The organism is Psychrobacter sp. TB20-MNA-CIBAN-0197 (genome assembly GCF_040309765.1).
Classification (GTDB): domain Bacteria; phylum Pseudomonadota; class Gammaproteobacteria; order Pseudomonadales; family Moraxellaceae; genus Psychrobacter; species Psychrobacter submarinus.
The window spans coordinates 57672-115342 of sequence record NZ_JBEOPC010000002.1 but is presented as its reverse complement, the minus strand read 5'-3'; the positions used below and the strand labels follow the sequence as shown (position 1 = coordinate 115342).

51 protein-coding genes and 1 tRNA gene (1 of these 52 only partly in view) are annotated in these 57671 nt (G+C 45.0%); 35 read left to right on the top strand and 17 right to left on the bottom strand.

Annotated elements, in window-relative coordinates; translation table 11 throughout:
- Nucleotides 1-20 precede the first annotated feature (20 nt).
- Nucleotides 21-833: a M48 family metallopeptidase gene (locus tag AAEY83_RS01195; RefSeq protein WP_025644716.1), complete on the bottom strand. Its 813-nt coding sequence runs from the start codon at nucleotides 831-833 to the stop codon at nucleotides 21-23.
- Between the two features lie 416 nt (nucleotides 834-1249).
- On the opposite strand from AAEY83_RS01195, the gene AAEY83_RS01190 reads away from it, so the two are divergent.
- Nucleotides 1250-1324: transfer RNA gene (locus AAEY83_RS01190), tRNA-Gly, on the top strand.
- Between the two features lie 490 nt (nucleotides 1325-1814).
- Here AAEY83_RS01190 and AAEY83_RS01185 read toward each other — a convergent pair.
- The 3 genes from AAEY83_RS01185 to nadR all read right to left on the bottom strand — a co-directional run bounded on the left by AAEY83_RS01185 (nucleotide 1815) and on the right by nadR (nucleotide 4309).
- Nucleotides 1815-2267: an Mpo1 family 2-hydroxy fatty acid dioxygenase gene (locus AAEY83_RS01185; RefSeq protein WP_025644714.1), complete on the bottom strand. Its 453-nt coding sequence runs from the start codon at nucleotides 2265-2267 to the stop codon at nucleotides 1815-1817.
- 132 nt (nucleotides 2268-2399) lie between these two features.
- Complete coding sequence (gene pnuC, locus AAEY83_RS01180; protein WP_025644712.1) at nucleotides 2400-3146, bottom strand: nicotinamide riboside transporter PnuC; 747 nt, start codon at nucleotides 3144-3146, stop codon at nucleotides 2400-2402.
- Nucleotides 3147-3262: 116 nt separating this feature from the next.
- A complete protein-coding gene (gene nadR / locus AAEY83_RS01175) occupies nucleotides 3263-4309 on the bottom strand; it encodes a multifunctional transcriptional regulator/nicotinamide-nucleotide adenylyltransferase/ribosylnicotinamide kinase NadR (protein WP_025644710.1) in 1047 nt (348 codons plus the stop codon).
- A 386-nt stretch (nucleotides 4310-4695) separates the two neighbouring features.
- Here nadR and AAEY83_RS01170 point away from each other — a divergent pair, with 386 nt between their 5' ends.
- The 4 genes from AAEY83_RS01170 (at nucleotide 4696) to AAEY83_RS01155 (ending at nucleotide 9247) form a co-directional block, all read left to right on the top strand.
- Nucleotides 4696-4908, top strand: coding sequence for a PspC domain-containing protein (locus AAEY83_RS01170; RefSeq protein WP_025644708.1), 213 nt, complete (start codon nucleotides 4696-4698; stop codon nucleotides 4906-4908).
- A gap of 740 nt (nucleotides 4909-5648) precedes the next feature.
- Nucleotides 5649-6653 carry a glycine--tRNA ligase subunit alpha gene (glyQ, locus tag AAEY83_RS01165; protein ID WP_025644706.1) on the top strand — a complete coding sequence of 335 codons (1005 nt, stop codon included), beginning with the start codon at nucleotides 5649-5651 and terminating at the stop codon, nucleotides 6651-6653.
- Between the two features lie 9 nt (nucleotides 6654-6662).
- On the top strand, nucleotides 6663-8756 hold the full coding sequence (gene glyS / locus AAEY83_RS01160) for a glycine--tRNA ligase subunit beta (RefSeq protein WP_025644704.1): 2094 nt from the start codon (nucleotides 6663-6665) through the stop codon (nucleotides 8754-8756).
- A 173-nt stretch (nucleotides 8757-8929) separates the two neighbouring features.
- A complete protein-coding gene (locus AAEY83_RS01155) occupies nucleotides 8930-9247 on the top strand; it encodes a hypothetical protein (RefSeq protein WP_025644701.1) in 318 nt (105 codons plus the stop codon).
- Nucleotides 9248-9271: 24 nt separating this feature from the next.
- Here AAEY83_RS01155 and AAEY83_RS01150 read toward each other — a convergent pair whose 3' ends face one another.
- Both AAEY83_RS01150 and AAEY83_RS01145 read right to left on the bottom strand, forming a co-directional pair.
- Nucleotides 9272-9841 (bottom strand): cell division protein ZapA, encoded by a 570-nt coding sequence (locus AAEY83_RS01150; protein ID WP_025644699.1) that lies wholly within the window; start codon nucleotides 9839-9841, stop codon nucleotides 9272-9274.
- A 44-nt stretch (nucleotides 9842-9885) separates the two neighbouring features.
- Nucleotides 9886-10347, bottom strand: a complete 462-nt coding sequence (locus AAEY83_RS01145) for a hypothetical protein (RefSeq protein WP_025644697.1) — start codon at nucleotides 10345-10347, stop codon at nucleotides 9886-9888.
- A gap of 189 nt (nucleotides 10348-10536) precedes the next feature.
- On the opposite strand from AAEY83_RS01145, the gene AAEY83_RS01140 reads away from it, so the two are divergent.
- From AAEY83_RS01140 to AAEY83_RS01125, 4 genes are all read left to right on the top strand, one after another.
- Complete coding sequence (locus AAEY83_RS01140; protein WP_025644696.1) at nucleotides 10537-11190, top strand: UPF0149 family protein; 654 nt, start codon at nucleotides 10537-10539, stop codon at nucleotides 11188-11190.
- 34 nt (nucleotides 11191-11224) lie between these two features.
- Entirely contained in the window at nucleotides 11225-11449 is a 225-nt protein-coding gene (locus tag AAEY83_RS01135) for a hypothetical protein (protein WP_025644694.1), read from the top strand.
- A 30-nt stretch (nucleotides 11450-11479) separates the two neighbouring features.
- Nucleotides 11480-12715 carry an acetylornithine deacetylase gene (argE, locus tag AAEY83_RS01130; protein ID WP_025644692.1) on the top strand — a complete coding sequence of 412 codons (1236 nt, stop codon included), beginning with the start codon at nucleotides 11480-11482 and terminating at the stop codon, nucleotides 12713-12715.
- A 144-nt stretch (nucleotides 12716-12859) separates the two neighbouring features.
- Nucleotides 12860-13597, top strand: a complete 738-nt coding sequence (locus AAEY83_RS01125) for a LysE family translocator (protein WP_025644690.1) — start codon at nucleotides 12860-12862, stop codon at nucleotides 13595-13597.
- Nucleotides 13598-13875: 278 nt separating this feature from the next.
- Here AAEY83_RS01125 and miaB read toward each other — a convergent pair whose 3' ends face one another.
- Nucleotides 13876-15363, bottom strand: a complete 1488-nt coding sequence (miaB, locus tag AAEY83_RS01120; protein ID WP_025644688.1) for a tRNA (N6-isopentenyl adenosine(37)-C2)-methylthiotransferase MiaB — start codon at nucleotides 15361-15363, stop codon at nucleotides 13876-13878.
- A gap of 545 nt (nucleotides 15364-15908) precedes the next feature.
- Between miaB and AAEY83_RS01115 the strand changes: the two genes are divergently transcribed.
- From AAEY83_RS01115 to AAEY83_RS01100, 4 genes are all read left to right on the top strand, one after another.
- Nucleotides 15909-18059, top strand: coding sequence for a lytic transglycosylase domain-containing protein (locus tag AAEY83_RS01115; protein ID WP_084212608.1), 2151 nt, complete (start codon nucleotides 15909-15911; stop codon nucleotides 18057-18059).
- Nucleotides 18060-18496: 437 nt separating this feature from the next.
- Nucleotides 18497-19132, top strand: a complete 636-nt coding sequence (locus tag AAEY83_RS01110) for a T2 family ribonuclease (protein WP_025644685.1) — start codon at nucleotides 18497-18499, stop codon at nucleotides 19130-19132.
- 515 nt (nucleotides 19133-19647) lie between these two features.
- Nucleotides 19648-20631, top strand: a complete 984-nt coding sequence (locus AAEY83_RS01105) for a malate dehydrogenase (protein WP_025644683.1) — start codon at nucleotides 19648-19650, stop codon at nucleotides 20629-20631.
- Nucleotides 20632-20868: 237 nt separating this feature from the next.
- On the top strand, nucleotides 20869-21108 hold the full coding sequence (locus tag AAEY83_RS01100) for a DUF2789 domain-containing protein (RefSeq protein ID WP_025644681.1): 240 nt from the start codon (nucleotides 20869-20871) through the stop codon (nucleotides 21106-21108).
- 104 nt (nucleotides 21109-21212) lie between these two features.
- On the opposite strand, the gene ribF is transcribed toward AAEY83_RS01100, so the two are convergent.
- A complete protein-coding gene (gene ribF / locus AAEY83_RS01095; protein ID WP_025644679.1) occupies nucleotides 21213-22253 on the bottom strand; it encodes a bifunctional riboflavin kinase/FAD synthetase in 1041 nt (346 codons plus the stop codon).
- 148 nt (nucleotides 22254-22401) lie between these two features.
- Here ribF and AAEY83_RS01090 point away from each other — a divergent pair, with 148 nt between their 5' ends.
- Nucleotides 22402-23010, top strand: a complete 609-nt coding sequence (locus tag AAEY83_RS01090; RefSeq protein ID WP_025644677.1) for a GNAT family N-acetyltransferase — start codon at nucleotides 22402-22404, stop codon at nucleotides 23008-23010.
- 57 nt (nucleotides 23011-23067) lie between these two features.
- Here AAEY83_RS01090 and AAEY83_RS01085 read toward each other — a convergent pair whose 3' ends face one another.
- From AAEY83_RS01085 to ampD, 3 genes are all read right to left on the bottom strand, one after another.
- Entirely contained in the window at nucleotides 23068-23697 is a 630-nt protein-coding gene (locus AAEY83_RS01085; protein WP_025644675.1) for a hypothetical protein, read from the bottom strand.
- A 104-nt stretch (nucleotides 23698-23801) separates the two neighbouring features.
- Nucleotides 23802-25352 (bottom strand): murein biosynthesis integral membrane protein MurJ, encoded by a 1551-nt coding sequence (gene murJ, locus AAEY83_RS01080; RefSeq protein WP_037058790.1) that lies wholly within the window; start codon nucleotides 25350-25352, stop codon nucleotides 23802-23804.
- Between the two features lie 117 nt (nucleotides 25353-25469).
- Nucleotides 25470-26084 carry a 1,6-anhydro-N-acetylmuramyl-L-alanine amidase AmpD gene (ampD, locus tag AAEY83_RS01075; RefSeq protein WP_025644671.1) on the bottom strand — a complete coding sequence of 205 codons (615 nt, stop codon included), beginning with the start codon at nucleotides 26082-26084 and terminating at the stop codon, nucleotides 25470-25472.
- Between the two features lie 216 nt (nucleotides 26085-26300).
- Between ampD and AAEY83_RS01070 the strand changes: the two genes are divergently transcribed.
- The 12 genes from AAEY83_RS01070 (at nucleotide 26301) to lpxC (ending at nucleotide 41584) form a co-directional block, all read left to right on the top strand.
- Nucleotides 26301-28517, top strand: coding sequence for an Lnb N-terminal periplasmic domain-containing protein (locus tag AAEY83_RS01070; RefSeq protein ID WP_025644669.1), 2217 nt, complete (start codon nucleotides 26301-26303; stop codon nucleotides 28515-28517).
- A gap of 67 nt (nucleotides 28518-28584) precedes the next feature.
- Nucleotides 28585-29451, top strand: coding sequence for an NAD-dependent epimerase/dehydratase family protein (locus AAEY83_RS01065; protein ID WP_025644667.1), 867 nt, complete (start codon nucleotides 28585-28587; stop codon nucleotides 29449-29451).
- A gap of 47 nt (nucleotides 29452-29498) precedes the next feature.
- Complete coding sequence (locus AAEY83_RS01060) at nucleotides 29499-30539, top strand: hypothetical protein (protein WP_025644665.1); 1041 nt, start codon at nucleotides 29499-29501, stop codon at nucleotides 30537-30539.
- A gap of 100 nt (nucleotides 30540-30639) precedes the next feature.
- Nucleotides 30640-31383 (top strand): orotate phosphoribosyltransferase, encoded by a 744-nt coding sequence (gene pyrE / locus AAEY83_RS01055; protein WP_025644663.1) that lies wholly within the window; start codon nucleotides 30640-30642, stop codon nucleotides 31381-31383.
- 52 nt (nucleotides 31384-31435) lie between these two features.
- Nucleotides 31436-32413, top strand: coding sequence for a glutathione synthase (gene gshB / locus AAEY83_RS01050; protein ID WP_025644661.1), 978 nt, complete (start codon nucleotides 31436-31438; stop codon nucleotides 32411-32413).
- A 139-nt stretch (nucleotides 32414-32552) separates the two neighbouring features.
- Entirely contained in the window at nucleotides 32553-33638 is a 1086-nt protein-coding gene (gene murG, locus AAEY83_RS01045) for an undecaprenyldiphospho-muramoylpentapeptide beta-N-acetylglucosaminyltransferase (protein ID WP_025644659.1), read from the top strand.
- A gap of 94 nt (nucleotides 33639-33732) precedes the next feature.
- Complete coding sequence (gene murC / locus AAEY83_RS01040; RefSeq protein ID WP_025644657.1) at nucleotides 33733-35172, top strand: UDP-N-acetylmuramate--L-alanine ligase; 1440 nt, start codon at nucleotides 33733-33735, stop codon at nucleotides 35170-35172.
- Nucleotides 35173-35244: 72 nt separating this feature from the next.
- On the top strand, nucleotides 35245-36339 hold the full coding sequence (locus tag AAEY83_RS01035) for a D-alanine--D-alanine ligase (RefSeq protein WP_025644655.1): 1095 nt from the start codon (nucleotides 35245-35247) through the stop codon (nucleotides 36337-36339).
- Between the two features lie 348 nt (nucleotides 36340-36687).
- Entirely contained in the window at nucleotides 36688-37500 is an 813-nt protein-coding gene (locus AAEY83_RS01030; RefSeq protein WP_025644653.1) for a cell division protein FtsQ/DivIB, read from the top strand.
- A 116-nt stretch (nucleotides 37501-37616) separates the two neighbouring features.
- Nucleotides 37617-38951: a cell division protein FtsA gene (gene ftsA / locus AAEY83_RS01025; RefSeq protein WP_227501897.1), complete on the top strand. Its 1335-nt coding sequence runs from the start codon at nucleotides 37617-37619 to the stop codon at nucleotides 38949-38951.
- Between the two features lie 145 nt (nucleotides 38952-39096).
- Complete coding sequence (ftsZ, locus tag AAEY83_RS01020) at nucleotides 39097-40275, top strand: cell division protein FtsZ (protein WP_025644649.1); 1179 nt, start codon at nucleotides 39097-39099, stop codon at nucleotides 40273-40275.
- A gap of 391 nt (nucleotides 40276-40666) precedes the next feature.
- A complete protein-coding gene (gene lpxC, locus AAEY83_RS01015; protein ID WP_025644648.1) occupies nucleotides 40667-41584 on the top strand; it encodes a UDP-3-O-acyl-N-acetylglucosamine deacetylase in 918 nt (305 codons plus the stop codon).
- 288 nt (nucleotides 41585-41872) lie between these two features.
- Here the strand turns inward: lpxC and AAEY83_RS01010 are convergent, their stop codons facing one another.
- Nucleotides 41873-42376: a hypothetical protein gene (locus AAEY83_RS01010; RefSeq protein ID WP_025644647.1), complete on the bottom strand. Its 504-nt coding sequence runs from the start codon at nucleotides 42374-42376 to the stop codon at nucleotides 41873-41875.
- A gap of 215 nt (nucleotides 42377-42591) precedes the next feature.
- On the opposite strand from AAEY83_RS01010, the gene AAEY83_RS01005 reads away from it, so the two are divergent.
- Nucleotides 42592-43320, top strand: coding sequence for a CHAP domain-containing protein (locus AAEY83_RS01005; protein WP_025644646.1), 729 nt, complete (start codon nucleotides 42592-42594; stop codon nucleotides 43318-43320).
- Between the two features lie 148 nt (nucleotides 43321-43468).
- Here AAEY83_RS01005 and AAEY83_RS01000 read toward each other — a convergent pair whose 3' ends face one another.
- Nucleotides 43469-44170 (bottom strand): DOMON domain-containing protein, encoded by a 702-nt coding sequence (locus tag AAEY83_RS01000; protein ID WP_025644645.1) that lies wholly within the window; start codon nucleotides 44168-44170, stop codon nucleotides 43469-43471.
- A 165-nt stretch (nucleotides 44171-44335) separates the two neighbouring features.
- Nucleotides 44336-44647 carry a YhbY family RNA-binding protein gene (locus tag AAEY83_RS00995; RefSeq protein WP_025644644.1) on the bottom strand — a complete coding sequence of 104 codons (312 nt, stop codon included), beginning with the start codon at nucleotides 44645-44647 and terminating at the stop codon, nucleotides 44336-44338.
- 232 nt (nucleotides 44648-44879) lie between these two features.
- On the opposite strand from AAEY83_RS00995, the gene AAEY83_RS00990 reads away from it, so the two are divergent.
- The 7 genes from AAEY83_RS00990 (at nucleotide 44880) to AAEY83_RS00960 (ending at nucleotide 52548) form a co-directional block, all read left to right on the top strand.
- The gene (locus AAEY83_RS00990) at nucleotides 44880-45512 is read left to right on the top strand and encodes an RlmE family RNA methyltransferase (protein ID WP_025644643.1); all 633 of its coding nucleotides are present in this window, start codon (nucleotides 44880-44882) and stop codon (nucleotides 45510-45512) included.
- A gap of 305 nt (nucleotides 45513-45817) precedes the next feature.
- A complete protein-coding gene (gene ftsH, locus AAEY83_RS00985; protein ID WP_025644641.1) occupies nucleotides 45818-47713 on the top strand; it encodes an ATP-dependent zinc metalloprotease FtsH in 1896 nt (631 codons plus the stop codon).
- 255 nt (nucleotides 47714-47968) lie between these two features.
- Nucleotides 47969-48871: a dihydropteroate synthase gene (folP, locus tag AAEY83_RS00980; protein ID WP_025644639.1), complete on the top strand. Its 903-nt coding sequence runs from the start codon at nucleotides 47969-47971 to the stop codon at nucleotides 48869-48871.
- 265 nt (nucleotides 48872-49136) lie between these two features.
- Nucleotides 49137-49412, top strand: a complete 276-nt coding sequence (locus AAEY83_RS00975; RefSeq protein WP_025644638.1) for an FAD assembly factor SdhE — start codon at nucleotides 49137-49139, stop codon at nucleotides 49410-49412.
- Between the two features lie 106 nt (nucleotides 49413-49518).
- Nucleotides 49519-49986 (top strand): protein YgfX, encoded by a 468-nt coding sequence (locus AAEY83_RS00970; RefSeq protein WP_227501896.1) that lies wholly within the window; start codon nucleotides 49519-49521, stop codon nucleotides 49984-49986.
- A gap of 145 nt (nucleotides 49987-50131) precedes the next feature.
- Complete coding sequence (locus AAEY83_RS00965) at nucleotides 50132-50860, top strand: YidB family protein (RefSeq protein WP_025644635.1); 729 nt, start codon at nucleotides 50132-50134, stop codon at nucleotides 50858-50860.
- A 230-nt stretch (nucleotides 50861-51090) separates the two neighbouring features.
- Nucleotides 51091-52548: an anion permease gene (locus AAEY83_RS00960; RefSeq protein ID WP_025644633.1), complete on the top strand. Its 1458-nt coding sequence runs from the start codon at nucleotides 51091-51093 to the stop codon at nucleotides 52546-52548.
- A gap of 35 nt (nucleotides 52549-52583) precedes the next feature.
- Here AAEY83_RS00960 and AAEY83_RS00955 read toward each other — a convergent pair whose 3' ends face one another.
- The 3 genes from AAEY83_RS00955 to trmB all read right to left on the bottom strand — a co-directional run bounded on the left by AAEY83_RS00955 (nucleotide 52584) and on the right by trmB (nucleotide 56918).
- Nucleotides 52584-53780, bottom strand: a complete 1197-nt coding sequence (locus AAEY83_RS00955; RefSeq protein WP_025644631.1) for a regulatory protein RecX — start codon at nucleotides 53778-53780, stop codon at nucleotides 52584-52586.
- 50 nt (nucleotides 53781-53830) lie between these two features.
- Nucleotides 53831-54898 carry a recombinase RecA gene (gene recA, locus AAEY83_RS00950; RefSeq protein ID WP_025644629.1) on the bottom strand — a complete coding sequence of 356 codons (1068 nt, stop codon included), beginning with the start codon at nucleotides 54896-54898 and terminating at the stop codon, nucleotides 53831-53833.
- A gap of 1318 nt (nucleotides 54899-56216) precedes the next feature.
- Nucleotides 56217-56918 carry a tRNA (guanosine(46)-N7)-methyltransferase TrmB gene (gene trmB / locus AAEY83_RS00945; protein ID WP_264673170.1) on the bottom strand — a complete coding sequence of 234 codons (702 nt, stop codon included), beginning with the start codon at nucleotides 56916-56918 and terminating at the stop codon, nucleotides 56217-56219.
- 508 nt (nucleotides 56919-57426) lie between these two features.
- Here trmB and AAEY83_RS00940 point away from each other — a divergent pair.
- A protein-coding gene (locus tag AAEY83_RS00940) for a DUF2628 domain-containing protein (RefSeq protein ID WP_025644625.1) crosses the window boundary here: on the top strand, nucleotides 57427-57671 show its 5' end (the start). Its footprint extends 685 nt past the window's final position; the window shows 245 of its 930 coding nt (coding positions 1-245); it begins with the start codon at nucleotides 57427-57429; its stop codon lies off the right edge, out of view.

The window sequence follows — 57671 nt, the reverse complement described above, 5'->3', positions numbered from 1 at the left end:
AAGACTGTTCGAATTAACCACTAACGGCGCGTTTTTTGATACAGTGGCATCACTTTAGGCATTAATGCCTGCATTTGTGAGATACGTGTACTGCTTGCCGGGTGAGTACTCAAAAACTGAGGTGGCTCACCTTGACTAGCGCGCTGCATTTTTTGCCATAAGGTGATAGCCGCTTGCGGGTTGTAACCAGCACGTGCCATTAGCTCAAGTCCGATTTGGTCAGCCTCAGACTCTTGGGTGCGGCTATGCGGACGGCTCAAACCAAGATCACCGGCAAGACCCGCTAGCTGCGCTTGACCTTGCGAGAGACCAAAGACACTTGCAGCAAGGCCAATACCAGTCTGCGTGGCATATTCGCGAGAAATACGTTCACGAGAATGCTCACGTAGCGCGTGTGATATCTCATGACCCATAATGGCAGCAATCTCATCATCAGTTAGGTTCAAGCGATCGATAATGCCAGAATAAAACAGGATTTTACCGCCTGGTAATACCGAAGCGTTGAGCTGCTGTGACTTAATGGTATGAACCTCCCAGTTCCACTGAGCAGCATCAGGACGATAAACACTAACTTGACCGACTAAGCGATTAGCAATTCTTTTTAGGCGTTGTAACTGTGCTGGATTGGTATCTAATACCCGCTCTTGACGCGCTTTTTGTAGCACTTGATTGTAGCTTTTGGCAGAGAGTTGTAGCACCTCTTCATCAGAGACCAGTAATAGCTGCTGACGATCGACGCCGACAGCGCCTGTATTGGTAGTGCTCGTACAGCCAACCAGTCCCAGTGTCGATAATGAAGCCGCCATCAGTGACGTAGTGAGCAATTTTTTCATAATAAACATCCTCGCTGTTAATAATTAATACTTATTAAAATAATACAAAGTTAAAGTCTCGCAAATCTAATCTAAGATATGCCATAGTATAATAAGCCTACTGTCACAAGACTAGTGCAGTAAAAGTAACATTACTACGTGCAAATGTAAGTACATCTCTGTCATAAATAATAGGTGATAGCTGGATAGAGCCTAAAGGTTATAAAAAGATCCCAGCTAAACTTAAAAGATGCGCTAATAAATAATCGCTAGATTATCAAAGAGATAACTGAATATTCGGCAGTTTAGCGGTGCCAAACGTAATTAAAACAAGCAAAATTTAAAAAAATATATTGACACCAGCAAAATAGTTGCTAAAATAGCCATCCTATCGAGACGTAGTCATTAATATTTATTAACGATACGCTTTGATTTATGCGGGATTAGCTCAGTGGTAGAGCATAACCTTGCCAAGGTTGGGGTCGAGAGTTCGAATCTCTTATCCCGCTCCAAATATGGCTACTGTCTTTTATACAAGACATAGCAAAAACCCTCACTATTATATAAATAGTGAGGGTTTTTTTTGTCTGTGTTTTGCGAATTTTTCTAAAAGAATCTGATATAAAAATAATGAGAAGCAATACTCAGAAGTGCTAAGGCTACAAAAGTCAGTCAACTTGCCATATCTACTTGAGGTTCGCACGGCATAATAAATGAGTAACTTTTAAAGCGATATCTGCAATATAAGTTTTCGATCTACAGACTTAAGATAGTCGTTAATACAAGCCTACCTAATAATAAATCCTAATTAAAATAGGAGCTTTTTATGCCAGAATTTAAAGAAAAAAGCTTTGATGAGCTGTTTGACCTGTCCGGCAAGACCGCTATCGTCACTGGCGGCGGCGTGCAGACTCTGAGTTAAATAAATAAAACTTTATCAGATCTTATATTTCACCCAGCAGCGCCATATATTTTTAAAGAGTATTGACTACAGTAGTTACTCTAAGCCGTTTGTTTATTTTTGCCGCCCATTAAGCTATTGACCACCCAAGCTGGGCCAATTAATAAGAACTGCAAATCTTCAAAAAAAGAGGGTTTTTTGCCTTCGATTTTATGACCGACAAACTGACCGATCCAAGCAACCACGAAGATACTAGCCCAGACCTTAAAACCGATAGGTAGTACTGCCATTACTGATAAGCAAATCAAGATAAAGATACCCATCGCTAAAAATAATGGCGTTGAGAGCTGCATATAAAATAGCAGCACTAAGGCACTAAGCACTAAGGTAATCCAAACCGATAGCGACATACCCATGCCTAAGATACTGACAAAAATAGTCGGCACTGCCATCCAGTGGATTTTTTTATTGATTAAGTTTTGGTGACTGACCGAATATTCGCTAAGCCACTGCTCAAGCGAGCGTTTCGATAAACGTTTTTTATTACGAGACATCCTAACCTCCTTGTTAGTCATTTGATGAATAGAATTAAAGAGCTGCGATATCTTTAGTTGTAGCATTATTTATAGTGCTCTACCACTTTATCGCGTAGACCCTCGCGTCATAACCGCTTGCTTTAACCGTTATTATGACGCTTTAGCGGCGTCTTGTTCGCTGCGATACCACTCGTAAAGCCCGACAAAAGAGTTGACTTGATAAACCATCGTTTGAATCGCAAAGATATAATTGCCTGACATCAGATTGACTGTGAGCCATACGAAGTTGGAGATAATCCACAACCACCAGTTAAACGAGTAGCGTAATATCATCGCTGCTTGGGCGGTGATAGAGAGAATAAAAGCGATGACGTTTATCCAAAAAAAGGAGATAAACCCTAAAAATAAACTACTGTCATTTTCGACGACGGCATAGCCGTAGCTGGCGAGTAGCGCGTTCACCGTGGGGAAAAGTGCTAAGCCGATGATCATAAAGGTAATGGTAATCAGCCAAACCCACTTATTGGCGGATTTGGGTATCATATCGCCGTCAGCATCGGTATTCTTTGACCAATAAAACAGACCGTAAAGGTGGGTGAAAAAGTTAAATAGTGGCGCGAGCATCAGACCAACGGAGCCGGCCGTACCTTGTACCACCACTTCACCAGCGGTCGCCGCCATACCAAAACCGTTGCCTGCGACGTTTTTGCGAAAGGATAACGACACCACGCAGATCAGACCAATAAAAGACACCGCTAAATAAAACCAGTCCAAAGTGCTGTGCTCAGTGGTGAGCCAAAACCCCGCACTCAGCGCTAAGACTCCTGAGATAAACCAGATAATGATCCATTGTAACGACCATTTGCCAGTGATATTGTCCAGTAACTGAATGCGCATAGAGTGGTTGTCCTTTAAGTCTGAGGTTAGTTATTAAATCGTTTATGAGGCTTGTTAGAGTCGTAGAGCTATAGGGTTGTGACGTTATAAATAGCGCTGCTGTTATCTCGTCTATTCTACAAAGCTTTGCCGTAGATATACTTATCGATAAATGCCACAGCCTCATGATAACGAGTATCGTAATTTGGCGCGTCGATAAGGTGCGGCTCAATGTTATGGCGAGCAAAGATGTCTAATAGCAGCTGCTCGAAGCGGCCGCGAGCTTCCGCGCTACCTAGCGAGCGCATACCGTCATCGACCCAAGGTGTATTATTATCGAGCATCACCGTATAGTCTAACCGAAACTCATTAATACAAGCGTCAACGAAAGGATGAGTACGGCCTTCATACTCTTCACAGAACGCTTGCGTAGTCACAAAGTCAGTATCAACGATAGTCACCGGCGCGGTCGCATTGATCTTAGCTTGGCGAATAGCCTCGGCATGATCAAGCGCGATAGGGCCGTAATCGCTATATTGCAGACCAAGCTCACTACCACCCAGGTCAGTCACGACATAAAGTCTACCCATCTCTAGCGCAAAGCTTGCGCCGTAGTAATTGGCAAGCTTATGTACCAAAGTGGTTTTGCCTGAGCTCTCACCGCCGACGATAGCGACAGTCTTGGTATAGTTGGCACGCGCTATTGGATGAATCGCGGCCCAATTTGCGATAGGGTGGCTTGCGATGGCATAAGAGTTAAACTCTGACTGTAGCGGTGTCGTTAAGACCGGCATGCTCAGTTGAGACTTGACCGCCTCTTGCGCGATAGGATGATTCTCTGCGACAAATAATGCGGTATCATCAGGTAGCTCTAACTCATGGGCGATATAAGTGAGTTTGGCCTGAGTTTCAGTGACATCGATAGCAACATCGCTAAAATCATCATGGATAGGTAGCGCAATCTCCTCAGAGATATGCAGATGAATAAAGGGCAAGTCCGCACAAGCCATCTGTAGCCAGCGCGCTTTGTCCTTTAAGGTAATATCAAAATCTGGATGCGGCGCCGGATGGGAAGTGATAACGATATAAAGGCTTTTGACTTGTCCTGCTGCTGCTAAGATACTGCGCATTTGTCCTAAATGTAGTGGCTGAAAATGCCCAATCATTAAACCGGAATCAATCATTATATCTCCTATCTAACTTCATCATATAAACGGCGCTGTTTGTGCGTTAAATTAATAGCATGGTATAAAGCTTTGGACGTAGATACAGGTGAGTTATTGTAAAAGTTTGAAAAATGAGTAGCGAAAGCAGGCAAGTTGTTGAAATTAATAATAATCGTCGCAAATAAGCATCTCAGTAAACTCAGCGAAAAGAACCCGTAACATGGCCTTTTTTGAAACATTTTGAAATAACTATTTAAAATCAGGCAGTTACCGCGCTTTATGACAGATTACGGCAACTTTGATTATCATAAAGTCACAAAGCACGCTTAAAGCATCAACAGATAAATAGCGAATACTTGCTATACTTATTTACAAGTTAAATCGCTCGAGAAGGAGTACAAACTTTGAGTAAGTTAGTTAAACTGCATCGTTCGCGAAACAATAAAATGATCGCAGGTGTCATGGGCGGTATCGCTCAGTATTTAGGATGGTCACCGACTTGGGTAAGAGTGTTGTTTGTTATTATCTCTTCACTTAGTGCAGCAGTCCCAGGGATTTTGATTTACATCATATTATGGATTGTTATGCCAAAAGCAACTCCTCAGTCCTATCAGTAGTTAGATGTAGTGAAAGAAGTACCCATTTTAAAGTTACTAAAGCTAAAAATATCAAATTTAAAAGTATTTGGGTTAAACAAGTACTACAGTTCTAAAAGTAATGCAGTCAAAATAAACAGTAACGCTTAAACCTATAATAATAAAAATAGAGTAGCGATAGTGTCTTATAAAAAACAAAAAGCCTGATACAACAGGATACCGGTATCACACTTTTCCTCCTGCCCAGATGCTTACGCATTTGGGTATTTTTTTGTTGTGCCGTGTATACTGATTTATGCGCTGCTGATTTATGCACTGATGTAGTGAGTTCATTGTAAAAACGATATAGCGGGATTGGGATGCTTTTGTTTAACTATTAGTTATGCAGCATCTGTCTGCATAGGCACAGCACGCCAGTAAAATTCATACCCGTTCCGCGCCTAAAAACTATCTCTCTACTTTATTTAGAATTGACTATACCTGTCATCATCGGTTGAACTTTAATACGCGACGCCTAGCCAGCGTAGATATTACATATGATGCTATAGGTAATACTATAAATATAGTTACTGTATATATGGATAAAATGGCAATTTTTTAGTAAGGTAAGCAGGTTAATAGAGGCGTAGCCGAACAAGCTAGCAAAGCTTAACTGTTTTTAGGTAAGCTCGCCCTAATCCTACTTATTTCATAGTGATTTTTTTATGACCTCCCAAGATAATATTTCTAATAATGACAACTCCCGCAAAGACTCTAAACCGATGAGTTTTCAAGATTTGATCTTGACCCTACAAAACTTTTGGGCATCCAAAGGCTGCGTGGTATTGCAGCCTTATGATATGGAAGTCGGGGCAGGGACTTTTCATACCGCGACTTTTTTGCGCTCGTTAGGCCCTGAGCGCTGGAATGCGGCTTACGTACAGCCTTCGCGCCGTCCGACCGATGGCCGCTACGGCGATAACCCTAATCGCTTGCAGCATTATTATCAGTTTCAAGTGGTGCTCAAGCCCAATCCGCCCAATATACAAGAGCTATATTTAGACTCTTTACGTGCCATCGGTATCGATCCTTTAGTGCATGATATTCGCTTTGTAGAAGACAACTGGGAGTCGCCAACGCTTGGCGCGTGGGGCCTAGGGTGGGAGATTTGGCTTAACGGTATGGAGGTCACTCAGTTCACCTACTTCCAGCAAGTCGGTGGTATCGAGTGCTTCCCAGTCACCGGTGAGATTACCTACGGTCTTGAGCGCCTAGCTATGTATGTGCAAGGCGTCGATAGCGTCTATGACTTGGTTTGGGCAGATGGCGAATTTGGCCGCGTGACTTATGGCGATGTGTTTCATCAAAACGAGGTGGAGCAGTCGACTTATAACTTCGAGCACGCTGATGTGCCGAAGATGAGTGAGTTCTTTGACTTTTATGAAGAGCAAGCGGATAAATTAGTCGATGCAGGCCTACCGTTGCCCGCTTATGAGATGGTGCTCAAAGCCTCGCATGCTTTTAACTTGCTCGATGCTCGCGGCGCGATTTCGGTCACTGAGCGTCAGCGCTTTATTTTGCGCGTGCGAACGCTGGCGCGTAAAGTAGCCTTTGGGTATGTCGAAGCAAGAGCCAAGTTAGGGTTCCCGTTAGCAGACGCGGAGCATCGTCAAGCTGCTATTGATAAATATCTGCCAAAAGAAGACGTGACAGAGTCTACTGAAGACTCCGCTGAAAATCAGCCTAGTAGTGATAATAACCGCACAAATACTGACACTAAGAAATAGGAGCATCCCATGAGTACCATTTTATTTGAACTGGGGTGTGAAGAGCTGCCGCCCAAGAGCCTAAAACCGCTACGCGATGCCCTGCAAGCTAGCGTTATCGAGCAACTAAAAGAGGCTGATATCAGTTTTAATAGTATTAAAGCCTTTGCCGCCCCGCGCCGTTTGGCGATACAAATCACTGGGATTAGTGATAAGCAGCCTGATCGTACTGAGCAAAAGCGCGGCCCAGCTATTAAGGCAGCTTTTGATGATGAGGGCAATCCCACCCGCGCGGCTATGGGCTTTGCCAAGGGCTTAGGCATAGAGACCAGTGAGCTGACGACTATCAATACTGATAAAGGCGATTATGTCGGCTATGAGCAAACCATTCACGGTCAAGCGACGACTGAGTTGTTACCTGATATCTTTCAAACGGCGCTCGATAATCTGCCGATTGCTAAGCGTATGCGCTCCGGTAGCGGCCGAGAAGAGTTTGTGCGGCCGGTGCAGTGGGTGGTGTTGATGCAAGATGATCAAGTCATCGATGCGACCATTCAAGGTCATCAAAGCGGTGCAAAAACGCGTGGTCATCGCTTTCATAGCCCAGACTACCATGAGCTCGATCATGCTGATAACTATGAGTCGCTGCTTGAGCGCTTAAAAGTGATCGCTGATTTTGATAAGCGCCGGATGATGATTAACAATCAGGTCAAAACTTTAGCTGATCAAGTCAATGCCGATGCGATTGTGCCAGCAGAGCTGTTAGACGAAGTGACAGCTTTAGTTGACTTACCGATTGCGTTAAGAGCAAGCTTTGAGCCAAGATTCTTGCAAGTACCGCAAGAGGCGCTTATCTCCACCATGCAAGCGGACCAGAAGTACTTTTGTCTGACCGACAAAGACGGTAAGTTACAGCCGTATTTTATTTTTATTACCAATATTGAGTCTAAAGACCCTAATCAAATCGTCGAAGGTAACGAGAAAGTCGTGCGCCCGCGTCTGGCCGATGCAGAGTTTTTCTTTTTGCAGGATCAAAAGCAGCCATTATTTGCGATGACTGAAAGCTTAAAGACGCGTGTGTTCCAAGATCAGCTGGGGACGATTTGGGAGAAGTCTGAGCGTATCGCTAAGCTTGCTGGATTTATCGCTGGGCTACTGCAACAGCAAGGGCAGAGTATTGATCTCGATGAGACGGTACGCGCCGCCATGCTTGCCAAAGCGGACTTGACCAGCTCCTTAGTCGGTGAATATCCAGAATTGCAGGGCATCGCCGGCACTTATTATGCGCGTCTAAATGATGAACCTGAAGCCGTCGCTGCCAGTATTGAAGAGCAGTATCTGCCTAAGTTTAGCGGTGATATTCTGCCGCAGACGCCGATCGGTATTTGCTTAGCGCTAGCCGATCGCTTAGATACCTTAGTGGGTATCTTTGCTATTGATCAAGCGCCGACAGGTTCAAAAGATCCGTTTAGCTTACGCCGTTCGGCTATTGGTATTTTGCGCATTTTAATCGAAAAGCAGTTGCCTATTAACTTAGTGGCGCTGGTGGAACAAGCGATTAAAGGCTACAGTAATGAGTCAGGCAGTAAAATTGCGAAGATGGGCGATACCTTTACCCAAGTGATGGCGTTCCTCAATTCGCGTTATCGCGCCATGTACACTGAGAAAGGCGTCAGCGTCGACACCATTCAAGCCGTACAAGCGATCAACCCGCACATGCCGCTTGATTTTGATCAGCGTATCCGCGCAGTGCAGTCTTTTAGTAAGCTACCGCAAGCGTCGATGCTAGCGGATTCTAATAAGCGCGTGGCGAATATAATCGCTAAGTCAGAAGGCGCAGTCGCTGATAGTGTCGATGAGTCGATACTAGCGGAAGCTGCTGAACAAGCACTATACGCAAAAGTGCAGCAAGCACAGCAGCAAGTTGCGCCCTTATTAGAGCAAGCGGACTATACGCAAGTACTGCAAACTTTAACCAGCTTAGATGAGCCACTCACGCAGTTCTTTGATAGCGTTATGGTCAATAGCGAAGATGCCGCGCTAAAAGCCAATCGCTTAGCACTATTAAAGCAAGTCCGCGCACTATTCTTAACAGTTGCTGATATCAGCGAGCTGCAACTCTAGAAGCTATCGTTTTACTTATAAATTGATATAAATCAAAAACTGGCTTTATTGAGCCAGTTTTTTTATGAGCGCCTGCTATGCTAAGCGCGTTACTTATCGTAAAATCTAAAGGTGACAATGTAATATGCTCTAATATATTCGGAGCCTTGTCCGCTACTCAAAGGAGCCTTGCCGTGTTTGCTGTTATTACCACTATTATAATCATCTGGATCTGTATGTGGCTGTTTTATAAAGTCATGTATCCGCGCCCGCCTAAAAGCATGATGCCAAAAGAAGGCGATGTCACCACACCGCGCACCTGCAACTTTTGTGGCCATAGTCTCGCTGAGTATCGCGGCGTGCTCGAAACGCAGCCTCATAGCGACGCGATGCTAGCTACGGATGAAGTAGTAGCGGATACAGCAACGACAAAAAACCAAGAGCTGTTTTTTTGTAATTACGAACATCAGGCCGACTTTCATGCTGGTAAAACCTATAAGGCTCACTCCTAGGCGTGTCTAGGTTTAAAAATAGGTTTAAAGAACAGACTGCGCTTCTTGCATGATTTTATTTAATAGCTGCTCGTTGTGTTTGCTTTGCTGCTGACGCTCGGCTTCTGATTTTTTATGTGCATTGATTTGCTCGTACAAGTTTAAGCAAGACAAGACTAGCAAATTCTCTTGATTCAGTTTAGGCGCGTCTTTTTTAATGTTAGTAGCAAAATCATTAATAAACTTTTCTGCCGCTCTTAGCTCTTGTTCTTCATCAGCGGGACAAAAGATAGGGTAGCTGGCGCCCGCAATCACGATATCTATTTTTTTGCTTTCCGGCTGCTTATGCTCTGGCTTTTTGTTTTGTGGCCCTGAGGCTGGCTTAGCGGATTTATTATTATTCATATCATTGCTTTTATTGGGGTCAGTGGTTTGGCTCGAGCTATTAGCATTGACCGATGGGCGCGCCGCTTGGCTTTGGGCGACTCGGCTTTGCGTGCTTGTGTCTTGGGTCTGGGCCGGCGGTGTTTTTGAGTTATTAGCCGCTGTTACAGTGCTATCCTTGCTAGTCGTTTCGAGCGCTGGTTTTTGCGAGTCAGTACGGTTATCAGTCATAAAAAATCCTACACAATAAAGGTTTGAAATTAGCGTGAGAGCGCTTAGCTATCCATTTGGTCAATACGGGTCAAGCGCTGCAGTACCACTTGAGTACGCTCAGCCGCCAGTTGGTTTTTTTGCTGTAAATCGCTATTTTGTTGCTTGATATCGTCGAGCTGCTGCTTTGCTTCTTGGTTTTGCTGCTCTAAGCGCTGATTGATCTGTTCAAGCTCATTATTTTTTTGTTGTAAATCGCTGAGCTGACTCTGCAGTTTGTCTTGCTCTTCTCCTATCATGTGATGAGCCTCAGCCAAACTTTGGTAGCGCTTATCTAAATCGCTCAGTTGTTTTTTGGCAGTGTCGCGCTCATTGGTGCTACTGCTGAGCTGAGACTTTAAGGAGGACAGCTCTTTTGGGTCAGGCTGAGGCTGTTGTTTTAGTTGACTGAGCTCACGACTGACCAGTTGATGCTGTTTTTTGATATCTAGTATCATTTTTTCTAATATTTTTAGTTGATCATACATAGTCAGTTTTTATCCTTAATGAACGTGATGATAATGAATTGGCTTTATGCGTTTAATAATGCCATAAGTGACCTCATAATATCTATATCAACAAAGTAATTGCCATTGAGCTTATAGTAGGCATTTTGGGCATCTTTATACTTTGTCGCACTTATTTACCCTTAATTTATTTTGAATCAGGATGTTTTTATGAATGATAATATCTCAGGCTGGAACACTTGGTCAGATGCGTTTGCAGGTTGGACGGATGTGACAATCAGTGAGATACATGGCTTGATGACTGGGCTGATGACCGCTTGCAACGCGCCCGATGAGGCAGGTTGGGCTGCTATCTTGAGCGAGCTTAGCTTTGAAGCTTTGCCTGACGAGGCGCTAACTTTATTAACTGAGGAGGCTGAGGACACCGTGTTTCAGCTCAAAGATAAAGATGATGCTTATGCCTATACGCCGCTAGTGCCTGACGATGAACATGATTTGTACGAGCGTGTAATGGCGCTGAAACAGTGGGCCAATGGCTTTATGACCGGTTTTGGTATTACTGATTGTCGTCTAAGTGCTGAGGAGAACGAGATGCTCTCTGATTTGGCGAAGATTGGCGCGATTCGTCTAGCCGAGGATGACGAGTTTGAGGGTGGTGAGGAGTCTTACCTATATATTTATGAGTTTGCGCGTATGGTGCCTGTCAGCTTTGCCACGCGCAAACGTAAATCGGTGAAGGAGTTGGCACTGATTGCCGGACTACCTATCGATGCTAAGACCACGAAGGAATTGCAAGCAGAAGGTAAGCTGCCAAAGCCCATGCCGCCAGTCATGGATGTGATGAATCAAAATAACCCATCGTAAGTAAACCGTTTATACTTCAGGTGAGCACTGCGCGATGTGCTCTGCTGCACATGGGCTGGCGGGTCTTGGCCGTATCGTTTATGTCAGCTCGGTCAAGCAACTCGGCGAGTGGATGGCGGAGATGGGTGTAGACTCGCCGCTGTCGATTAATGCGTTAGCTATCTCAGAGGTCGCGCCTGATATCCCTATCGATGGGCCAGTTGACGGCTTAGATGAGGAAGTAAAAGCCCTACAACAGCGCTTTGTTAAAAATAGCTAACCTCTTTTTTAGATAGGCTAAGGATATTTTATGACCATAACCGCTAGCAATAGTGATGCAAAAACCAACACTAATCAGGCTGACTACCCTACGCAAAGTATCGATTGGCTGACGCGGCTCATTGGCTTTGATACGGTCAGTCGCCATTCAAACTTGGCGCTGATAAAAGATGTACAAGGCTACTGCGAGCAGCTGGGTTTGAGCGTTGATCTCACCTTTAATGAGGCTCAGAACAAAGCCAATCTGTTTGTTACCGTACCCGCAGGAAAGAACCGAGATATTTTAGATGGCGGTTTGGTGCTCTCAGGTCATACTGATGTCGTACCAGTTGATGGGCAGGACTGGAGCTCAGATCCATTTAAAGCGGAAATACGTGGCGATAAACTGTACGGGCGCGGGTCGTGCGATATGAAAGGCTTTATTGCTTGTAGCTTAATGGTGCTACCTAAAGCAGTCAAATTATCTAAAGCGGGTAAACTCAGTCGTCCGCTACATCTGGCACTATCGTTTGATGAAGAGGTGGGCTGTTTGGGTGCGCCGCTGATTTTGGCGGATATTGAGGCGCGCGGTATCACTCCTGATTATTGTATCGTCGGTGAGCCAACTTTGATGACTATGGTGGTCGCGCATAAAGGCATTGCGGTTTATCGTTGCCGCGTGCATGGCAAGTCCGCGCATTCCTCCTTAACCCATAAAGGCGTCAATGCCATTAGCTACGCCAGTCGTTTGGTCGGTTATGTCGATGCGTTAGCAGAAGAGATCAGCCAGCGTGATGACAATGATGCTATGTTTGATGTGCCTTTTTCGACCCTGTCGGTCGGTACGATACAAGGCGGCACCGCGACCAACATCGTACCCAATCTGTGCGAGTTCACCTTTGACTATCGCAACTTACCGCACATGACGCAAGAGGATATCGTAGCACCGATCAAAACTAAAATTGCCGAGCTAAACGCGCAAATGCAAGCGCGGTCTCCTGAAACCGGTATCGAGCTGATACAAGAAGAGGGCGTACCAGCGATGAGTGATGATAAGAATGACGAGCTACAAGAGTTAATCGCAGCTTTGACGGGCGATGATGAGCGCCATAAAGTGGCTTATGCCACCGAAGGCGGACAGTTTACTAACGCTGGCATTCCGACCATTATTTGCGGCCCAGGGAGCATTGAGCAGGCGCATAAAGCCGATGAGTTTGTGGCATTAAGTGAGATTGAGCGTTGTGATGGTTTTCTGCAGAAACTGTTAGAGAGCTGTACGGTTAACTAGATCTTTATCGATAAGAAAATTGTAGCTTATGCTCATAAAGTCAAAGCACTTAGAGTATAATTAGGTTTGATCAAACACCGTCGTAATGGCGGTGTTTATTTTTTTAACATCAGTAAGTTTCATAATACAGAGTAGGGGTTGCAGATGTCTTGGCATCTATTTACCGTGTTTTTTATCAGTACCTTTTTTATCTCCGCGACGCCAGGGCCTAATATGCTGTTGGCGTTTCAGTATGGGCTAAATTATGGGGTGAAGCGTACGCTATGGACGCTGGCAGGATTAAGCCTTGGTTTATTCATCCTATTGCTGTCAACCTTGCTAGGGCTAGACGTTATCAGTCGTCAATCGCCTTGGGCTTTAGAAGTAATCAAAACGGTAGGCGCGCTATATCTCATTTATCTGGGTATTCAGTCATGGCTCGATGCTGGTGAGGGCAGCTTGATGAGTGATGCCAAAGAAATGGGCGAGGAGGTCGCGACCGATTATCCGACTACTATGCCATTTATGACTGATGAGAAAACACCGCAGCCGCGCTCACTATCGAGTGCGGCAGTTAAGGTGTCACCAAACAATATGACCTTATTTCGTACCGGCGTTTGGGTGTCACTGTCTAACCCAAAAGCTATATTATTCTTCGCTGCTTTTTTCCCCAAGTTTATCAATTTTACGGCGCCCCTTTGGCCGCAGTATATAATGCTGACTGTTGGCTTGTTTTTAAGCGAAACCATTTGGCAGATCATCTATACGCTGGGCGGAAAGCAATTGGCTGGCTGGCTTGATGTTGGTGATCGTCTGGCTTGGCTTAATCGTGCTTGCGGCGTGATATTTATGTTGATTGCTGCAGCTTTATTGGCTGAAGTGGTTAGTCATTTTATGGTTTAAAGAACACTATGGTCAGTGCGAAATAAAGTCGATACGCTTAATATTAACGTGCAACTGCTATTCATTTTCCTTGCGTGCTGTGTCTTCGCTGTTTCGATGTTGCGCAGCTCTCATTGACAAGATGAATCCCAGCTGCACTGCATCGGTTTTAAGGTGATTCAACACTATTAGTTACTCCATAAGATACGGTGATAATCATGACAGCCGCATACAAAAAAGCCGTCCACTATTAATAGCAAACGGCTTTTCTTATCTAAAGTCGTATTACAAACATTGTGTTAGGCCAAAACCTCAACTAACTCACCCTTAACCATATGCGGACTGACAAAGTCAGTAATACGGACGCTAACGAGTTTACCAAGCAGCTCATCCTTTTGCGCTTCCTCAAACGGGAACATCACGGTGCGGGTATTGTCCGCCGTACCTAGCAAGCAATCAGGATGTCGATCCGCTACTTGTTCAACCAAGACGCGAGTGGTGGTACCGACCATTTCACGGGTCTTTTGTAGGGTTGAGTCGATAATCACCTTTTGAAACTCTGCCAAGCGCTCTTTTTTGGTAGTGAAGCTAACATTATCAGGCAGCTCAGCAGCTGGCGTGCCTGGACGCTTGGAATAAATAAAGCTGTACGAGTGATCGAAGTTTAATTCTTTTGCTAAGTTCAAGGTATCTTGGAAGTCCTGATCGGTCTCACCAGGGAAGCCAATAATAAAGTCGCTCGACAAGTGAATATCAGGGCGAATGGCTTTTAGCTTGTTAATCTGATCAATATATACATCGATCGTATGATTGCGTTTCATCGCCGCTAAAATAGCATTTGAGCCACTTTGAACTGGCAGGTGTAAGTGCGAGACCAGCTCAGGCAATTGCGCATAAGCATCGATAATATCATCAGTGAACTCGAGCGGGTGGCTAGTGGTATAGCGGATACGTTCCACACCGTCGACGTGCGAGACATAATGCAATAGCTCGGCAAAGCGGCAAATACTACCATCATCTTTTTCGCCGCGATAGCCGTTGACGTTCTGACCTAATAGATTGATTTCGCGTACGCCTTGTTCGGCAAGGTTGTCAATCTCAGCAAGTACATCATCTAATGGACGCGATAACTCTTCACCGCGCGTATATGGCACCACGCAAAATGAGCAATATTTTGAGCAGCCTTCCATGATAGAGACAAAGGCTTTATAGCCTTCGACTTTAGGCTCAGGCAAGAAGTCAAATTTCTCAATGCTAGGAAACGAGATATCGATTGTGCCGATACGGTTTTTGGGCGCGATACCTTTTTGCTCATTAGACTGATCATACAGCTCTGGCAGACGGTGCAAGGTCTGCGGCCCAAATACCATATCGACATACGGCGCGCGCTTTTGGATGTTATCGCCTTCTTGTGAAGCTACGCAGCCGCCAACACCAATGACTAAGTCAGGACGTTTTTCTTTCAATTTACGCCAGCGGCCCAGCTCTGAAAATACTTTTTCTTGCGCTTTTTCGCGAATAGAGCAAGTATTCATCAAGAGCACATCAGCCTCATCGATATCATGAGTGACTTGCATACCGTGCGAATCGCCGAGCACGTTGAGCATTTTGTCAGAGTCATAGACATTCATCTGACAGCCCTGAGTGGTGACAAAGACTTTTTTGACAGGAGCGGCCGCAGAATGGGACTCTTCAAGCGCTGTTGCTGCTTGCGCAGCAAGGGTCGTTTCAGCAGTAGAGCTCGTATCGGTAGTATCGATACGCGGGTCAAATACAGTAACACTCATAACAAGACATCCATGGTTAAACAGATTGGCAGGCTAAGCGCTGAAGACGAGACGCTGCAGACCAAGCACTAAAGATAAGGCGCGTATTTTATCATAATCAGTCTGTAAAGTGAAAAATAAGCATCAACGAATGTCATTCATCTACCAAATTATTTATAATAGTATCAATCGCTTATCATTTGCTCATCAATGACTCGTTATTGTCTAATGACTCAGAACTGGAGCAAGAGTGCCCGCTTGTCATTATGTATTGTCACTATGTACGGTCACTATGCTTGTCATTGTGTACTGCTGATACGCGCTGCTAGTATGCGTTATAAAAGACGAGCAATATCATTTTGTTGTTACTGGGTACTATCCTGATTAGAGACAAATGGTAAAGTGATTGGTTGAAAGTTAACCAAATATAGTATGATCAATAGTATGGTAAGTGCACTTATCGCAGCGCTAAGCATCAAATCGCTATACACAAGCCGCTAATTCACCTGATACTCATTTACTTGATACCAATTTACTTGATACTGAAGAATATAAAGAGAGTCCGTATGACAAAATTGCGCGTTACTCATAACAGCAAAGAAAAAACCACTACTAAGCACACTCTAAATTTACAGTTATTGAAGAGCGTCAAAAACAGTAAGCTGCGAGTGAGTGCGCTGAGCTTAGCGACTGCTATGGGGGCGCTTGGAGTATCACAAGTGGCTTGTGCTGAGCTGACTTGGGGAGACGGCGAGAGCTTTGAGCAAGAAGGCAGCTACTACTCAGGCAACAGCTATCAGCAGGGTAGTAGTGGCGTCGACTATTTTAATGCTGCCGCACAAGCTGAGAATAGAGGCGATATCAGTGCTTTGTTCAACTATGAGCAGCTGATGAGTGGTAGCCTGTTTGCCATGTACCCGACTTATTGGCGAATGAATTTGGATCTCAATTCACAAAGTGCAGCGGCTATCTCGCAGTTTGTACGTCAATACCCAGGCAGTGTTATGGCCGAAAAGCTCGTCGCTGATTTTGCAGAGACCAAAGCCGGCGCTAATGATTATGCTTCCGTCCGTCAAGTGGCTAATCTGATTACTAATGCCGATAGGTCAGAGCGCTGCGCCATTGCCCTTGGGTTCAATAATGGCGGCGATACGATGCGCGCGCTGAGCGAGAAGTCTGACGTTTGGCTAACCACCAAAAAACAGCCTGCGCTATGTGATCAGCTAGCGATGGAGATGAATAATCACGCGCTTATTAGTAATAGCGATCGGGCCTCAAGACTGAAACGTATGCTGCGTGTCGGCAACACCGGCGATATTATGGCGCTATCCTCACGCTTAGGCACGCCTATTCCTTATTCAGCTTTGAGCGAGATTCAGCTTAATCCTTCCTCGTTTCTTAGCCGATTTACTAAAGAGCCTAACAGTCAAATTAATCAATACCTTTATCTATATGCGATAGGCCGCCTTGCCGATAAGTCTTACCGCGAAGCGGCGATGCAGTTAGATTTTGATATCAAGCAAGACAATCAGCGCCGCGCTCGCTTATTAAACGATGACACGCGCCGCTACGCTTATCGCATTATTGGTGTCAAGCGTATGAACTATAATACCGATGATGGCTTTAATAGTGAGGCGGTAGATTGGTTCCGTAAGAGTCTGGACGATGATTTTAACTTTGAAGAAGCCGAAGATTATGCGATGGCTGCTATTCGTTTTAGTCGCTGGGATGATGTCGCTGAGGCGATCTCTCAGATGGATAGCGAGACCCAAAGATCCAATATATGGCAGTATTGGCTCGCGCGCGCTTATGAGCAATCAAGCGATGCCAATAAGCGTACTACTGCCAAACGTATGTATCAGCAGCTAGCAAAAAGTAATGACTACTACGGGCTAATGGCCAAAGACAAAATCGGCCAGCGCTTCTATGCCAGCCGTTTGGGCGGCAATAACTTGCCTAATATTAGCAGCGCTGATCGCGCACGCGTGATGCAAGAGCCAAGTTTTGCACGCGCTTTTGCACTGTATAATTCAGACGCCAATCGCTCGTTTGCCAATCGCGAATGGAACTGGGCGGTCAAGCAGGCTCGTGATAAGCGTGATGATAGTCTGATCATTGCCGCGGCGCGCGTAGCGCATGATATGGGCTGGCTCGATCGCGCGATTTATGCCATCGATAATGCCGATAGAGTAGACAGCTTGGCACTATCGCATCCGATGCCGCACCAAAGCGCGGTGGTACGCTATAGCCGAGAGGCGGGCATTGATCCGGCGTGGGCTTACGGCATTATGCGTCAAGAGAGCCGCTTTGTGACCTCAGCGCGCTCGAACGTTGGCGCTAGTGGTTTGATGCAAGTCATGCCTGATACGGCTAAATACATCGCGCGCAATCTAGGCGAGACTTATAGTGCTAGCCGCGCCAATAGCGGCGATACTAATATCCGCTATGGCACTTGGTATATGGGCGATATCTTGAGTAAGCTCAACTATCAGCCTGTACTGGCAACCGCAGGTTATAATGCTGGTCCTAACAATGCCAAGCGCTGGCAGCCGGTTTATGGCTCGCTCGCTGCAGATCAGTATGTTGAGTCTATCGCTTATCCCGAAACTCGCAATTACGTCAAGCACGTGATGGAAAATGCCACTATCTATAGTAGCTTACTAGGTCGTCCGCAGCCGATTACTGATCGTATGGGATCGGTGCCCGCAGCTTTTTAACAGCCTCATGGCTGAGCAATAGCGTTTGACGTGGTTAGTAGTGCATCTTTATAGCAAAAGCCATCAGCAAGTAGTGTTGATGGCTTTTTTTAATCTTTTTAGGATATTAATGTATTAAAAATAAAGGTTCAGATAAGGTTTTATCAGGCCGCGTTATCCTTTGCTATATCAGGGGATAGAAGTTTTTAAAGTTGATTTACGTTTTTGCTATAGAGTAAACAAAGTGTTTTGGTAGTATTAGACTAATCTGTCTACATGTTATAGATTACTAGCTCTTTATTTAGTTAGCGTCCAAAAACAGAACGATAACTATAGGCTATTTTTATACCTGCTTCTACTGTTCGATAACTGTATATACCCTTTTGACTATGATAAATAAATATATAAATTTTATAAAGTATCAAGCGAACAGTCGTCAATCGTCTGTTTGGTTCCGAGTGTCTGCTACCTCAGCCAAGCTAGCGGGTCTAATGCTATTACCTAGCGTCTTTATAGCTCCTGCGCAAGCGGCAAGCGCAGTCAAAAGTGGTCAGCGGGTACTCATGGTTGAGATGACCCCAGCGTTATGTAATCTACAGCCAACGCGCGCGCGGATGCGTCAATGTTTAGAAGGCTATTCTTTTACCATATCTGGGCTAGATTTGGGCTATGGTGAGCGCTGTGGCCGCGGTAGTGAGCCGCGTCTAAGTCCTCTACAGCTCAAAGTCGTCAACCGCATTATGCCGGACACGACAGTGCGCAGCCAAGCATGGCATCGCTATGGGACTTGTAGTCCGCTGAGTGCGAACAGTTATTTTCGTCAAATTATTAACTATGCCGGAGACCTAAAGCTGCCCAGTGAACTGACAACAGGTAATAGCTATACAGTGTCCAAATCAAGCTTTCTTAAACAGATGATAAGACTTAATCGTGGTATGAGCGCATCTGACATCGATCTGATCTGCCAAGCAGGCAGTCGCCGCCAATCGATTTTGACTGATATCAATGTCTGCTATGAAGGCAATGATTTTGCCAGTTGTAGCAATGTCATCGACAGCTGCGACAAAAAATTTATTATCTCTGGAGGTCAGTAATAGATCGCGTAGATAAGGATATAGAGCAGACCGCTCGGTGCGCCCGATAAATATAAAAATGCAATAGAATAGACAGCACGACTATGGTTAAAAAGTGCTTTGCTATGGTGTTAAAAGCTTTTTCTGAGCATATTTTAGAGTGTGTTTTGAATTAAGCAGTCGCCTTTTCTATAAAACTCTTATCCGTATTCATTTGCTACTCTATTCATTTTAAATTGATTTTTGGGCGCTATCGAGTATTAGCGCTTAATTTGGTCCTATTATAGATGTTTACTTTGGTCGCTCATACTATAATAGTACGCGCATAAAATGTAACAATATAGCGCGCAAATCTTATACTCGCCTGCTATTGTTCCTAGACGGTTCCCTAAACGAGGTGCTACACTAGCTCTCGTTTTATGCGCCTTTTGCATAAAAGTCGTGTTTAATTCGAGCCGTTGTGACTGAAAAAGCGACTACTTAATAAAGATATTGTCGAACAAGATACTGTCTAATAATCAATTGGAGAATACTCTATGAAACAGCCTGTACGTATTGCCGTCACTGGCGCTGCTGGTAATATCAGCTATGCTATGCTATTCCGTATTGCTTCTGGTGAGATGCTAGGTAAAGATCAGCCGGTTATTTTGAATTTACTTGAAATCACTCCAGCACTTGACGCCCTAAAGGGTGTAGTTATGGAGCTACAAGACTGTGCTTTTCCGTTATTAGTAGATATCGTGCAAACTGACGATGCCAAAGTTGCTTTTAAAGATGTGAGTTATGCTTTATTAGTAGGCTCGCGTCCACGTGGCCCAGGTATGGAGCGTAAAGACTTATTAGAAGCTAACGCTGCTATCTTCTCAGCACAAGGTAAAGCGTTAAATGAAGTGGCTAAACGTGATGTTAAAGTCCTAGTCGTTGGTAACCCAGCGAACACTAACGCCGTTATCGCTCAGCGTAATGCACCGGATCTAGATCCACGTAACTTCACTGCGATGACGCGCTTAGATCACAACCGCGCTATTGCTCAATTGGCCGAAAAGACCGAGAGCACTGTCAACGATGTGAAAAAGATGATTATCTGGGGTAACCATTCGTCAACTCAGTATCCAGATCTAACCGCTTGTACTGTCAATGGTAAGCCTGCGTTAGACTTAGTCGATCGCGACTGGTACGAAAACACGTATATCCCAGAAGTACAAAAACGCGGCGCAGCAATTATTAAAGCGCGCGGTGCCTCTTCAGCTGCGTCAGCTGCTAATGCGGCGATTGACCATATCCGCACTTGGGTTATGGGCACAGATGGCGACGATTGGGTCTCTATGGCGGTCTACTCTAACGGCGAATACGGCGTTGCCAAAGGCTTGATCTACTCGTTCCCTTGTACTTGCAGCAATGGTGACTGGTCTATCGTTGAAGACGTCGATGTCTCAGCAGAGTTCTCAAAAGAGAAAATGGCTGCCACTGAGCAAGAGCTAAGCGAAGAGCGTGACGCAGTATCTCACTTACTGCCATAAGCGCAATGGGATTAAGTGCTGATTAAAGATACAAAAGCCTTGCTTGTATAGCAGGGCTTTTTTTTGCCTGCTCCGTTAACACAACTGGTAAGCTTAGATAAACTTTGACTAACAGCTTTTATCAGTAGGTTTGCTACAATAAAGACGTTCGCTAAAAAGCATTAAAAAAGCACTAGAAAATAAGTCAGATAATAAATAACCCTGTTAAAGCTTATATTAACGTTAAGGAGAAGCAGTATGTTAGGTGAAGTCGATTACAATATGAATGAACTATTCGCTCAGTTAGGTCTGGATAATTCAGATGAAGCGATTGACAAATTTATCGCTGATAATCAGTTAGGCAAAGATGAGAAGCTAGTAGAGGCTGACATCTGGACCGACAGTCAGCGTATGTTCTTAAAAGAAGAATGGAAAAAAGACGCCGCTTGGGTAGAGGTTATTGATGAATTAAATGTGCGTTTGCATCCTGATGCTTAGTCGTTAGAGCTTTCATTAGTTAGCACGTAATAAGTCATATATCAAAAAGCCACTTTAATAATAAAGTGGCTTTTTTAGTGGAAAGGTGACACGCGCAAATCTTGTTAATTTAACTGCTGCTCTCGCCAAGCAAGCAGGTCAGTCACGTCTTGATGAATGCCTTGCTTTAGAGCGGCTAAACCCTCATAGTTACGCTCGCCGTGCAAGTAGTGCAAAAAGCGCACCTGCAAGCTCTCACCATATAAGTCGCCTTGAAACTGCGGAAAATGCACTTCTAAGCGCCATTCTTGCTCTTTAGTCACTGAAGGCCGAGTACCGATACTTGCGGTACCAAATAGACTATGCTCTCGTAGTCCTGCTACGCCCATTTGCCCTTCTTCTGCAAGAGCGCTCAGTCCATCTGCTACGATATTGCCTTGTTTATCAAGACGGACCACGTCGACTGCAAAGATACCGTGTAAGGCAGGCTTTATCCGAGACAGCTCAATATTAGCAGTCGGAAAATCCATAGTGCGGCCGATTTTATCACCGCCAACGACTTGGCCCATAATCGTATAATCGCGGCCTAATAAGCGATTGGCTGCATCAATATCACCGGCTAATAGTAAGTCGCGTACGCGGGTTGAGCTGATGCGATCATCTTGCTGCTCTTCATCTGTGACGGTTTGCAGGTCGATGACTTGTAGGCCATAGTTCTGCAAAAACTGACTGTCACCGGTGCGATCATGACCAAAGCGAAAGTCATCGCCTAAAACAAGCGCTTGTACGTTTAAGCGTTTCGCTAATAGGTCGGCAAAAGCAGTAGCTGACAGCGCGCGAAAATCACTATCGAAGCCAGCTACAATTAACGTATCTACTCCAAAATCCGCTAGCAGCGCTTGTTTTTCTGCTAAAGTAGTCAGGCGCGCAGGGGCCTTTTGCGGGGCAAAAAACTCTCTCGGCTGCGGCTCAAATATCATCACCGCTGCGTTCAGGTTTTGCTCATCAGCTAAGGCACGTACCTTTGCCAGCATCGCTTGATGACCTAAATGCACGCCATCAAAATTGCCAATGGTTAGGACGCAAGGCGCTAAGTCAGTCGCTTTAACACTGTCATTAACAATATAAGGCGGTGCAATCAGTTGTTCTAAATAATAGGTATTCATAATTTACAGCTATGATAGGAGCGGTTGAATAAAAGACACAGGTCATGAATCTAAGAGCATAAAAGGCGTCAAGGGCTGCCATTATAAAGTAAAATAGCCAAACTCACACTGCAAACTATAGACCACAACCTATCCTATTAGGAGCGCTATGTTAGACAATGTCACCCGTCGTCACCAGCAGACGACTACCACTTCATTAGCCCCAATTGCACTAAATGATAAGTTTGCTGTAGGGCGCGCTAGTCTCAATGACCTAACGGCTATATTAGATATCTATAATCAAAGTATCGCCGGCAAACAAGCGACCGCTCAATTGGCACCTGTCACTAGTGCTGAGCGTGCCAGTTGGTTCGATGAGCATCTCAATGATCCCAAACGGCCCATTTATGTGGTCACTACAACATCAGCTGACTCGCCAGCGGTTATTGTCGCTTGGGGCAGCTTTAGCGATTTATATGCGCGTACCGCCTACCATATCAGTAGCGAGGTCAGTATTTATCTGCATCGCGATTATCACAGGCAAGGCTTAGGCCGCTTATTGATCGAGTGGATGCTCACTCAAGCGCCAAGTCTCGGCATTCACAATGTCGTGGCGCTAATCTTCGCTCATAATACGCCAAGCTTAACCTTGTTTCGTAAGCTTGGCTTTGAGCAATGGGGCTATATGCCGCAAGTTTGCGATATGCAAGGCTTTATCGCCGATGTAGTCATGCTCGGTATCGCGATTGACAATAATGTCAGTGAAACCGCGATCTAAGCGAAACAATAACTGCAACCAATAGTCGCCAACCGTTGTTTTAGTCGCTAAACCAAACTAGCCCAAAATCTTCCACTGACCGTTGACTTTGCGGAGCTGATACGTCAAAGGCGCAGGCTCGTCTTGGCCTTTGAGCCGCAGCTCACCTGTAATAGTCGCTTTGGTGTTATCAGCATTATATTGAGTATCGGTGATAGTCACACTCTCGACTGTCTGCTGAAACGCGCTTTGGGTATTGGAAAGCTCTTGCTCAAAGTTTGCCATATCGACCTGATAGTAGCCGACGGCATCTTCGACATCACCGTAATATAAAGTGTCTAAGGCTTGTTTGACGGTATCCTCTGGAGTATTGGGCTCAGTAGGGTTAGTGACTAGGCTTGGCTGATCAGGAGCTGTAGTCACAGGAGTAATATTACTGCTTGGCATACTCGTCTCATTCGTGGCATCGCTATCGAGAACGAGCGTATCGTCATCGGTCGCAGCGTCATCTGCCATAATACCATCATCTTTAGCCGCTACAGCTTCTTCCACTGGACCATTGCTATTAGCAACGACTGTCTGTTCGCTATTATCTTCGCTTATTTGTACTTCATTACTGTCATTATTACTACAGCCAGTAAGCAGTAGACTGGCTGTCAATAAACCTGTCGCCAGTACTAGTGGTTTTGATACGAGAGGGGTTGTCATGGTAGACCTCAACATAGGTTAATATAGGGTTTTAGTACATCAATCATTATGACGATTCTGCCTAGTATTGACAAACGCTACTTATGCCAGCGCTGCGCCTCAAGTTAACCGTGCTTAAGCTGATGCGGACGAAACCCAGTTATGAGTAAGACCACACCATAAACCACGGCACCAATTATGCAAATAATCAGTAGCGCTACCAGTCGGCGCCACTGTGCCGAATCCGTTGGAAAGTAGGGCAGCATCAGATAGAGCGCTGCAACCATAGCGCTAGTTGCGATAATAAACTGCGCAAATAGCTTTTTCCAATGGCTATCAAAACGGAAAATACCACGCTTATGTAAGAAGTAATATAGTAAGCCGGCGTTAACAAAAGCCGCCCCCGTCGTTGCTAGGGCAAGGCCACCATGCAAAGGAAGCTCAAAGAAGTAAAAAATACCAATAAACAGCACGCTAAATATCATATTGGCAAACACCGATACAATACCGATTTTGACCGGAGTCTTGACGTCTTGACGAGCAAAAAACGCGGGTGCAAAGATTTTGATCAGCATAAAGCCTAAAATACCGCCGGCCATACTGCGTAGCGCTAGACCGCTCATCTCAGCATCACGCAATAAGAACTCACCGCGTAAAAACAGCGCTTGCATCATCACATCAGAGAGGATAAATAGTGCCGCGGCAGCTGGCAGACCTACTAGGATGATGAGACGCGCCGCCCAGTCGATGGTCTTTTTAAAGGTAACATCGTCCTTTTTGGCTTCACTAGCAGAGAGGCTAGGCAAAATAACCGTGCCAATCGCCACGCCAATCAGTCCTAATGGTAGCTCACTCATACGTTCAGCGGCATACAGCCAAGAGACGGAGCCGCCGATCATTAGCGAGGCAAAGACGGTATTGAGTAATAAATTAATCTGGGTAACCGATACGCCAAAGATAGCGGGCAGCATCAGCTTTAAGATACGCTTGACGCCTTCGTGCCTAAAGTCGACTTTCGGCGCGACCAGCAGCTTTTGTTGCCATAGCTGCGGCAACTGAATCAAGAACTGCAATAACCCTGCGATAGCCACCGCGTAGCCTAAAGCCATGATGGGCGTGTCAAACATCGGCGCAAATATCAAGGCCGCGCCAATCATACAAAGGTTTAATAATACAGGCGCAAAGGCGGGAGCGGCGAAGCGTCCATAACTTTGTAGAATACCGCTAGCAAAAGCGGTCATCGAGATAAATAGAAGATAGGGAAAGGTGAGACGGAGTAAATCAGCAGTGACCGCAAATTTATCGGGCTGATCGGCAAAGCCTGGCGCAAATAAGGTCACCACCCAAGGCGCTAATAAAATCACCACTACTGTCAACATCGACAAAATCAGCAGCAAAGCCCCAGAGGTGCGACTGACCAATAGTTGTACTTGTTGCAGATTGTACTTCTCTTTATACTCAGAAAGCACTGGCACAAAAGCTTGGCTAAAAGCGCCTTCAGCGAATAGACGTCGCAGAAAATTTGGAATTTTGAACGCCACCAAAAACGCATCCATTAAGCCGCCGGCACCAAACACGCCTAGCAGCACTATGTCACGTACTAAACCCAAAACCCGTGATAGCATGGTCATGCTGCTGACGACCATTGTGGAGCGGAACAAGCGACTTTTTGCCATGAGAACCTTTTTTGTTTGCTGATGAATATAAGAAGGTCAAAAATTGACGGATTATAGCATTTTAAGACGCTTGATAAATGGATTGACTGTAAAATCTAGTCTATTATCAAAGCATTATTACTCATCGAGCTTGTTGGCTATCATTGAGCGCAGTCGTGCCCAGTCAAAATAGTCACCCGGATCGGTTTTACGACCTGGAGCGATATCGCTGTGTCCTGTTAAGTGCCGGCGGGTTTTGGGATAAGCTTTGTATAGCGCCGTGATGACTGCGCTTAAGACCTGATACTGAATATCGGTAAAAGCAATAAAGTCTGAGCCTTCAAGCTCAATGCCGATGCTATAGTCGTTACACTCAGGACGGCCTAAGTAGCTTGACCTGCCGGCATGCCAGGCACGCTCATTGAAGTTGACAAACTGAGTGATAGCGCCATCGCGCTCAATAAACAGATGCGCCGATACTTCAGCGCCTTTGATCGTTTGAAAGTAGGGGTGGGCATCCCAGTCGAGGGTATTGGTAAATAGTGCTTTGACATAATGTAGGCCATTGCTGTCAGTCTGAGCAAACTCATTGGGCGGCAAGCTAATATTATGAATGACAATCGTATCGATATAAGGACTTGGAGCACTATCACTGCTATGAGGTTGAGTAGGTCGGTCATTTTTATTGGGCGAGCTCAGCCATGCGGCAGAGGATAATTGACCATTAGCAATAGTCATCGGCGTGGTGGACATAGTAGTCTCTGTTATAATGAGAAAAGGATATAAAAAATCGACGATAAAGTCAGCTCATAAAGAGCCATTTGATTATAAAAATTTATGGTTAATAGTCAATTCAAGATGACATATCATACACGCTAGCTAAACGAAAGATAAGCGCACGCTTATCATCAGCAAACATTGATAACTGGTTATAAAGCGTTAATAAAGCAAAATACGAGAGACTAATCCATGTCTATAAATCATAATGTTAAAGCTAGTGTGAAAGCGGCAGCTTATCATTCAAGATATCTAACCAAGACAGCTCGCCTGCCGCTTGCTGTTGTTGGGGTGTTATTGAACGCGCAAGTATCCGCTTTTCTACCGACACCATCGTCAGTGGTCGAGGGTGACGCACTATTAGCGGACGCCGCGAGCGCGGATAATATGATTGCTGCAGCTAAAGCAGCATCTACGCTCACATCACGCTCAGTCGCAGTGACCAGTGTTCGCCCTAGCGCTACTCTTAGCTTAGTAACTAAAGCCGCCAACACTGCTAGCACTAACAGCTTAGTGGCTGATAAACAAAATAAAAGCGCAAACCTAGCAGCAGAGCAATTATTAACAACTTGGCGTCAGCAAGCCGCTACGCAAAATTTGGCTCAGCATAAAAGCTGGCGCCGGCTGCTTTATTTTCTTGATGATAAAAAGGGACTGTTTACTAAGGCCAAAAACCAAAGCACTATCAATGATCCTACGTTTTTTTTAACTGCTAATGGTAATAAAGACTCAGCCGCTGAGCTTGACGCGACGCTTGTCGCCTTAGCGAAGCAAATCACTATGCCAAACCGCGCCGACGCTACGAATGACTCGGTTATATGCCGCTTTCCGGCGCGCGTAAACTGGCTAGCTGAGCAGTTAGATATCGATAAGTCGTCTCTACAGGCCGACTGTCCAGAGCTAAAAGAGTGGATGGCGATGCTGGCGCCTGAGCAGTTATCTATTATGTTTGCCGAAGAGTATTTGGATAATCCCATCTCAGCTTTTGCTCATACGCTACTGCGTATCGACTCCAAAGCGAGCGCCGCTGACTTTACCCAAATCAATCACGCTTATGCCTTGAATGATACTGTCGATGGCGATCCCGATGATCCTTTTGTGCTTTATGCTATCAAATCGATCAGTGGCGGTTATGATAATCGTATTGAGATTGACCCCTATCCTGAGAAGCTTGCTAAGTATCTCAAAGACGATGAGCGTGATACTTGGACTTATCGGCTGGATTTGACGCCAGCGGAAGTACAGCAAATCATCGCCCATGTTTGGGAGACCAAAGATTTAGAGATCCCTTATTATTTTACCACTGACAACTGTGCTTCTGAGATACTGCGCCTGATTGACGTGGTGCGTCCGCAGCAAAGCCTCTTAGCTCAGCTGCCTTACGTGGTCGTGCCTTCTGATGTGATCAAGCTGCTTAATGATGAAAGCCTGCTAGCTAGTCGTCGTTATACCCCAGCAGATAGTAGCGTTAGGCAAGCGCAGCTTAATCAGGCCAAACGTTCGGCCAAACTTGGCTACACAACGCTTAGTAAAGATGAGATTAATAGTATTAAGTCAGAGACGGTCAATTCAGCATCCAGTATGTCAGCCGACGAGCAAACGCTATCGATGTTGCCGATTGCTACAGCGGATAACGACCCGATAGATCGTCATCGGCTGCAGCGCACTCATATCGGCACCGGTCAACGCGGCGATAATAATTATATCGAGATCGGCATGCGTGCAGGCTTTCACGATACTCTTGATCGGCCAAGCGGCTATCCGCAGTTTTTTGATTTAGAAGGGCTTAAAGCTTCGCTACGGATATATGATACTGAAGACGACAATGTCAATAATGACCGAATTGAACTGCAGAATTTTACTTTGTTTCGGGGGCGCTCATTTAATCCGGACAATGCTGCCAAAAAAGGTCAGACCTGGGGCGCTAGCATAGAGGCCACGCAAATCAACGACGGCTCGCAGCAAGATGGCGCGGCGCATTTAGTTGGTAGTGCTACTTTTGAGTACGGTAAGTCCTGGGTATTTGGGCAGCCGCCTGCTGTAGATGCTGACAGCGGCAAGCTGACAGGGGAGATGCCGCAGCAGTTATGCTATACCTTAGCAACCGGAGCGCTACAAGGTGGCCGCGGTATCAATAAGGGTTATCGTGTTGGCGCTGGTGTCAATGCGGGCTGTCGTTACCAGATTAACAATCGCTTACGCGCGCAGGCTGAACTGCAATTACCATATTGGTATCATGGCAGCGATAGCGCTGAGGTACGCGGTCACTATTGGCAGCCGATCAGCACTATCGGCATGCATTATGATATCGACAAAAACCAAGCGCTACGTATAAAGGCCAGCTACGATTGGCAAGACCGCGTTGAAGATAATGACGATATCCAACTGTCTTATATGCGCTATTTTTAAGTGCTGTCAGCAATAGTAGTGGCAAGAAACTATGCCAAAAAAAACTATGCCAAAAAAAGGAGACGCTATGAGTACGCAAAATTTGCTGGTTATTGGTCAAGGTGATATCGGTCTACCCGTCACCAATCAACTTGCTACAGACGGCGTATCTGTAACAGGCCTTGCTCGCAGTAAGCGCGAGCATTATGATTTGCATGATCGTGCTCAGTTTATGCAAGCCGATGCTTTGCACTTGACGAGCGATCAGCTACAAACGTTTGGCGCGATCGCCATTATTGTCACTCCTGATGAGTATTCCGCCAGCGGCTATAGCGCCAGTTATTTAGCCATTTGTAAGCATTTAGCGTCTTTAGCTGATAAGTTACCTCAGCTTAAGCGTGTAGTTTTTATCTCTTCAACAGGCGTTTATGGACAAGATAATGGCGAGTGGATTGATGAGCATACCGCGCCTATAGAGCCTGAGCGTGAGGCCTCCAAGATAATCTTGCAAGCAGAGCGAGCACTACAGCAAGGATTTAATGATAAAGCTATCATTATTCGCCCAAGCGGTATCTATGGCCGCAAGCGCCTGATGCGCGTGCGAAAATCGCGCGAATTAAACAAAGAGGCCATTGCCGCTGAGCATTGGAGCAATCGCATTATGGATCGCGATTTGGTGACGATTATTGCTAAAGTGCTAACCTTAGAGACCACAGATACCGAGCAAGCAAAGCTATTAAAGCCGCTTTATATCGCAACTGATTATCTACCTGTGACCACACTTGAGCTTGATGCGTGGCTTAGTAACAAGTTAGGCGCAGCCGCTGCTAAGAGGGATGATAATAAAAGACTAACTACCGGTAAGCGCTTGCACAGCAATATTCCGTTAACTTGGCTCAGCTATCCTGATTGGCAAACTGGTTATAATGATATTTTGCAACATCTACAAGAGTAATTTTTCATCTATTCAACTTCAATGTAACTCAACTGTTTGGAGCCGCTATGACCCAGCCATTTACTTCTGATACTCGTTTACCGAATGCTTTGATTAGTGGGGCACAAGGTAAGCTTGCAGATAGTAATGCTGAGGCCGCGCAGACCGCAAGCTGCGAGCAGCCAGCTATCGTCCATCCTAACTTTGACCCTAAGCAGACACCACTTGATCCCGCCCGTCCATTGAGCGATATTCCAGAGCCTGCACGAAGAGTCAATGGCCAGCTGCACAGGTTTTATGGTAAGTCAGCGCATTTTCGCGCGCCAAAAACGCAGTCATTATCTAAGTGGCAATTGATGGCCTCAAAACCGTTTGCAGAGCATTTATCGCTACTCAGCGCAGCTAAGCTGATAGAACTGCCGGACAGCTTTTATCGCCGTTATCCTAAGCAGGGCTGTTATCCTAAGCAAAATAGTGATCAAGCCGTATCACCATCATCGGCTAACCGTTTACTGTCGCCCCTAGATGAGATGGTTTTGCTGGATATGGCAGATATTCAAGACGCTATTACTCATTATCCCAAGCTTAGTCGTTATGGGTTTTTAGCAGAGCACTCATTTTCAAATGAGGGTTTAAATACAGCTTCAAAACCTGCTGCTTCACTACGCACCTTGGTCAAGCGTTATAATCCTGATGAGCTGCTTAGCAGTTTATATGCCGATGACTGGCAAGTGATTTTGCAGCCACAAGATTTTGAATTGGGTGAGGGCAGCTTAGCAACAGACATTATGGCCTGTAGTGTGGCGGTGCACGCTCTAAAACAATGCGCAACTCGTAAAAGTATCAATAAAAGCTATAGCGCTGAGCAAATTTGTCACTATGTGCGCAGCTATTTGTTAAGCCAGCTTTATCATGCGCCGGCTAGCCGTTATCATTATCGGCAGATCCGCTTATTTGCCGGTCATATTATTGTCGCCGCGCATTATTTAGGCTGGGAAATCCAAGTCAGTCACGATGGCCAAGCGCATTTTAATATCTCATCGCGCTGTGGTCTGTTGACTCGCTATGCCAATATGAACGACTATATGATTAACGGCTGGTCAAGCTAGCTTTATCTACCGACTTACCGTTGACTACTTTTTTATTATATTTAACGATTATCTATTAAGCAGTTATTACTAATTATCTAACACTAAAACAGGAATGCTCATGCCCGTTGCCAACGCCCCTGCACAACATACTACGCAAGCCTCTTTTTCAGCCCAGCAGTTTATCGAACTAGCCCTCGAGAACAAAGTGCTAAAATTTGGCGAATTTGTGCTCAAATCAGGACGAATTAGTCCTTATTTTTTTAATGCTGGATTGCTAGCATCAGGTGAGATGTTGTCATTATTGGCTCGAGGGTATGCTGATGCTTTGGTTGAGCAAATGGCGACACATAACACAGACAGTAGTGACACAGATAACGGCGATAACAGGTTAGTTATTTTCGGCGCCGCTTATAAAGGCATTCCGTTTGTGGCTGCGACTGCTCAGGCTTTATGGCTGCATCATGGTATCAACGCAGATTGGGGTTATAATCGCAAAGAGGTCAAAACGCATGGCGAGGGCGGCAATCTAGTCGGCGCTGAGGTACAAGGTAAAGCCGTTTGGATCCTCGATGACGTGATTACTGCCGGCACGGCAATGCGAGAAGTAGTAGAGATTTTGCAGCAGGCAGGCGCTAGCGTTGCTGGTATCCTTGTCGCGCTAGACCGTAAAGAAAAAGGCCAAAACGAGCAGTCCGCTATTCAAGAGTTGGCAGCCAATTTACAAGTGCCGGTACGCGCTTTAGTCGATATTGATGACTTGATCGGTTATCTGGCTGATGACCATGGCACCCAAAACAGCCAACATAAAGATGCGACCCAACTTGCAAAAATGCAGCATTATCGCGAGCAGTATGGCGTTTAGCGTTTGCGCTTAAACACCTATCTAAACAATAACAAAAATAGTGAGCCCTATTATGAGTAACGACAAGCAAAAAGCGGACAAACCCTTAAATATACTGGTCATCATGGATCCTATTGAGCGAGTCAATTATAAAAAAGATACCAGCCTTGCAATGATGTGGGCGGCGCAAGATCGCGGCCATACGTTAGGCTATTGTCAGGTTCACGACTTATGGCTAGACCGAGGTCAGCTGATGATAGATTCGCAGCCCGTCACGGTATACCGCGACCCCGAGAATTTTTATAGTCTAGGCGAGAAGACGACGGCTACGGTTAAGGATTATGATGTTATCTTGATGCGTAAAGATCCACCCTTCGATATGCGCTTTATTTATGCCACCTATATGCTCGATCACGCCAAAGCGGCTGGCGTGCTAGTCGTCAACGACCCGCAAGCGATTCGCGATTGTAACGAAAAGCTATTTGCCACTTGGTTTAGCGAATATATGAGCCCGACGATTGTCAGCAGCAAACAAGCTCATATTCGTAAGTTTATCGCAGAGCAGCAAGACGTCATCGTCAAGCCGCTAGACGGTATGGGTGGCACTGGTATCTTCCGTTTGACCGCTGATAGCGCTAATATTGGCGTTACTTTAGAGATACTAACAGAGCTTGAGACCCTACCTATCATGGCGCAGCGCTATTTACCAGAAATTAAGGAAGGCGATAAGCGCGTACTGATCGTTGATGGTGAAGTGGTCGATTACTGCTTAGCGCGCATCCCGGTCAAAGGGGAGACTCGCGGTAATCTAGCCGCTGGCGGTAGCGGTGTAGCAATGCCATTGACCGACACCGAGCGCGAAGTGGCGCTAGCAGTTGCGCCTATCGTCAAACAAAAAGGGCTGATGTTTGTGGGCTTAGATTTGATCGGCGGCCGTATCACCGAGATTAATGTCACAAGCCCGACTTGTGTACGCGAAATCGATGATCAATGCGGCACCGATATCGGTACTGATTTCATCATCGCGGTAGAACAAAAAGTAATAGCATAAATTATAAGTGCTTAAAGTAAGCTGTTTTAGTGATAAAAAGTACTATATATGAGCGCGCGATTTCCTCTATACTAGGCAAATTTTAGTCAGCTGCTGTTGTAGCTTTATAGATATTACCAAAATAGATAGGCAGGCGTGCATGAAGACTCCGCATATATTAATGATGGCTGCTGGTACTGGCGGCCATGTGTTTCCAGCGCTCGCCGTAAGCGAAGAGTTGGCTCAGCGCGGCGCCGTTATCCACTGGTTAGGTACGCCAAATGGTATGGAAAATGGTTTGGTTAAGCCGCTTAACTATCCGTTCCATGCTATTGATATGCAAGGACTGCGCGGCAAAGGCATCGGCCGCTTATTAAAATTACCAGTGACTCTACTATCCGCGACGATGGCGGCGATGAAAGTCATTCGTGGCAATCAGATCGATATGGTCGTAGGCTTTGGCGGTTACGTGACTGCTCCTGGTGGTATTGCCGCGCGTATGACCGGCACACCGCTTATTATCCATGAGCAAAATGCTATCGCTGGTATGAGCAACCGTTATTTGGCCAAGATGGCGAATAAGGTGTTGCAAGCTTTTGAGGATACTTTTGCGCACAGTCAAACCAGCCCCAAGCTGGAGACGGTGGGCAATCCGGTACGTAATACCATCACGGGAGTGGCAGCTCCTACTGAGCGTTATGATATTCATGATGATTCGCCGTTGCGCCTGTTAGTCGTTGGCGGCTCTTTGGGCGCGCAAGTGCTCAATGATAATGTCCCTAAAGCCCTAGCTCTGATAGACAAGCCTTTTGCGGTGCGCCATCAATGTGGTCGTAATAATGAGTCAGCCACTCAAGCAGCATACGACAATGAGGATTTGAGCCGTCATAGTACGCAAGTTCAGCCGTTTATCGATAATATGGCCGCCGCTTACAATTGGGCGGATGTGATTGTTTGCCGCGCAGGCGCGCTTACGGTGACTGAGATTCAAAACGTTGGTATCCCTGCCATATTTGTACCGCTACCACATGCTGTCGATGATCATCAGACTGCCAATGCACGCACGCTAACCGAGCATGGCGCTGCTATTTTATTGCCGCAGTCTGAGCTGACGCCTGAGCGCTTGCGTGCGGAGCTGGCATTGCTTGACCGAGCTAAATGTTTAGAGATGGCAGAAAAAGGTCATGCGCTTGCCAACCGCAGTGCTACTGAGCAAGTTGCTGATATTATTTGGCAGTCGTTGTAAGTCTGCCAGCCTTCTGACCTGTTTTCATTACAGACTTTTAGCCGTTTTAGTCTTCTAAAATATTTATATCTACTTTTTCTATTGAGAACCTTTTATGTCTACCTCTACTAAAGCTCTGCCGAAACGCCTGATTGAGATTCCAGAGATGCGCCGTATTCAGCATCTACATTTTGTTGGTATTGGCGGCTCAGGGATGTGCGGTATCGCTGAGGTGATGCATAATCAAGGCTATCAAGTCAGCGGTTCTGACATCAACGACAGTCTAGTGACTCAGCGTTTACAGAGTATTGGTATCGAGATATTTATCGGTCATGACTCAAAAAACATCTCTAATACCGATGTGGTCGTGGTGTCATCCGCGATTGACCGTAGCAACCCTGAGATTAAGGCGGCGCTAAAAGCCCGTCTGCCAGTGGTCCGCCGCGCTGATATGCTTGGTGAGCTGATGCGCTATCGTCATGGTATCGCGGTCGCAGGCGCGCATGGTAAGACTACAACGACTAGTTTGCTGACGATGATGATGGCTGAGGCGCAGCTAGATCCTACTTATGTGATCGGCGGTAAGCTCAACGCGTCAGGCAAGAACGCCGCGCTTGGCAGCAGTCGTTTCTTGATTGCTGAAGCTGACGAATCGGATGCGTCGTTTTTGACCCTGCATCCGATGTCGGCTATCGTCACCAATATCGATCAAGATCATATGGAGACTTACGAGAATAGCTTCGATAAACTCAAAGCCGCCTACATTCAGTTTTTACAGAACATGCCTTTTTATGGCTTAGCGGTCGTTTGCGGTGATGATGCTGAGTTATATGCCATGATAGATGATATTAGCCGCCCAGTACTGACTTTTGGACTTGAACCTTTTAACGATGTACAAGCGATCGATGTGGTAGCGCAAGGCACTAAGACCCACTTTACCGTATTGCGCCGCGACCATGAGCCGCTGCGTTTAACCCTTAATATCCCAGGAATTCATAACGTCTATAATGCGCTTGCTGCCATTACGATGGCCACTGATGAAGGCGTGGATGATGACGCTATCAAACGTGCCCTACAGAAGTTCGCTGGCGTCGGCCGTCGTTTTGAACAGCATGAAGCAGTCACCCTTGATGATGGCGATGTGTTATTAATTGACGATTATGGTCATCATCCCAAAGAAGTCGATGCCACGATCAAAGCCGCTCGCCAAAGCTTTCCTGAGCGCCGTTTGGTAATGATGTTCCAGCCGCATCGTTATAGCCGTACTCGCGACTGTTTCGATGATTTTGTGGAAGTGCTCTCTGCTGTCGATGAGCTACTATTATTAGAGGTGTACTCTGCAGGCGAGAACCATATCAATGGCGCAGACACCAAGTCGCTAGCTCGTAGTATTCGTCTGCGCGGTGAAGTGGAACCGACCATCGTTGACAAAAACAATATCGCGCCAGTGATGCAGCGTTTGTTAAAAGCCAACGATATGCTGATCACCCAAGGCGCAGGTAATGTTGGGCAGATTGCGGTTGAATTGGCTGCGAATCAATTGTACTTAAAATAGCTTCTGGAAGAGTTTGCTCTACCGTTATAGAGCGCCTCGCTTAGCCGTCAAAAGAACGTTAGGAATTCATATATGAACCGTCAAAACAACCAAAGCCTCAGCCAAGACAGCAACGAGCACAGACAACAAGACAATATAGAAAACCCAGAGTCGGCACTAGCAGCCGCTCAGAGCGAGCAAGAGAGCGATGATAAGCCAGCGTTGGGTAATGGAAGAGTCAATAATGACGAAGCTTCCAGCAAGGATTCACAAGTCAAAGACGCCAGTGTGTTTGGTAAAGTTGCAGTGGTATATGGCGGCAACAGTAATGAGCGCACGGTTTCTTTAGATAGCGGTGCTGCAGTACTACAAGCGCTACAGAATCAAGGCGTTGATGCCGAGCATTTTGATCCAAAAGATCAAGATATCACTGAGCTGCGTGCTTATGACCGTGTGTTTAATGTGCTGCATGGTCGCGGCGGTGAAGATGGGCTCTTGCAAGGTGTATTGCAGTGGTTAGATATCCCGCAAACAGGTTCTGGCGTATTGGCCTCTGCGCTGGGTATGGACAAGGTGCGTACTAAGCAGCTGTGGCAAGGCTGTGGTCTGTCGACAGCGCCGTTTTCATTACTGACTGCGGATACCGACTGGCAGCAAGTGGTCAATATGCTCGGTCTGCCTTTGATTATAAAGCCAGTGCACGAAGGCTCTAGCATCGGCATGACGAAGGTCAATCATTTAGATGAGTTACCAGCAGCCTATGCTACTGCGGTACAATGCGGCGATGCGGTGATGGCTGAGCGCTGGATTACCGGCCGCGAATTCACTATCGTAATCATCGATGATGAAGCTTATCCGGTCATTCGCTTAGAGCCTGCTGATATTAGCAATTTTTATGATTTTGAAGCCAAGTACAATCGCAACGATACCAGCTACTATATCCCTTGCGGTTTAAGTGCTCATGATGAACAGCACTTACAAGAGCTAAGCTTAGCCGCTTTTCGAGCGTTAGATGCCAAAGGTTGGGGGCGTATCGACGCCATGCAAGATAATAATGGCAGTTTTTGGTTACTTGAGATCAATACGGTGCCAGGTATGACCAGTCATAGTTTAGTGCCTATGGCCGCCCAAGCGCGCGGTATGGATTTTGAGAGCTTATGCTGGCACATTTTGTCGCAGACATTGTAGGGGGTTGGGTTCTAGGTAATCTAAGCGAATCAGGGGCGATAACGTGGTCTAAGCTTGCTATAGCATAGCTTAGTGTAAACTTGTGTAAATTCAACACTCACAACTCGGGTTAGGCTATTGTTTCACTAGAAAATACGTTAATATTGCAGTGATTGTGTTGTTTTTGCTAGGATTGTCGGATTTTAACCTTAGTAGTACTCAATCACGTAGCCAATAACTGTGCTTTTATAAACCACGTTAAAATAACTTTATAAATGAACGGTCTATTGACACATGTTGCCCCAGTAGCTAGTAAAATTAAATGCATATTAAGTGTAAAATCAATCAAGTATATGGACGGATGCAATTATGGCTCAAACTGTCGATGATGTGGCTGAGCTCATGGATAGTAAAGCGGATCGTCCAAAAAGAAGTTTACCACTTCCAAATTCGGCTAAATACTTTTTTACAGCTATTGTCGTTGCGCTATTATTATTGATATTAGCGATGGGCGCTAAGGCTCTACGTGATGCACCGCCTGCTACCATACAAGTCAGCTCACAAGGTCTGAGTCCGGTCCAGTATCAAAGCTTACAGCAAACGATGAGTCGGCAAACCGTTAGTAGCTTTTTTACCAATGATTTGCAGTCCCTACGTGATATTGCCATGAGACTTGCTTGGGTCGATCAGGTCAGTGTGACTCGTGATTGGCAACGCGGAATTGTAATTACCGCGCTACCAAAGCAAGCGATCGCTAATTTTGGTACTGAGCGACTAGTAGATGCTAAAGGCGAGGTGTTTGTCCCTGTTGATAATAACGACTTGCGCCAACCTCAGTTCGCAACTTTACAAGGCGATATCGAGCAAGCACCGGTCATCATGCAGCAAATGCAGCAGATTAACGACTGGTATGCGCCGCTTGAGATGCAAGTTGAAGATATTATTTTGACCCCGCGTATGACTTGGTTGGTGCGTTTTGATACTGGTCTACGAGTGATTGTAGATAATGAAAACACTGCTCAGAAATTACTGAGCCTAAGCCAGTTATTAGCCGCGCAACTGCACGACCGCCGTGATGAGATGCAGTCGGTAGATTTACGCTACAAGAACGGCTTCACTATAGCGTGGAATGTGAGACAAGAGTCTGATACAGCTAGTACCGATAGCGCTGCGAATCTTTAGCTTATATTTTATTCATCTTTGTGAAAAGGATCTTTACTTTAGAGACATCTAAAGGATAATTTAACGAAACTCGTTAGATAGATTGCTTCGCAAGTACTTTTTAATAATTAATGGGGATGTGCAATCGTTCCCTGATTAGCGATAATTTGTCTGGTAACATGAAAAATACTGAAAACCTCGTTGTTGTCCATCTAAGCGCCACTGCAGTTTATGCTGTGATTGGCAGTGTTGTCTCTGCAAAAGACATCCGTATCATGGGTATCGGCCAAGTCAAAAACAACGACTTCTATCAAGGTCGAATCAAGCATCGCGAACGTCTACAAGGTGCGATAAAGCAAGCCATTCAAGAAGCAGAAGATACCGCAAACTGCCGTGTGCATAGCGTTTGGCTGACTTTAGCGACTCCTGAGCTACTCAGTAAAAACAGTACCGGACAGGTCGATGTTGAAGAGGATGTGGTACTGGCCAAAGACATGGTACAAGCCTTGTCCAACGCAAAAGCTAAAGACCTGCCTTCTGATTATTATCTCATGCACTGCTGTCAGCAAGGTATCTATATCGACGATATGGACTCTATGGTCGATGATGCTATTGAGATGGTTGCCAAAAACATCACCGTGCTTTATCACATGATGATGATGCCAGTGGCCAGTCGCCAAAACATCCAAAAACTACTGCAAAGCTGTGATGTCGGTATCGACCATATCGTCTTTGACGCCGTTACTAGTGCCGAGTACAGTTTGATGAGTGAGGAGCGTCAGCAGGGCGTCTGCTTGGTCAATATTGGCGCAAGTACCACGAGTATTTGCGTCTATAAAGAAAACAAGCTTATCTTTACTCATTGTATCGCGAGCGGCAGTCATGAAGTCACTATGGATATCTCAGCCGATGTAGGCATCTCAATGATAGAAGCTGAGAGACTCAAGAAGTCTCATGGTACTGTCGATACCAATAGCATAGACCCTAGCGCCTTCTTTTTGTTTAAGCCCCAAGGTTCAAATGATGAGATCAATATCGGTATTTATAATTTAGCCCGTATTATTGAGGCGCGATTTATTCAGATATTTACCGAAGTGGCGCGCCAGCTCCATGAGGCGGATTTGATAGGTTTTATTGATCGCGGTATCGTCCTGACAGGCGGCGGCAGTACGATTAAAGGTATGGTGCCATTTGCCAAAAAATTATTGAAAATGCCAGTCGTCATGAGTAATACTCATCCGGCAATCAGTGCTTTTAACCATTTTGACAATGAAGATACCTTTAAACAGCTCAATGCTCAGATTAACGATCGCGCTTATCATACAGCTTTTGGCGCTTTGTTATATAGTCAGAGCGAGCAGTTTCGTCATAGCGAACAAAGCGAGCCTGAAGCTATTCAAGAGAGCCGAGTAAAAGGCACCTTTCAAAGAGTTGGTCAGCGTTTTACTAACATCTTCAAAAAAATACTATGATAGTTGAAAAAGATAGTTTGAAAACGAAACTAAGCTATACTTATTTTATTTAAATACATTTATATATAGTCCGTCGATATGACAGAACCTGCCTGCACTATGACGTGTCGACCCTTACGCTATTTGCAACTGGAGAACCCTTTTTATGTCAAAATATACCATGCCAGATGATAGTCAAGTTCAAGATAACGGCCAAGCGCGCTTCACCGTATTTGGGGTAGGCGGCGGCGGCGGTAATGCGGTAGAGCACATGGTACAGCAAGGTATCAGGGGCGTCACTTTTGTCTGCGCTAATACGGATAGACAAGCGCTAGATCGTCTAACCGCTCCTAATAAGCTACAGCTAGGCGCTAAGACCAATCGAGGTCTAGGCGCTGGCGCTAACCCAGAAATCGGTCGTGAAGCTGCAGAAAGCGAAGAAGAAGCGATCCGCGAGATGCTAGACAACTCTGACATGGTCTTTATTACAGCGGGTATGGGCGGTGGTACCGGCACAGGCGCCGCTCCAGTCGTCGCTCGTATCGCCAAAGAGCTAGAAGTACTGACTGTCGCTGTGGTCACAACGCCTTTTAAATTTGAAGGCGGTAAACGCATCAAAGCGGCTAAAGCAGGTATTGAGCAGCTGACGAACTTTGTGGACTCTATCATTACTATTCCTAATGATAAGCTGATGAGCATCTACGGTAATATCTCCATGCAAGACGCCTTCAAAAAGGCCGATGATGTTTTATTGCATGCTGTACAAGGCATCGCTGAAACTATCGCGCGTGAAGGGCTTATCAATATTGACTTCAATGATATTCGTACCGCAATGACTGCTAAAGGTCATGCGATGATGGGTATTGGCCGTGCTAGCGGTGACGACCGCGCGCGTCAAGCGACTGAAAAGGCAATCAAATCACCACTGCTTGACGATCTGCGTTTAGAAAACGCGAAAGGCTTGCTAGTTAACGTTATCTCTTCTGAGTCGCTATCTTTAGACGAGTTTAGCCAAATCAGTGAAATCGTTGAAGGCATCACTGATAATGACGACGCCAATATCTTTTATGGTTCAGTCATCGATGAGAAGATGGGTGATGACTTACATGTTACCGTTATCGCAACTGGTCTGACTTTGAATGAGGATATCCCTGAAGTACCAGTGCCTTCGGTGACCAGCACGCAATCAGTAGATCCGAGTACCCATACGAGCGCTCTAAACAGTCAAAAGCAGACTCAAGCACAGCAGTATCAAGACTCTACGCCGCGTACAGCACCGCAAGAGCAGCCACAGACTAAGACCAACAGTATCCAAGATTATCTAAAGCGCCAGCAGAATAAATAACGTTTTAGTCATTGGTTTGTTCAGGCCAATAAAGAAGAACCAGCGTTGAGACGCTGGTTTTTTTTGCTTAATAAGTAGCTAATAGCATGAATAGATTACAAAATTATATTTTATTATTAAGGGAAAACGTTAAAAAGTTGTTATGAATAGGTAGAATTATTGAATAAAAATAAGGGTTTAGATCAGGTGGGTCACTACCAGCGATAAAGCTGCAGCCCTTGACTGGCGTGCTCTCAGCCATATTTTGATGAATAAATATAGCTAAAATAGTAGTGACAATAAGTATTATCAATGGCTTAAATATGCAAATTAGTATTTTTTGGCTATAGCGAATTAAGGGGTACTAATGGTACACTAGGGCAATTGTAACAAAATATGTGGGATTACAGCCATGAATCAGAGAACTATAAAAACAGCTTTAGCGGTCACTGGTACCGGTTTACATAGTGGTCAGCCTGTGGATCTTGAGTTTCATCCACAGCCTGTTGATACCGGTGTTGTTTTTGAGCGTTCCGATATACTAGGCTCAGCACCGATTCCAGCTAGTGCCTTTTTGGTGCAAGATACCATGATGTCATCTAACTTAGTATTTGGCGGTACGCGCGTCGGTACGGTTGAGCATCTACTAAGCGCTATTGCTGGCCTTGGTGTCGATAATCTACTGATACGAGTCTCTGCAAGCGAGATTCCTATTATGGATGGTAGCGCGGCGCCTTTTGTGGGCTTATTACTACAAGCAGGCTTTGAAGAGCAAGAAGCGCCTAAGAAGTTCTTGCGGGTGGTCAGACCAGTACGAATCAAAGTCGATGACAAATGGGCTGAACTGCGTCCTTACAATGGCTTTGAGATGAACTTTGAGATTGACTTTGAGCATCCAGCCTTTGATAAGGATTTCCAGCATGCTCAGTTCCACCTTTCCACTCATAACTTTATCGAGCAGTTAAGCGAAGCGCGTACCTTTGGTTTTATGAAAGATATAGAAGTCCTGCGCAAGAACAATCTTGCTTTAGGTGGCAGTATGGACAATGCTATCGTCATTGATGAGGCAAGAGTGTTGAATGCTGAAGGCTTACGCTTCAATGATGAGTTCGTTCGTCACAAGATTTTGGATGCATTAGGCGACTTATATCTTATCGGTTATCCTATTTTGGGCCGTTTTAGTGCGTACAAGTCAGGTCATGCACTCAATAACTTATTGGTTCGCGAAATACTATCTGACCCAAAAAACTTTGAAATTGTAACATTTGATGACAATGTAACTTGTCCTATCGAATATTTGCCACTCTCTGGGCTAGTCGTTGAAGGATAAATACACGAATATACAGGATGTATCGCAACATTTACGCAATATTACATAGTTTACGAAATAACACATTCATAATTTTGAATATATTTAGTCGTTAAAACCGAATAAAATCGCTGAAAGTTAGGTAATACAAAAGCTAACAGCTATCAAAAAACGTACGATGATAATGTCAAATCAAAGACAATCTTCATCATACGTTTTTTTTTGTGCAAAATTTTTTGGATAACGAATTAATAGCGACTAATTTTTAATATGTTATTTACATAACTTTACAATGTAATCTGCAAATTTTTAGTCATTTATTAGCCGCAAAAGTGCTTTTTGCAGCTTTTTATCCGTGGTGACATGCTCAGCTGCCTGTGATATAGTCCGCTTTGTGTTTTGGCTAAGGGCCTGATGCACATTGGTTTTATTGGATTTTGAGACCGCTAGTTGTTCTGAAACTTTAGAATCATGAGCGGCAGTATGAGCTACCACGACGCTGATTTGCTTGAGTTGTTGAAATGTAATTGACTGCTCTGTTAACACTGATAAGTAAGCATTTTGTAAATAGCGAATGTGATTAGCCGCAGTTACTGAACCTACACTGAGTGTGAGTTGCTCATCGTTCAGACCGACAACCCAGCAGGTATTAAGAATCTCTTCTGGTAGACAATCTGCCAATAGTTTTTTTATCTCAGTGGTTGCTTGCGTAAAAACACGCATATTATCGCTCAAGCTTCGAGGTAGTGCGCTACCAGCAAATGCTTGATGATCGATAAGTTGGGCAAGTCGATTAGGCTGTTTTTTTGACATCGTGTTGCTCATTGCAAGATATAAGGTTAAAGCGGACAATCTACGAGGCGAATGACAAAACTAGTAATGATGCTAGTGTCGGGCGCTTAAGACTAGAGTGTTAGCTGCTATACCTAGGATTTTATCATGATTGTTTAATGGCTATATCCTTTAAATGAATTGATGCTTCGTTATGGATGACGAGCGCTCTTGTATTAACTATAGGTAGTAAATTTATGAAACAAGCTTTATTAATTTTGTCAGTACTAGGAATGGGCATAGCACAAACAAGTGGTGCTGCCGAAACGACCTTTCAATCAAATAATACCTTGACTCATACCATCACAAATATCACGGCTGCTTCGAACTACGGTTCTAGCCAGAATATTTATAGCACCAACAGTGGCGCTCGCGTTTATAGCAATGACGAAATCAGTCAAGCTATTGATAACCTAAGCGAGCACGCCAAGCAAAAAGAATATCAGTTAGCATCACTAACTAGCCGTTTAGCGTACGAGCGCGAACAGCAAATCCGCAGTAGTATCCCAGATAGCAATTCAGCGCCAGCTCGCGCTGCAGCGCGTGCAGCAAGAGCAGCGCACGCTAGAAGTACAGGCTACTGTGCCCGTTATGTGCGTAAAGCGCTACAGTCTGCCGGTTACGAGTTTACTCCAAACCCATCTGCTTATCAGTATGCGACGCGTGGCACGCTTGCTCAAGCAGGCTTTACCAAAATCAGTAATGACACACCGCATCAGGTGGGTGATGTGATCGTCTATGACCGTAGCTCAAGACGCCCGCACGGTCATATTCAAATATTTGACGGTAACGGCTGGGTCTCAGACTTCCGCCAAAAAGGTATCAGCCCATACAGCGGTGTCCATAGTTATACCACATGGCGCGACTCACAATACGTAGATGATGCCTCAGATCGTGGTATCTATCTTGCGATGGCTGACGAGTAACTGCTACTATATTTGTAGTCAATTATAATCTAGCTATCGTTAGTTCAGCAAAAAACCCAGTAATGATCTAAATGACATTGCTGGGTTTTTTATGCGGCATCTCATGCTACGCCTATGAGTTTTATCATCTTTTAGATCTGCTAAGTCATTACTCTTTATCCAGCTGCAGCTTTGACCAGTGCTGGCGCTGATGAAAATCGGCTGGCGTGGCGTGCTCAGTTGCAAAGTAAAGTGGCGTGCCTGCGAAGTTGAGAATGACGCATGGATGTATCAAGGCAGTCAAGTTAGAATTGAGTATGCGCGGCATAGAGTCAGGTAGCATATCTAATGCGATTGAGAATTGGCGCTGTTTCAATAACGAATCACTACTTGCTAGTGTTTTATTATGCCATTGAATATGGACGGGATGTTGACTGCCTTTTATCAATAAGGGTATGGGCGGCAGCGTAACAGGGGTACGGTAGTCCGTAAACTGATAGACCGCATATTGACCATTTGGACTGGCATTTATCTCCACATAACTTGCCGCGTTATTGGTTATAAAACACTCTAAGCAAGTCTGCTGCCATAGATAATCTGCAAAGCCGACTTTTTGTTTATTCCAAAGCGGCCATTGCAACTGATCCAATAAGGTCATAGACGGCAGCTTAACCTCATAGCGGAGGCTTAAGCTAGTATCCATATCGCTACTTATTGTATTTAGCGTATCGCTGTCAGCATTCGCTGAGTCCATAATCGTAGCCGTTACTTTAACGATAATTTGCTGTAACTGGGAAACGGACATACCGATCTTTTGAGCATCACTCACTAAGCTATCGTTTGCAAGCTTAAGAATAAAAGTCTGACTCATATTATGGATTGCCTTATCGTAAATAGGTTAAATGCTGACAACTCGCTGAGCGGCCAAAAAATATAGCAAAAGTAGAAGAGTAAAAATGACAAAAGCCGCAAGTCTAATCAGCTGCGGCCTTTAAGATAAGTCTATAAAGAGTATTAAATCATCACTCTTTATGCATTACTGAGCATAACGGGCTAAGTTAGATAGCTTAGGATTGGCGTTTGGGTTTTGGCGTAATAACAGCGCCATACGGCCGATAGTGTGAATCACATTGGCATTCGCTGTAGTCGCAATCTCAGTGCTCACGATATCACGCTCATGCTTAGTGCCTGCTGGCAGCTTCACTTTAATCAGCTCGTGATCGCTCAATGCTCTATCAATCTCTTCACTAATGGCAGGGGTGATGCCTTTATTGCCGATCATAACGATAGGCTTGAGCTCGTGGCCAATACTTTTTAGGCGTTTAATGGTTTCATTATCAAGTTGCATAACATTCCTTATATCAATATAAATAAGTTTTAGTGTCTGTATCAACGACAGAGTACACCGGCGCAGTACAAACGATATCATCAAAAATTTAATGCGTATTATAAGCAATATGAGACTATCTTGCTTGAATTCATTAGGATTTTGGACGATTTTAGGTGAGGGAAATGTTAAACTAAGCGTCTTAACTTGGTTTTTGTAGCGCTTTTTTGTGATAGGTATAGGAGCAAGTATTTTGGCTACGCGTATTGAAAATAAAAAACTCTCAAAAAGTAGCCGTGCTTGGATGAAAGAGCATCTTGATGACCACTATGTCAAGCAAGCGCAAAAAGACGGCTATCGTGCGCGCGCCGCTTATAAACTGTTAGAGATCAATGACAAAACCCAGACTATCACTAAAGGGATGACCGTAGTCGATTTGGGCAGTGCGCCGGGGAGTTGGTCGCAAGTAGCGAGTAAGCTAGTAGGCGACACTGGCACCTTGATAGCTTCTGATATTTTACCGATGGATGCTTTGGCTGATGTCACTTTTATCCAAGGTGATTTTCGTGAGGCTGAGGCTTTTGACGCGATTATGGCGCAAGTGGGCGATAGCCAAGTCGATGTAGTGCTATCCGATATGGCCCCTAATACCGCGGGTAACAGCGCGGTCGATCAACCACGCATGATGTATCTGTGTGAGTTGGCAGTAGATTTTGCCTTAGCAACTTTGCCTAAAGGCGGCGCGCTGATTATGAAAGTCTTCCAAGGCGAGGGCACACAAGAGCTTAGGCAGCAAATGCAGCGCGACTTTAGTAAGGTTCGCAGTATCAAACCGGCTGCTTCTAGACCACGCTCCAAAGAGATGTTTTGGATAGCGATTCGATAGTTTTGAATAAGATTTAAACGCTGCTAGTGTTGCTACAATAGTTAACTGAAAAGTGATATCTAGTGGTTGAATTGTACCGATTAAAACCATATATCGTGGTATATTAGCTTTGTTTTAAGCAATTATTAAAATGAAGTCGCCTTAGAGTAACGGGTTATTTATATTAGTTTTTATCTTTTAATCGCGGTGTTTAGTCACCATATACTATATATAGTCCACACAAAGACTGAAATAAATAATAGGTTAACGCTTTGAAGGCGTCACGTGTCGAGTTGACACACCAATAAGTAGGGATGGGAAAGCTTGTGAGCGACATGGTAAAAAATACCTTATTGTGGCTGGTGGTAATCGGCGTTCTAGTGCTAGTGTTTAGCGGCTTTGATCAATCATCAGAGCCTGATAACCTTAACTACTCTGAGTTTGTGACCGCAGTGTCAGAAAATCAAGTAGCTAGCGTTGAGATCGACGGTGAACAAATCACTGGTGAGAAGAAAAATGGCTCAACATTTGAGACCATTAGACCGGCTGTGGCTGATGAGCAGTTAATGCCAATGCTGCGTGAAAATCAGGTCGAAGTAGAAGGCACAGCACCAAAACGCCAAAGCATACTAATGCAGCTATTGATTGCTAGTTTCCCGATTCTATTGATTATTGGTCTCTTCTTATTCTTTATGCGTAATATGCAAGGCGGCGCTGGCGGTAAAGGCGGTGGCCCTATGAGCTTTGGTAAGTCAAAAGCCAAAATGCTGAGCGAAGATCAGATCAAGGTTAATTTTACTGATGTTGCAGGCTGCGAAGAAGCCAAAGAAGAAGTCGTCGAAGTGGTTGAATTCTTGCGTGACCCTGATAAGTTTACTAAGCTTGGTGCGACTATTCCGCGTGGTATCTTGATGGTCGGACCTCCAGGTACCGGTAAAACCTTGCTAGCTCGAGCTATCGCTGGTGAAGCCAAAGTACCGTTTTTCTCAATATCAGGTTCTGATTTTGTGGAGATGTTCGTTGGTGTGGGTGCTTCGCGTGTTCGTGATATGTTCGAACAAGCAAAAAAGAGTGCGCCTTGTATCATCTTTATTGATGAGATTGATGCGGTCGGTCGTCATCGCGGCTCAGGTATGGGCGGTGGTAATGATGAGCGCGAGCAGACACTGAACCAATTACTCGTTGAAATGGATGGTTTTGAAGGTAATGAAGGGGTGATTGTCATCGCCGCGACTAACCGTGCTGACGTCCTCGATAAAGCGCTACTCCGTCCTGGCCGTTTTGATCGTCAGGTACAAGTAGGCTTGCCAGATATTAAAGGCCGTGAGCAAATCCTAAAAGTACATCTGAAGAAACTGCCAAATACGATCAGTGTCGATGCGCGAGCTTTGGCTCGTGGTACACCTGGCTTTACTGGTGCTCAGCTTGCTAACCTCGTCAACGAAGCCGCACTATTTGCCGCGCGCCGTAATAAGCGCAGCGTCGATATGAATGACTTTGAAGATGCCAAAGACAAGCTCTATATGGGTCCTGAGCGCAAATCTATGGTGATACGTGAAGAAGAGCGCCGCGCCACCGCTTATCATGAGGCAGGTCATGCCTTAGTTGCTGAATTACTACCGGGTACTGATCCGGTGCATAAGGTAACGATTATGCCGCGCGGATTTGCTCTAGGGGTTACTTGGCAGTTGCCTGAGCATGATCAGACAAGTATGTATAAGTCAAAAATGCTCAATGATATCGCTATTTTGTTCGGCGGTCGTATCGCTGAAGAGGTGTTTATCAATCAGATGTCGACTGGTGCTTCTAATGACTTTGAACGTGCGACTAAGATGGCACGAGCAATGGTGACTAAGTATGGTATGTCAGATGCGCTAGGTATCATGGTCTATGAAGACGATGATAGCTCGCAAGGGTACTTCGGCGGCGGTGGTCGGACGATTTCTGAAGCCACGCAGCAAAAGGTCGATGACGAAGTTCGCCGGTTGTTAGAAGAGCAATATGACATCGCGCGTGAATTAATCGAGGCAAATCAAGATAAAATGCACGCTATGGTAGACGCGCTTATGAAGTGGGAAACGATTGACCGTGATCAGCTGCAAGATATCTTAGCAGGCGAAGAGCCACGTCCACCAAAGATTTACCAGCATAACGAAGTTAATTTATCAAAAGATAGAGAGAAGCCTGAAGGTACCATTCCGCCGCCCCTACCAGCGATGTAATGACTTGGTATAGTGGATATAAAACCATTGAAATTAAGAAGCCCTTTTCATAAAGGGCTTTTTTTGGGTTAAAAATTAGAGATCTAATACCCCAATCCTAATGTAGGAGCTGAATGTCGTAATAAAAGGTTTAGACTCCGTTCTGAGGAATTGTAAAGGTCAGACAGACTTTAGGAGTACCGCTCATTTACTGATATGATAAGCTAAAAATTAATAGTGCTTTATTAATAAATTTTCATCTACATGAGATCAGTTATGCCGTTGTTTCAGCCCTTACCTGCTTATAGTATCCGCATACGTCACAAAACATTAGACTTATCGAAGCCGCAAATTATGGGTATTTTAAATGTGACCCCAGATTCGTTTTCGGACGGTGGGCAGTTTAATGCTGTAGAAAGTGCTCTAAATCGAGCGCAGGAAATGATCGCAGCAGGTGCCACTATTATCGATATCGGCGGTGAATCCACACGCCCAAATGCTGAGGCAGTAGCGACAGATGAGGAGATAGCTCGCGTCATACCAGTAGTTGAAGCGATTCGCGCACACTGCGGTGATGAGATATGGTTATCGATTGATACCAGTAGCCCACAAGTGATAGAAGCGGCATTCGCAGCTGGCGCAGATATTTGGAATGATGTCCGTGCGCTCAAACGTGAAGGCGCGGCTGCCATGGCCGCTAAGTTAGATATTCCGGTGATGCTGATGCACATGCGCGGTGAGCCGGCAACCATGAACAGCTTAGCGCAGTACGAGGATGTGGTCAGCGAGGTAATGACGGAGCTTGCAGCGCGTGTAGAAGACGTGACTAGTCTTGGCGTCAAACGTGCTAATATAATCCTAGATCCAGGATTTGGCTTCGCTAAAGATTACGCACATCATTGTGCGCTGTTGACTCAATTAGCAAGCTTACAAAGCTTAGAGCTACCGCTGATGTTTGGTATTTCACGTAAGCGTTTTTTGGCAGAAGTACTAGACAAGAGCAATATAGCCCGTTATAAAAACTCCAAAGCTATCGAACGTGATATAGCGAGTACGGCAGCCGGTTTATTTGCACTACAACAAGGCGCGAGTATCATACGTACCCATAATGTGGCGATGATGCAGCAAGCCGTAGCACTTTGGCAGCAGCTCACAGACTATAATCATTTATCAGCTTAGCTTAAACAAACGATGCTTGACATTTAAGACGGCACTTATAGTTAAGTATGAAAAAGATGTAGCGAAACTGGGATGAATTTTTTGCAGCCTCTGTCGACGTAGGCACAGCAAGCCAGAAAAATTTATACCAGTTTCGCGTATTAAATAACGTATCCATTTTATTTAGTATCGGCTATATATAAAATAAACTTGTCTTCAATCAAACATCATATTATTAATAATAAGCGCTTAACCAGCAAGCGCGTTAACGACTAAAGAGTTATTTATGACTACCCAACCCGAGCCTACCGCTGAACAGCGCCGTATTATTTATCAAGCCCGTCGCGGCCTCAAAGAGCTAGATTTTTATATTGATCCTTACGTAAAAGAGCTTTATCTAGCGGCTGATACTGCCGAGCAAGCTACCTTTGCTGAGCTGCTCACATATGAAGACCCTGATTTATTAGATTATTTTACCAATCAAAGTCAGCCGGATGACGCTGCGGTTTGGGAGCTAGTCAATAAAATTAAGACTTGGCGTCATAGTAAGGACTTAACCTAGTAAGGACTTAATGCGTTAGGCACTGTGCTAAACTGTACAGGTGTGCGCTAAACTGTACAGGTATTAATCACTCGGCTCTACTTTACGCAATTTGCTGGATAATTAGATGACCATGTCGCGCTTATCGTTACGGATTGATACTCCTGTACAGCCTACTAGCTATTTGCGTGCCTTATTATATGGCAGTTTGACAGCTATTATTATTCTACTCGCTTGGTTAGCGAAATTATGGCTTTGGCAATATGTGCTCATTTTGCTGGTAGCTGCTGCGGTTGTGAGTTATTTGGCTTTATCAAGGCCAATCTTAATGCATCTTAGTCAGCCTCCAATGAGCAAACGCATCGATCTAGGTTGGCAGCTGCTGATGCGTACCGGACGCGCTGACGAGCTTTGGCAAGCTACGCTCTCTACAGCCCATCACTATCCGTGGTTGATACATTTAACCCTGATAATAACTGAACCTTATCAGCGGCCCTTTACCGTGACCATATTCCGCGATCAAGTGAGCGCTGAGCAGTGGCGACAGCTGAGCGTATTAGCTAATAGTGTCGATGGCGCCACTCAAAGCGATTAAAGTACCACGGTCGAATGTTCAGCACGCCCTAAATCTATAAGCTACTAGACGATACAAGCCATAACAAAACACCTCTCTAGCTATATAAATGGATTTGTTATATTAGGGCTGTTGAAAACAAATATAACGATAAAAGGAGAGAGTTATGAGTTTATTAGGAAATTTAGTTTCGCAAGTCGCGCGTAGTGCTATGGATCCAAATGATGCGCAGCGTAATCCGATCAATCAGCGCACCAGCCCGCGCCGTACTGGTGGTCTTGGTGATATATTGGGCAGTGTGCTCGGCGGTTCGGCAGGCGCTAGTAACCAAGCAGGTGGCTATAATCCGCAGCAATACGGCCGTCAAGCAGATAATGGCTTCGGTCTAGATGATCTATTAGGTGGCTTAGGCGGCGGCGCACAGCGCGGCAGTATGAGCTCAGGTGCAGGCGGCCTTGGCGATATCTTAGGCAGTGTGCTTGGCGGTGGTCAACGTAGTAGAGGCGGCTTTGGCGGTAAGGGTATGCTAATAGCCGCGCTGATGCCGATGGTGCTAAGCTGGATACAGCGCAATGGCGGTCTCAGCGGTGCGTTATCGAAGATTACTGGTATGGGCCATGAAGCACAAGCGCGCTCTTGGATGAGCAATAGTGAGCCTAATGATAACTTAGATCCTAATGAGATCAATCGTCTATTTGACGAAAACGAGATTCAGCAAGTGGCCGCGCAAACCGGCGCTAATGATAGCGAAGTTCGCCAAGGGCTAGCAGAGCTGTTACCTGAGGTAATGAATCAGCTGACCCCAAATGGTAACTTAGATAATGAGGAAGAAGCGAATCAAGAGATTGATCAGATTATCGGTCAGTTGTCCAACCGTCTAGGCACTTTACGATAATGGCCCCATGTTTGTGTTATAGCTACCTTTAACTGTGTAGTCTGCCGCTACTTCTTACGCAGACAGCAGATAGCGGCCAAAAGAGCACGTTTGTATAGCGTGCTCTTTTTTATTGTGAGGACTTCAATAATACATACTACATAGATATGTTAAAAATGGTGAACAAATGCGCAACGGTGCTGGTAATCTTATAAGATGAGGGTATCAGCCACTGCATAGGATACTGACGCATGCCGTTTAAGCCGATCCAAGCCGCTATTGCCATCGTCGTAGGTCTTATCATCTGGTTTGTCATTCCTGTACCGACGGGCGTCACCGCTGACGCATGGCACATGCTGGCTTTATTTATCGCCACCATCGCTGCCATTATTGGTAAAGTACTACCCATCGGGGCGATAGCGGTCATCGCCGTGACGCTCGTGGCTTTGACGGGTGTGACCAGTGACAGCCCAAAACAAGCCATCAATGATGCGCTCTCTAGCTATTCAAGCCCGCTGATATGGTTGATTGGTATCGCAGTGATGATATCGCGCGGCCTTATCAAAACCGGTCTTGGTCGCCGCATTGCTTATTATTTTATTTCTATCTTTGGCAAAAAAACCATCGGAGTCGCATACTCATTGACGGCGGCTGAGCTGATGATAGCGCCTATCACGCCGTCGAATACCGCGCGTGGTGGCGGTATTATTCATCCTATTATGAAATCTATCGCCCAAAGCTTTCATTCAACGCCAGAGGAAGGCACGCAAAATAAAATTGGTCGCTATCTGGCAATGGTCAATTACCATGCCAATCCGATTACCTCAGGGATGTTTATCACCGCGACCGCGCCCAACCCTTTAGTGGTAGATCTGGTAAATAAAGCCACAGGCGGCAACATTCAGCTGTCGTGGACAACGTGGGCAGTGGCGATGTTTGTGCCGGGCATCCTGTGTTTAGTGGTGATGCCCTTGGTGATTTATCTGATCTATCCACCTGATGTCAAAGTCACACCCGACGCTAAAGGTTTTGCAAAAGACAATTTGGCAGACATGGGTAGCATCAGCCGCCAAGAAAAAATCATGCTCGGTGTGTTTGGCCTGATGCTACTACTCTGGGCCAATATCCCAGCGCTGCTATTGGGTGAGCAATACAGCGTCGATTCCACGACGACGGCTTTTATCGGTCTGACGACTTTGATATTGACTGGGGTGCTGACGTGGGAGGATATTCTCAAAGAAAAATCTGCTTGGGATACCATCATCTGGTTTGGTGCCTTGATTATGATGGCCGCTTATCTGAATGAGCTTGGCTTGATTCGCTGGTTTTCTGATAATATCGAGGCGATGATTGGTACGACGGGTCTGGGCTGGGTAGGTGCCGTGGCGATTTTGACGCTGGTGTATTTGTACATTCATTACTTCTTTGCAAGTACGACTGCGCATATCACCGCTTTATTTGCCGCCTTTTATGCCGTTGGGCTGAGCTTAGGAGCGCCGCCCATGCTATACGCGCTGATTTTGGCAGCAGCGGGCAACATTATGATGACCCTCACTCATTATGCGACCGGCACCGCCCCCGTCATCTTTAACTCAGGGTATGTAACCTTAAAAAAGTGGTGGGGCATCGGCGCTATCATGAGTGTGGTCAATCTGGTGATTTGGATAGGGGCAGGTATGATATGGTGGAAAGTGCTTGGCTATTATTAATAGGTATCTGAGTGTTAGAATTAGATGAGTCACGGTTAAAAGCGCTCATCCAAAGTTTCTAAAGTATAGTTAAGCGCTTGAAAACAGATGTCCGTCTTAAAGCCGCGATACTGCAAAAATCGCAGCTGCTTAGCTTTTTCTTTTTGCTCCACTGGTATAGTGTCACCATACTTCTTAGTGCGAGCCTCTACCGCTAGTTTGAGCCAATCAACCCCCTCAACTAAGCTGTCATCAGGATCAACGAACTCGCGAAACTCTTCAGACTCACTATTTGCCATATCAATGAGCTCATCAATATTGCTTGGCATAGTGATTTGCTTTTTATAAAACTCCTGCTTGATACGCTGACGGCCGCGGCCTTTACGAATGTTTTCACGAATTAGCATAAGGGTAGTGCGGTAGTCACTTTGATAACCTTTCTCTTCAAATTCAGCAAGCAGCTTATCAATACTATCCGGGTCTTGCTCTTTGTCGATAAGCTTTTGTTTGAGCTCCGCCTTACCGTACTCACGCCGTGACAGATAATAAAAAGCCAACCAGCGCAAACGGCTCTCAGCTTTGATAGCATCGAGCTCGGCTTGCTTTTGTTCAGGGGTGCGCAGGTAAGCTTTAAGCGCCGGGGGTAGGTTGTCTATCTCGCAAGCCGTGAACGCCGCTGTAGACGCTTCTGTGTTCTCTTGATCAAGAGACGTCGCAATATTATCGGTTACTTGTTTGGCGATATCGTGAGAGCTATCTGCTTCGTCACTACTGCCGTCTGTATGATCTTCATCTGTATGTACCTTGCGCTTAACTTCAGCTAGCATCTGCTGAATGCTTTGTGAGTCTGGCGGCACGTAAGCGGGCGCATCATTGTGCTCAGCGACAAAAATTGCTGCAGCATGGAAGCGCTTTTTGCGTTTTTTTGATTTTGATTTAAGGGAATTTGATGAAGGTTTAGCTAATGATTTATTTGAAGATTGGGATAAAGCATCAAAGCTTGAAGAATCCTCTGCAAAAAAGCTTTTGTCACTCTCATCAGTGGATGTAGTATGAGTTTTCTTCTCAGAAAAAGGCTCTGCGCTTTGTTGCTTTACGCGCTGTGCTTTTTTTGATTTTCTGCGATTAAATAGCTCGGTATTTTTGGTAGTTGAGCTTTTATTATTATGACGTTTTGGTTTACTGCTAGCAGCAGAACTAGCCGAGTCGGTGTCCGACTCGGCTAGAATTTCAGCTAATGTTTTAATCTGCATTTTTAACCTATAAGCTATTCAATAGCATGAAGATTTTTGTGCTTAAGCCATTACTGTATAGGCGATGCTTCTAAGTCCTGACCGGCGTCTATATCTTCGTCATTAGCTTCGGGCTGTTCTTGTGTCCCTGACCCTAACTTTTCTGCACGAATCTTAGCTTCTATCTCTTCTGCGATGGCAGGGTTTTCTTTGAGATAGAGCACTGAGTTGGCTTTACCTTGACCAATCTTTTCATCGCCGTAGCTATACCAAGAGCCCGCTTTGCCTACTGCGCCAATCTCAACGCCAAGGTCAATGACTTCAGCTAAATGGTTGGTACCTTCGCCATAAGTAATCTCAAATTCGGCTTGGCGGAACGGCGGCGCCATTTTGTTTTTGATGACTTTAACGCGAGTTTGGTTACCGATGATGTCATCACCGTTTTTGACCGCGCCGATACGGCGAATATCCATCCGCACCGAAGAATAAAACTTCAATGCGTTACCACCTGTCGTGGTCTCTGGACTACCAAACATGACGCCAATCTTCATACGAATCTGGTTAATAAACACCACCATACAGTTGGAGCGTTTAGCATTACCAGTGATTTTACGTAGTGCTTGGCTCATCAGACGCGCCTGCAAGCCCATATGCGAATCGCCCATCTCACCCTCAATCTCCGCACGTGGCGTGAGAGCGGCGACCGAGTCAATCACGATCATATCGATAGCGCCTGAGCGTACTAACATATCGGTAATCTCAAGTGCCTGCTCGCCATTATCAGGCTGGGAAATCAATAAGTCGTCCGTATTAATGCCTAACTTACGGGCATAAACCGGATCAAGCGCGTGCTCAGCATCGATAAAGGCACAAGTACCGCCTTGCTTTTGGCATTGAGCGATCGTTTGTAGCGTCATGGTGGTTTTACCTGAGCTCTCAGGGCCATAGATTTCAATGATACGGCCTTTAGGTAGGCCGCCAATTCCTAAGGCAATATCTAAGCCTAGAGAGCCTGTTGAGACTACATCGACATCCATAGCAACAGAATCGTCACCGAGATGCATAATAGTGTTCTTACCGAATTGCTTCTCGATTTGTCCTAGTGCTGCTTTGAGTGCTTTTGCTTTGTTGTCGTCCATAATGGACTCCTTGTCAGTAATGAATTTACAAGTGATGTTTTAAGATATAAGAGTGACTAAGTAAACAGAGTAAGTGAGTTGGGATAGTCTTTATAAGCCCAAAATAGTCGAAACGGTTAGAGCTATGACTTAGATAGCTATCTTTACTATACAGTAAAAAAAATAGCGTTAGCAGTAAAATTAAGTTTAGAGCGTAGTCGTCAGCAGAGTAGCTACTGTACTGACTAACTCCTGATAAAACCTTTATAAAAATTACTAAGCAAATGATAGAGTTAAAAACTAAAAGCCTATAAGGATGCGCTTTTTGTTTGATTATTAGATGAGGTAATTATAACAAAATCCAAGCTAAATAATGAGTTTGTCTCACTCTAAACGACAATAGATGTCGCCTAACTTTTATAGTTTTTATAGGTTTTTATTAGCGCTCAGCTAGCCTGAATGAAGAGTAAATAGTATGATTTGTGCGCTCTGAAAAAATACAGATTTGTCAAGAGCAAATATAGTTGTCCACAGCAAAAATAAAATAAAATTTTGCTCGCTGTGAAACATTTGCGGCAATCAAATTTATTTTAAAATAATTATAAATAATTTTTTATTGTTTTAAATTAAGTGTAAGTAATTGATTTTATTATAAAAATAAATTGTATAAAAAATGACCAATTTTACCTAAAGCGTTAAGCTATCGACTCATATCCTTGTCAAGTACCTAGTTATCCACAGGGTTATCCACAGCTTCTGGGGAGAACTCTGCAACCCCTTATTATATCGATGATTGCACAAATTTGAAAATTATTAGAGTCTATCAATTTTTGATATAAACACCTTAAACATATCGGCTTGAGAGTCTTTTGAGCATAAGGTTTCACATTTAAAAAGGGAGATAATTTGTCTATTTGTTAGTAAAAATTTGAGACGTCTTAGCATTTCGCAGCAAAACCCTAAATAGAAGAGCTCAAGATGCAAAAAAGCGACTGTTGGTAGCAGTCGCTTATGGTACGTAAATAAGGTTTTAGATATTGACTATAGGGCGTCTGATGGCGACTAGGGCGTGTTGAACATTCGACCGTGGCACTGACAGAGACTATTTTTTAGACGATTTGCAGATAAAAATGGTAAGTTTAGTCGTTCTAAGCGTCTATTTTTATCAATAAAGCGGCAAAAAATAGTCCTGTCCCTGTTGTTGTAGTTAGGGCTGATGCTAAAATCGCCCTAGTCGTTGTAAAAATTTAGCTAAGGCATCTGCATTACCTGCAATTTTCCCTTAGACTAGAACGATTTTAGCTATCAGCAGTGCCTTCTTGTGAATGTTCAACACGCCCTAGTCTTTCGTATAAATCAAATCCCATACGCCATGATCACGGTCGATACCGCGGCGCTCAAACTTAGTCATCGGGCGAAAATCAGGACGAGGTGTAAAGTTGCCTGTACCGGCTTGATTGCTCAGTCCTGCAAAGTTATCGAGTACTTCTAGCATCCAAAAAGCGTAATGCTCCCAGTCTGTTGCGGTATGAAACCAGCCGCCCGGTTTTAGAGTGCGGGTGACAATCGCCATACGCTCAGCACTAACAAAGCGGCGCTTAAAATGGCGTTTTTTGCGCCAAGGATCTGGGAAGTAGAGCTGAATACGATCGATATGGTTTTCAGGGAGCTGCTTGAGCAGTTGTATGGCGTCGCCGTTGATAATTTTGATACTAGTCAGATTTTGCGTGCCTGCCATATAAGCGCATTTACCAATACCAGGCTCATGCACCTCAACACCGATGAAGTTGCGAGTCGGATCGGCTATCGCCATCTCAATCAAAGAGTCCCCGAGCCCAAAACCTATCTCTACTGTGAGCGGCGCATTGCTACCGTTTGGACTATCATTGAATAAGACACGTAGATCATCAATGCCGTCAAGATTACCATCGCCAAAACTGTTGTTGACTAGATATTCTGCAAACTTGGGATCGGTTAACGCTTGCTCCGCGTTTTTATTCATATGCGTGCGGCGCTTCATAAAAGTATTCACAATACGCATATGCTTATCGTTATTAGCCTCCTTGTCATCAGTTGTAGAGGCCGTACTAACGGCTTCAGAGCGGCTATCGCTGCTATTGTCTACTGAATGATCTACTGGGCTGGCGACTGGAGTGTCAATAGAATGATCGGAGGGAGATTGTGAGCTCATAATATGGCTAAGACTTTATAAAGTAATAAGTAGACAGGTATTATAGGTTAAATCTATTGGGTTTTTAAGCGAAATATAGCGAGCAAAAGCGCGAACAGCATTTAAAGGCTTGGATTAGTCAAAGGCAGCTCCAACGCCGTCTTAAACTGCGAGCCTAAAAGCCGGTTAGCATTTGACTAGTGGATGCATTGAGCTTGGCGATATCTTATAATAGTTATACTAATGCTAGTTAGTTTAAGCTATATCCTAAGTTTACTATTTTTAAGTGCTCTATTTTTATTAGACAAACACGTTTAATACGACCTTTCAGCCTCTCTAAAAAAGCCCCAATGCTTAAAATAACAATAGGGCCACTACCATGCTATTTATCGAGACGGATACGCCGCCCCCTTTCTACCGAGAAGAGCTGACCGCTGCTCGGCGCAAGCAGCTAGACCAGTGGTTTATCAGCCACCGTAGCCAAGACTATTACCTCAAGCGCTTTGAGCAGTTCGATGAGCAAGGATATCTGTCTCCTAAGTGGCATTGGGCCGCCTTTTTTATGACCTTTTTTTGGCTGCTCTATCGCAAACGTTACATCGATGCGATCGTCTACAGTGTCGC

Coding starts and splice junctions, on each gene's coding strand:
- AAEY83_RS01185 (WP_025644714.1), bottom strand. CDS start 2,267: ATGTCTCGTAATAAAAAACGTTTATCGAAACGCTCGCTTGAGCAGTGG.
- AAEY83_RS01150 (WP_025644699.1), bottom strand. CDS start 9,841: ATGACTGATAACCGTACTGACTCGCAAAAACCAGCGCTCGAAACGACT.
- AAEY83_RS01140 (WP_025644696.1), top strand. CDS start 10,537: ATGAATGATAATATCTCAGGCTGGAACACTTGGTCAGATGCGTTTGCA.
- ftsA (WP_227501897.1), top strand. CDS start 37,617: ATGTGCAATCGTTCCCTGATTAGCGATAATTTGTCTGGTAACATGAAA.
- AAEY83_RS01000 (WP_025644645.1), bottom strand. CDS start 44,170: ATGAGTCAGACTTTTATTCTTAAGCTTGCAAACGATAGCTTAGTGAGT.
- glyS (WP_025644704.1), top strand. CDS start 6,663: ATGAGTACCATTTTATTTGAACTGGGGTGTGAAGAGCTGCCGCCCAAG.
- AAEY83_RS01005 (WP_025644646.1), top strand. CDS start 42,592: ATGAAACAAGCTTTATTAATTTTGTCAGTACTAGGAATGGGCATAGCA.
- murC (WP_025644657.1), top strand. CDS start 33,733: ATGTCTACCTCTACTAAAGCTCTGCCGAAACGCCTGATTGAGATTCCA.
- lpxC (WP_025644648.1), top strand. CDS start 40,667: ATGAATCAGAGAACTATAAAAACAGCTTTAGCGGTCACTGGTACCGGT.
- pyrE (WP_025644663.1), top strand. CDS start 30,640: ATGCCCGTTGCCAACGCCCCTGCACAACATACTACGCAAGCCTCTTTT.
- murJ (WP_037058790.1), bottom strand. CDS start 25,352: ATGGCAAAAAGTCGCTTGTTCCGCTCCACAATGGTCGTCAGCAGCATG.
- AAEY83_RS00975 (WP_025644638.1), top strand. CDS start 49,137: ATGACTACCCAACCCGAGCCTACCGCTGAACAGCGCCGTATTATTTAT.
- AAEY83_RS01035 (WP_025644655.1), top strand. CDS start 35,245: ATGAACCGTCAAAACAACCAAAGCCTCAGCCAAGACAGCAACGAGCAC.
- trmB (WP_264673170.1), bottom strand. CDS start 56,918: ATGCGTATTGTGAATACTTTTATGAAGCGCCGCACGCATATGAATAAA.
- AAEY83_RS01010 (WP_025644647.1), bottom strand. CDS start 42,376: ATGTCAAAAAAACAGCCTAATCGACTTGCCCAACTTATCGATCATCAA.
- AAEY83_RS01125 (WP_025644690.1), top strand. CDS start 12,860: ATGTCTTGGCATCTATTTACCGTGTTTTTTATCAGTACCTTTTTTATC.
- gshB (WP_025644661.1), top strand. CDS start 31,436: ATGAGTAACGACAAGCAAAAAGCGGACAAACCCTTAAATATACTGGTC.
- AAEY83_RS01100 (WP_025644681.1), top strand. CDS start 20,869: ATGTTAGGTGAAGTCGATTACAATATGAATGAACTATTCGCTCAGTTA.
- AAEY83_RS00955 (WP_025644631.1), bottom strand. CDS start 53,780: ATGCAGATTAAAACATTAGCTGAAATTCTAGCCGAGTCGGACACCGAC.
- nadR (WP_025644710.1), bottom strand. CDS start 4,309: ATGATTGATTCCGGTTTAATGATTGGGCATTTTCAGCCACTACATTTA.
- AAEY83_RS01195 (WP_025644716.1), bottom strand. CDS start 833: ATGAAAAAATTGCTCACTACGTCACTGATGGCGGCTTCATTATCGACA.
- AAEY83_RS01105 (WP_025644683.1), top strand. CDS start 19,648: ATGAAACAGCCTGTACGTATTGCCGTCACTGGCGCTGCTGGTAATATC.
- AAEY83_RS00965 (WP_025644635.1), top strand. CDS start 50,132: ATGAGTTTATTAGGAAATTTAGTTTCGCAAGTCGCGCGTAGTGCTATG.
- miaB (WP_025644688.1), bottom strand. CDS start 15,363: ATGAGTGTTACTGTATTTGACCCGCGTATCGATACTACCGATACGAGC.
- ftsZ (WP_025644649.1), top strand. CDS start 39,097: ATGTCAAAATATACCATGCCAGATGATAGTCAAGTTCAAGATAACGGC.
- glyQ (WP_025644706.1), top strand. CDS start 5,649: ATGAGTTTTCAAGATTTGATCTTGACCCTACAAAACTTTTGGGCATCC.
- AAEY83_RS00970 (WP_227501896.1), top strand. CDS start 49,519: ATGACCATGTCGCGCTTATCGTTACGGATTGATACTCCTGTACAGCCT.
- AAEY83_RS01065 (WP_025644667.1), top strand. CDS start 28,585: ATGAGTACGCAAAATTTGCTGGTTATTGGTCAAGGTGATATCGGTCTA.
- pnuC (WP_025644712.1), bottom strand. CDS start 3,146: ATGCGCATTCAGTTACTGGACAATATCACTGGCAAATGGTCGTTACAA.
- ampD (WP_025644671.1), bottom strand. CDS start 26,084: ATGTCCACCACGCCGATGACTATTGCTAATGGTCAATTATCCTCTGCC.
- AAEY83_RS00995 (WP_025644644.1), bottom strand. CDS start 44,647: ATGCAACTTGATAATGAAACCATTAAACGCCTAAAAAGTATTGGCCAC.
- AAEY83_RS01030 (WP_025644653.1), top strand. CDS start 36,688: ATGGCTCAAACTGTCGATGATGTGGCTGAGCTCATGGATAGTAAAGCG.
- AAEY83_RS01135 (WP_025644694.1), top strand. CDS start 11,225: ATGTGCTCTGCTGCACATGGGCTGGCGGGTCTTGGCCGTATCGTTTAT.
- argE (WP_025644692.1), top strand. CDS start 11,480: ATGACCATAACCGCTAGCAATAGTGATGCAAAAACCAACACTAATCAG.
- AAEY83_RS01115 (WP_084212608.1), top strand. CDS start 15,909: ATGACAAAATTGCGCGTTACTCATAACAGCAAAGAAAAAACCACTACT.
- AAEY83_RS01145 (WP_025644697.1), bottom strand. CDS start 10,347: ATGTATGATCAACTAAAAATATTAGAAAAAATGATACTAGATATCAAA.
- murG (WP_025644659.1), top strand. CDS start 32,553: ATGAAGACTCCGCATATATTAATGATGGCTGCTGGTACTGGCGGCCAT.
- AAEY83_RS01085 (WP_025644675.1), bottom strand. CDS start 23,697: ATGACAACCCCTCTCGTATCAAAACCACTAGTACTGGCGACAGGTTTA.
- AAEY83_RS01060 (WP_025644665.1), top strand. CDS start 29,499: ATGACCCAGCCATTTACTTCTGATACTCGTTTACCGAATGCTTTGATT.
- recA (WP_025644629.1), bottom strand. CDS start 54,898: ATGGACGACAACAAAGCAAAAGCACTCAAAGCAGCACTAGGACAAATC.
- AAEY83_RS01090 (WP_025644677.1), top strand. CDS start 22,402: ATGTTAGACAATGTCACCCGTCGTCACCAGCAGACGACTACCACTTCA.
- folP (WP_025644639.1), top strand. CDS start 47,969: ATGCCGTTGTTTCAGCCCTTACCTGCTTATAGTATCCGCATACGTCAC.
- ribF (WP_025644679.1), bottom strand. CDS start 22,253: ATGAATACCTATTATTTAGAACAACTGATTGCACCGCCTTATATTGTT.
- AAEY83_RS01070 (WP_025644669.1), top strand. CDS start 26,301: ATGTCTATAAATCATAATGTTAAAGCTAGTGTGAAAGCGGCAGCTTAT.
- AAEY83_RS00960 (WP_025644633.1), top strand. CDS start 51,091: ATGCCGTTTAAGCCGATCCAAGCCGCTATTGCCATCGTCGTAGGTCTT.